This window comes from Lactobacillus helveticus (assembly GCF_046109915.1).
In the GTDB taxonomy this organism is placed as follows: Bacteria; Bacillota; Bacilli; order Lactobacillales; family Lactobacillaceae; genus Lactobacillus; species Lactobacillus helveticus.
The window spans coordinates 2,075,083-2,120,944 of sequence record NZ_CP151471.1 but is presented as its reverse complement, the minus strand read 5'-3'; the positions used below and the strand labels follow the sequence as shown (position 1 = coordinate 2,120,944).

Here is a 45,862-nt window from a genome sequence, read left to right as displayed (position 1 = left end):
TATAATACTTAACTTAGTTTTGCAAGTATTTTTTATTAATTAAATCGCGTCCTTCAAAAGACGACTTAATTAATATACCCTAGTCAACAGATTTAGACAAGCACAAATTTTAAATGATTATTGTCTTAAATCGTGTTAAAGTTGATACATCAACATTTATAGGAGGTTTTAAAAATCAAAAAAGTCGATCTTGCCATTATAGGTGCTGGACCGGTTGGATTATTTGCAGCACATTTTGCTCATTTACATGGATTATCTAGCTTCATTTTCGATTCATTATCTGAAGTCGGCGGTCAGCCACAGATGCTCTATCCATTCAAAAAAATTAGCGACATCCCTGCGTATAATTCCATCAATGGAACAGCCTTAATTCAAAATTTAAAATCCGGTTTACCAAAAGAAACCGAAATTATCACTAATCATAAAGTTAATGATGTTAAAAAAAACGCTGACGGTTTTGTCTTAGATAATATCGTATTAGCCAAAAGTATTATCATCGCAACAGGAGCAGGCGCATTTAAGCCTAAAGAATTGCCATTGAAAATGAGCGATGAATTTCAAAAAAGAGTGCATTACTTCATTAAGGATCCTAAAGATTTTGCAAATCAAAAAATTGGGGTTTTCGGTGGAGGCGATTCTGCTCTTGATTTAGCAATTGAATTAGCAAATTATGCAAATGTAAAAATCATTCACCGTAGAAATGAATTTCGCGGTCTTGAATCAAATGTTAAAAAATTGCGTTCTTTAACAAATGTTGAAATTTTAACTCCCTACCTTCCAAAGGATATTCAATTAATTAATAATCAATTAGATATTACTCTTAAAGGCATGGGCGATGTTCAATCACGTCATGAACAATTTGATCAGATCGTTGTTGCTTACGGTTTTAAAGCCAATAATCGTTTTATAAAAAATTGGGGAATTGAACTTAACGGAACTAACATTGCCGTTGATCCAACTATGAAAACCAACATTGATGGAATCTATGCAGCGGGAGATGTAGTAAGCTACCCTGGTCGTGTTCCTTTAATTGCACTAGGATTTGGGGAAGCTCAAATTGCTATCACTTCTATTATGCGTGATTTATTCCCAGAAAAAACTTTAACCATTCACTCAACAAGCATTTAGGAGAAGAAATGACTTTAATCGATTTTATCTTACATATTGACGACCACTTAGTCACAATTGTTAATCAATTTGGTGGCTGGTCTTACCTAATTCTGTTTGCCATTATCTTTATTGAAACTGGAGTAGTTATTTTCCCATTCCTGCCTGGTGATTCACTTATTTTTGCTGCTAGTGCAATGGCCGCTAATCCGAAATACGGATTAAATATTTGGCTCATCTATTTAGTAGTTGCCTTCGCTGCAGTCCTGGGTGATACTGCCAACTATGAAATTGGCGCCTGGTCTACCAGAGCGGGAGGAAAACACAACTGGTTTAACAAATTGATCAACCAAAATAATCGACTAGCTGCCGAGAAATTCTTTGAACGCCACGGTCCAATCACGATTGTGATCGGAAGATTTATTCCGTTTATCCGTACATTTGTCCCCTTCATTTCTGGTGGTAGTAAAATGCACTACGGTAAATTTATCGCCTACAACATTATCGGCGGTTTGCTTTGGACAGGATTATTTACTATTATCGGATTCTTCTTTGGCAACATCCCTGTAGTAAAAGACCATTTTTCAATGATCGTAATTGCCATCATCTTAGTTTCAGTGGTGCCAATTGCAATCGTAGCTTTAAAGAAAAAAATGTCACTCAAAAAAGAGTTCCACTAATTGGAACTCTTTTTTATCTGCGTAATAACTTTTCAGCAAAATATAATTCATAAATAATTCCGGCTACTGCAAAGCAAGATGCAAAAAAGCATTCTGTCAATACATTAATGATCGGATCAGTATTTGGATCAAACAGCCAATCATTGTTGTTAAACAAAATGTGATGAAAAATCACGAAGAAACTATCAAAATTAGTTACCGCAAAAGGAAATACTACAATTGGCAATAACAATAAAATAAGTGCTGCAGATTTATCTAGACTAAGCAGTGCTTTTTTTCTGCGCTTTTTAAAAACAAAATACAGCAACAGACACACAATAAATACAAGCACAGTAAAAACGAATAATTGCTTACATTCCGCAAAATGCTCTGCCGCATTTACGGATGTAGGAAAATTATCCATTTTAAGCCGTTTTTTAAAGGGCCAGATCAAATAAACCATCAACTGGTTATAATTATGCATTACCTGAAATAAAGACATGTGAACAGTCTCATATGTCTTTTGAACAAGCATAAAAATAAATAAAAGCGGCCAGCTAGCGATAATAGCACCTACTACACTACTCGAAACCGCAAATAAAAAATGATAGATCAGTGAAGAAATATTATCTTTCGTAATCATAATTTGAATTCATCTAGGTTATTAACCACATAAGTTGGTTGGCGTTTTCCAATAATATCTTCTTTTTGAGTTACACCCGTCAAAGTCAATAATTGATCAACATCGCTGTTAAAGCCGGCCTTGATATCAGTATCATAGTTGTCACCTACTAATAAAGCATCCTCTTTGGCATAGCCTACTTTAGCTAGGGCTTTTTTGACAATGATAGATTCGGGTTTGCCGATATACAAAGGATCTACCCCACTTGCAGCTGCAACAAAGACGCATTGAGAACCATTACCTGGAATTAGTTCATCCCCTGTAGGCAAATTCATATCTGCATTAGTACCGATAAAAGTTGCACCACGTCTAATTGCTCTAGAAGCCACACGCACCTTATGATAAGTCAAATCCTTATCCATCCCTACAATTACGTAGTCCGGATTTTCTTCATTAAGCTCAAATTCAGGATGCTGCAACAGCTCTCTCCACAAGCCAATTTCTCCAATAATGTATAAACCGATCTTTTTGTTCGAGTGATCTTTATTTTGACTCAAGATATAACTAGCCGTAGCCATGCTTGGAGTATAAATATGATCGGTATCAGTTTCTACTCCATGTCCCTTCAATTTATCGACCACCATCTGAGGAGTTCTAGTCGTATTATTGGTTAAAAATAAATAATCTTTCTTTGCTTCAATCAAGCGGTGAACAAATCTTACTCCTGATTCGACAGTATCTTCACCACGATAAACTGTCCCATCTAAGTCAATCAAAAATACCCGGTAATCTTTCACTAGTTTTCCTTTCTTTTCTTAATAATAAAAGAATGATGTCGTCCAAATTCTTTTTTCACTGCAATTGATTGCTTTTTCTTAAATTTAGTCTGATGAACTCGACGTTTTTTGAATGGATTATTCTCATTCTTACGGTAGCCTTTACCATGACGTCGACGTGAGTGAAAACGATCATTCCTTCGATTACGTTCACGTTCGTAATTTGGTTTACGCGTTCTTTGATGTGGATAATGATGAGTAGGATTAGTTAATTCTAAAATAAAATATGGTCCGCCTGGATTACAATACTCGGTTAAATAATCCACGATCGCCATTTCTTTTTTATCAATCGAAGTGCGAGCTTCGTCTTTGTAAAATCCCTTTAAGCGTAAGTGATCGCTTGAAACATCCCCTACTAAATAATCATATTGATCCAAAAACGGATCATATTTTTTACGGAGCATTTCTAAATCCAGCGCATCCCGTTCATTAGTGACAATTGTATATAACTGTTCATTAATTTTTATGCTCTGACCATCCTGTGCTACGTTAACAAGTGGATGACGCAAAGGCTGTTCTTCTTTAAATTTATTTATTTTTTCCTCTGCGTTTTTTTCTGAATTACTTTTATTTTTTTCTGTCATTTACTTCACTTCTCGATGATAGTGGGTATATTTTAGCTAAATAATTGCCAACAACTTCACGTAAAACTTGAGGGAATAAGAATTCATTTTCACCAACAATAGCTAAAGTTGGAAAGAATGGCACTAATACATAGTTATCTAAACAAGCAATTTGATATTCTGCTTCTGGATCAATCTCATGACCATTGGCATATACAATTCGCTTGCGCATATCTACTTTAATTCCCTTGTAGTACATTTGCCCGAAAATCTTGCCTCTAAAGCTCATCCCTTGCAAATGAAAATGATCTAGATAATGGCGATTCTTTTCAATTTCCATTACTAAACGCCAAAGATCGCTGCCTTTCAAGGTTGAACGAACAACATGCATAGGATGTGGCAATGCTTTTTGCAAATCATATTGGGTTAAAACCCCACTCTTAAATGGTGTCAAAAAGAGACCTGAACTCAAGATAGCTAAATCTGTCTTAGCAAAATCAGCAATTGCATCAAGTGAAACTTGTACTGCCGCAATTTTGTCATCATTAAATTTTTCAGGTAATTTAGCTACTTTATGTTCAGATAAAAGTTTTTGTCCTTTATCATAATAGTCTTGGATAACTGCTTCATCTTCAGGCTCTGCTGGCATTGAAGCTGTAGGAATCGTATCTGGTGCAATCTTAGTTACATGATGATTTTCTAGTTCAACATGAATATCACCAACATAATTGCCCCATTTTCCAGTTTGAGTAATCCAAGTATGTTCAACTTTTTCACCATGAGGCAATAAATCATGACTGTGTCCACCAACAATTAAATCAATTTGGGGATAATTTTTAGCCAGCCAGCGATCCATCTTAAGCCCTACATGAGTAATCAAAATTAAAACATCATATTTATCCTTAATCTGAGCTAATTGCTGATCCATTGCATGCCCCAGCATCTTAACGTGCCAGTGATTTGGGCCATAAGTCATTGGATATGCAGCAGTAAGACCAATTAAAGCAATGCGCGTATTTTTCTTAGTTTTAATAATTTTATGACCTAGTGCCCAATTCGGCATAGATTCATCTTCTTCACGCAAATTGGCTAAAACCACTGGAAAATGAGCATGATCAAATAATCTTTCTAATACCCAATGCGGATTGGAGATTCCTTCATTGTTGCCGATCGTGATTGCATCATAGTTAAAGCCATTCATCAATTTAATATTAGCTTGGCCCTCTGTTGCATCGGTTAGGGGATGCGAACGATCCATAAAGTCACCGGCATCAAAAGTATAAACTTCATCAACTGAAGTATCTGCTTGAGCCTTTTTTAAATAGCGCCCAATTTTAGGAAAATGTTCAAAATGTGAGTGTAGATCATTAGTATGTAAAATTCGCAAAGTTTCCATTTTCGTACTACTTTCTATCCAATTCGATTGGCCTTCAATATCATGTGATAAGCATCCAAAATTTTACCTTTAGGCTTATCCCATTCTACCCACTTAGGATTTTTCCAGTCATCTTCATTAGTCAACGTCTGCAAATCATAAGTATCGTTGATATATTTTTCATACTCAACCAGCGCAGTAGTACGCGGAATATTCAATTGCAATATCCGTACTTTTTTAATTTCACCATGATCCACCGCTAATTCAGCAATTCCATTTTGATCAATATTAGAAATTTCATAATAACGACTACCATCATTTCTGGTAATCTCTTCAATTAAATCCAATTGTTCCATTAAATTCACCCTTTTGGAATAACAGAATCATACTATAAATAGAAAAAAATGTGTAACCATGCTATTGTTAATATGCGATAGAGGTGTACACACATGAAATTTAAAAGCCAACTCTTTTGGGCTCTTTTTTTTAGCTTAATCTTTTTTACAACAAGTGGTTTTACTGTTGTTGGTCACCGCGGCGATCCCATCAAATATCCTGAAGAAACTATTCAGTCTGATGATTCTGCCTTCAATTCCGGTGCTGATTACGTCGAACTCGATCTCCAACTTTCAAAAGATGGAGTTTTAGTCATCTCTCATGATGATGACCTTGAGCGAGTTACTCATACACATGCAATTGTATCACAAAATAACTTTGAGACACTCAAACAGCTAAAGTATGATAATGGCGAACATGTAATGTCGCTTAATGAATTATTTGAACACTATAAAAATAAGCCCAGCGCCAAGTTTGTCTTAGAAACAAAAATCGACCACAGCATTAATCCATCATATGAACTTGAAGATAAAATTGCTGCAGTAGTCAAGAAATACCATATGCAAAAACGGATCATGATTCATTCTTTTTCTGCAGCAAGTTTATTTCATTTTAGAAAAATAATGCCCGGTGCTTATTTAATCTTCATCGTAGGAAGTCTAAGACGAATCAACTTCAGTATTTTGCCACAAGTAAATGCTGTGAACGCTGCTTCGGATATTGTTCAAGAGCATCCCTTCTTAATTCATTGGCTCCACAAACTGCATAAGCAGCTATTTGTTTGGGCAGAAATGGATGAATCGCCTGCTCTTTGGCATTGGTTAATCAATCGTAATGTCGACGGGGTTGTTACCAACTTTCCAGCAACAGGATTCAAATATAAATTAGCCAAAAGCGGCACAAAAAAATATGCCATCAATCGAACAGGAATCTATTTTGGTAAAACTAAAACCTCTACTATAATGAATCCTTACGTCCGCATCAAAGAGAAGAAATATGTCTGGCCTAATCAAAAAGTCAATGTAACTTATGGTGTACGAGTCGACAACAAATTATACTATCAAATTGCAGAGAAGACTTTTATTTCTGCAGAATTCGTCAATTTAGATTTGCGTCATAATGATATCGCACCTTATGAAAATAAAAAGATAATCGCTAAGCCTAATACTAAAGTGGCAATTTACAATTATCCTGACAGTCAGGCAAAAACAAAGAAATTCTTACCTGCTAACACATTATTTAAAATTCAAAACTTTAACGGAAGTCCTAAGAATATGTGGCTCTACACTAAAAAAGGTTGGATTAAGGCTGATCAAATACTCTTCTATGGCTTTTTCAGTAAAAAAGCTTTTCAGCAATATAATAAATTGCCACGAGTAAGCAAATACACGAACTTGGTTTTGTTGTCTTTTAACCCAACCAAATTAACACTTACGCCAACTTACTGGCAAAAGCAGAAACAAATTAATCATATTATCCGCTAAAACAAAAAGAAGTAGTTCTTATCAACAATGTCTTAACTTAATGACATTGTCCTTACCAACTACTTCTTTTTTGATACTTTTTATTGATTTAATGTACTTTGTTTTTTAACTAATTCATATGGCAATTCAATATGAGTTTCGTCAACTTCTTCATTATTCATCAACTTAGTCAACATTCTCATAGCAACCGCACCTATATCATAAAGTGGTTGCTTAATTGTGGTCAAAGCTGGACGAACAACAGAAGCAAGTTGAGTTGCACTTGCAGTAACAATTTCCAAATCTTCTGGTATCTTCTTGCCTGCATCTATAGCAGAATTCAAAATACCAACAGATGAAATATCACGAGTAACAATTACACCATCGATACCATCTTTAACGAGTTGTGGGTATAAATTGTAACCGTCTGAATAATCTTTAACCCCGGTGTAAACATGTGGTTCACCTAAATTATTCTCTTTGATAAATTCATTGTAGGCAGGAATTCTATTTTCGCCGTTTACAACTGCATCTTCATCACCAACAACAAGTGCCAAGTTCTTCTTGCCATCGTGCATTAATAAATTCAATGCTTCTGTATCAGCTTTCTTATAATCGATAGTTACAGATGCGAACTCGTCGCAATTATTCCTAGTTCCAGCCAATACCACTGGAGTATTAGTTCTCTTAAATGCTTCTGCAGCTTTATTTGGCAAACGGTTTGACATGTAGATCACGCCATCTACTTGCTTATTAAGCAAGCTTTGAATTACTTGATCTTCTTTCATCAAACGGTTTTCAATACTGGTAATGATAATGTTGTATTTATATAAAAGTGCAATATCATCAATACCCTTAGATAATTCTGCAAAATATAAATTAGTCAAATCTGGGACGATTAAACCAACTGTAGTGGTACGCTTAGATGCTAACCCTTGCGCTACAGCATTTGGTTGATAATGTAATCTCTTAATTACTTCAAGAACACGATCACGTGTCTCTTTTCTCACATTATTATTGCCGTTAACAACACGAGAAACTGTCGCCATAGACACCTTAGCTTCTCGAGCAACATCATAAATTGTAACTTCTTGTTTATGCATCGCTTATTCTCAGTCCTTCCGAAAAATCCTTCACCTTAATTTATCATTATTTTGCTCTAAGTGCAAACGTTTACAGTTTTTCTTTCATTTTTTCATAGAAAAAGCATGATATACTGACACTAAACTAACGAAAAAGAGGCTATTTATGAACTTAGACAAATTACAACAATGGCTGCAAGATTCAAACAATGATATTGCATACATTTCTAATCCAATCACTATTTCTTACTTCACAGGATATTCCATGGATCCTCATGAACGTATCTTTGCTTTGCTCGTATTTAAAGATGCAGATCCTTTTATTTTCTGCCCTGCTTTAAACGTTGAAGAAGCAAAGAATTCTGAATGGAACGGTGACGTTTTTGGTTACCTTGATTCAGAAGATCCTTGGGAATTAATTGCGGATAATGTAAGAAAGAGAACTAGCGATACTCACACTTGGGCAATCGAAAAAGACGATCTTTCAGTTGCTCATTACCAATATCTGCGCGGTGAATTTCCAAATGCCAGTTTTACTAACGACGTTTCTCCATTCATTGAAAGACTTCGTCTTTACAAGACGCCAGAAGAAATTAAGAAATTGCAAGGCGCTGGTGCCGAAGCTGACTTTGCTTTCAAGATTGGTTTTGATGCAATTAGAACTGGCGTAACCGAAAGAAGTATCGCTGGTCAAATTGATTACCAATTAAAAATCCAAAAAGGCGTAATGCACGAGAGTTTTGAAACTATTGTCCAAGCTGGTAAGAATGCCGCTAACCCACACCTTGGTCCAACTATGAATACTGTTCAACCTAACGAACTTGTTTTATTCGACTTAGGTACTATGCATGATGGTTACGCATCTGACTCAAGTAGAACAGTTGCTTATGGTACGCCATCAGACAAGCAACGAGAAATTTACGAAGTTGACCGTGAAGCTCAACAAGCTGCAATCGAAGCCGCAAAACCTGGCATCACTGCCGAAGAACTTGATAGCGTTGCTCGTGACATCATTACTAAAGCTGGCTATGGCGAATACTTCATTCACCGTTTAGGCCATGGTATTGGTAAAAACGTACACGAATATCCATCTATTGTACAAGGTAATGACTTAGTTCTTGAAGAAGGCATGTGCTTCTCCATTGAACCAGGTATCTACATCCCTGGCTTTGCTGGGGTCAGAATTGAAGACTGTGGTGTCGTAACCAAGGATGGCTTCAAGACCTTTACACATACTGACAAAGATCTAAAGATTATTCCTATTAGAGATTAATCAAAAAATTTCGAAACAAAAAAGCTGACCTGAGGTCAGCTTTTTATTTTGTGATGAATAATGAACTATTCTTCGGATGAATTATCTGGAGTTGATGCAGTATCATCATTTTCAGCATTGTTTAAATCATCAACTGATTTTTCTGCATTGTCGCCATCAGCAACATCATTATCCTTGTTTGAATCATCAATAACGATGTCGTCAAAGTCCTTTAATTCTGAATCATCTTCAACATTCTTAGGGAATGAAGCTAATTGATTCTTAACAATTTCAGTACCATTGTCGTACTTCTTCTTCAAATCTTGAAGCTTATCGTTGTCTTTAATCTTGTTCTTAACATCATCAACTTGTTCATCACTAACAAGCAATGAACCTGCAATAAAGCCGGCTGCGCAACCAGCTACAGCACCTAATACAAAACTTGCAAATTTTTTCATAGTGAAATCCTCCTTTATTAATTTTCACCTCTACGGCGTCTGCGTCTTGCAAAGGCAGTTGCCGCAATTGAAGAAACGAGACCAGCATGACTAAAGTGATTGCTGCTAAAGCGTTTAGCGATCTTCTTTGAAGAATCATTCAATTCGGATACGCTTTCACCTAAATCTGCAGCGGCTTTTACTACTGGATCTAACGTCTTCATTTTACCATTAACATCGATCATTAGGTCGTTAGTTTGATCTAATAAATTATGAGTTTGATCCATCAGACCATCCATATCTTCAGAAAGCTTCTTCATAGATTCATTAGTTGTCTGAATAGTCGCACTAGTTTCTTTCAAAACTTTTGCTGTACGAATAAGCATAGGGATCGTAAATAATACTAAAATTAAGAATGCGATTGCAGCAATTAAGCCAGCCAAAGCACCATAAGAGATTGTCATATTCTATCTTCTACCTCCATATACCATCTAAAAAAAGTCTAGCATGAATATACTTTATTCTCAATTAATGTCTTGTTATTCTTTTATTATAACCTATTAAATTAAAGAAAGGATATTATATAACCTACTCATCATGAAACTACCTACATTACCCACGCATATAAATATGCATAAAATTCAATTCAACTGGGACAAAATTGGTCAAAATTTCTTGTCTATCATTTGGCAACTAGCCATCACTACTTTAATCTTTTACCTTTTATCCCACTTTGGTCATAAGATAATTAACAATTATTTGGCTAGACATAATACAATCAGAAACAAAAGGACCAAAACAATTACTGCCTTAATCAACAGTATCTTCCAATATACTTTGATATTCTTTTATCTTTTTGGAATTTTATCCATTATTGACGTGCCAGTGGGAACATTATTAGCCAGTGCCGGAATCTTCTCTCTTGCCTTAGGTATGGGGGCCCAAGGTTTTGTTAATGATCTAGTTAACGGCTTCTTCATTTTAAGTGAGGATCAATTCGATGTAGGCGATACTGTTTCCATCAATGGGCAGATTGGTACTGTAGATCAGTTAGGATTGCGGACCACTCGTTTAAAGGCATCAGATGGTTCAATAATTTACATCCCTAATCGAGATATCACTATTGTGCAAAATCTTGCTCATAATGCTATCGGATTAACTATTAATTTAGAATTAGATGCAGATAACGACTTTGAACAAGTTAAACATATTATTAAAGAAGTTAATATATCAATTAAGCCTGAAAAAGGCACTATTTCTTCTGGTCCTTCAATTATTGGTGTTTCTGGACAAAACGGACGTACAGTTACCTATGCCGTGTATTTCAAAGTAAAACCTGAGAAACAATCGGCAGTTAAAAATTTATATTTAGGAAAATATATTCAGGCTTTGCACAAGAATGACATTAAATTTGCGACAACGGCAAGTACAATCAAAACTAGTGCATAGAAAAAGTGTTTAGAACGAAAAATTCTAAACACTTTTTTAATTGAATTGTTTTAGCCAATCCGGCAATTCTTGCAATAATTTTCTCACCGCATTACCACGATGAGAGATTTCATTTTTCTCATCTGTTGTCATTTGTGCAAAAGTCTTACCCTTTTCAGGAATAAAGAATAGCGGATCATAACCAAAGCCATCTTCACCGCGTGGTGCAGCCAGGATCCGACCTGAACAAGTACCTGAAACAACTAAATCCTTATCAAACTCACCTGGCATTGAAACAACGATTGTCGTCCAAAACTTTGCCGTTCTCTTTTCATCAGGTACACCGCCCAAATTAGCTAGCAACTTTGCATTATTTTTAGCATCATTATGAGCTTCACCTGCATAACGAGCACTTCTTACGCCAGGTTCACCGTTTAATGCATCAACCATTAAGCCTGAATCATCGGCAATTGTTGGCAATCCTGAAAAATCTGCTAGCTCATGAGCTTTAATTTTGGCATTTGCTTCAAAAGTCCGTCCACTTTCAATTGGATGAGGCGGAGTATCTAAATCAGCATTAGTCTTGATTTCGACACCCACGCCAGCTCTCTTAAAAGCTTCTTTTAATTCCTTAGCTTTTCCTTGATTGCCGGTCGCAAATAAAATTTCCTTAGTCATTATAAATTCCTCGTATCTACTTGATGACTAGTCAGATCTGCTTGTCCTAAAAATCTTCTTCCCATTTCTGAGAATTTATCAGGATCTCCAGTAGTGTAATATTCATGTTTTCCAGCTTGATCGAATGAACTAAACAAGCCATCACGCCGCATAACATTAAACGTATATTGTGCTACTTGATCAGCAGGATCTACAATTTGAATTTTATCACCTAATGCTTCCGCAAATTCATTTTGAATTAAAGGATAATGCGTACAGCCCAAAACAAAAGTATCAAAATCTTGATCCTTAAGCGGAGCAATACTGCGTTTAACTGCTGCTAAATTAGTATCATAATCCTTTTGGCTTTCAATGAGGAGAGCAAGCTCTGGTGCTGCTACTTCCATCACCTTAATATCAGGATCTCTGAATTTAATTTCTTTTTGATATGCATGCGAATTAATTGTTACCGGTGTTGCTGCTACTGCAACTTTTTTATTTTTAGTCGTTCTTGCCGCAGCTAAACTCCCTGATTGAATAACTCCGATAATTTGCTGCTCAACTTCATTTTGCAAAGTGGGCATTGCCACTGCCGTTGCTGTGTTGCAGGCAAAAATAATTAACTTTACTTTCTTTTGCAATAAAAACTTTACGCTACGACGCGTAAGTTCAATAATTTGTTCACGACTTTTATCGCCATAAGGCATATTGGCACTATCACCAATAAAAACAGTAGATTCGTGAGGCAACTTTTCAATTACTTTTTTAATAACTGTAAAGCCGCCAACACCCGAGTCTAACAATCCAATGGGACGATTATCCATAATAAAAACCTCTTATTAAGAAAAAATTATTTTCTACTTCTACTAGTTTACGGTAAAATAAAAAAGAATAAAAGGGATGAATAAGTTTATGACAGAAAACGCAAACGAACACGTATATTTTATTAATCAGCTTTACCGCGACTTTCTTTTACCAACTATTTTAGGTGATGATGATGCCCCTATTCTTTATTGGGCTGGCAAAAGAATTTCACGTCACTACGACTTAAGCGATTTTGATGATTTGGCTGATTTCTTCCATATGGCTAAATTTGGTACTCTTGTAAAAACCAAAGAAAGAAGAGCCTCCATCACTTTTGAATTAAGCGGTCAAAATATCGAAGACCGTTTAGACAGTGATAGTAAAGAATTTTCTCTTGAAAGTGGCATGATTGCCGAAGCCGTACAAAAGGAAACTGGTAAAATCACCGAAAGTGAAATTACCATTTTACCTAAAGAAAAGAAAGTTCAAATCATTGCTCGTTTCGGCTAAAAATTTAGCAAAAAAGATAGCTTTTTTATAGACTATAACTTATTGTTCCTATATACTTTACCTTAAATTAAAATATTTTTAGATTTAGATATAGGAGTAATAAAATGCTCAAGGAATTTAAACAATTTATTGCACGCGGAAACGTTATTGATTTAGCAGTCGGTGTGATTATCGGTGTAGCTTTTACAGCAATCGTACAATCACTTGTTAAAAACTTAATCAATCCGCTAATCGGTCTTTTTATCGGTAGAATTGACTTGTCTAACTTAACTCTTAAAGTAGGAGAAGCTAATTTTAGATACGGAAGTTTCCTAAATTCCATCATCAATTTCCTTATTATTTCCTTCATGGTCTTCTTAATCGTAAAAGCCGTTAATAAATTTACGAAAAAGGAAGAAGAAGAAACTCCAGCTGCTCCAACCGAAACGGATTACTTAAAAGAAATCCGTGATCTTCTTAAAGAAAAAGAAGCATAAAATAAAGCTTGTGGCCTCGCCACAAGCTTATTTTTTTGTCTTAATTAGCCAGCATATTGATCCAAAATTTGGTTCAACTTTTCCTTTGGAGTGTAGCCAGTCAAACGATCAACAATTTGACCATTCTTCTTAATAATCAAAGTTGGAATAGCCATAATACCAAGATTCTTAGCAGTTTCTTGATTGTGATCTACATCCATCTTAGTAAACTTAACGTCTTGACGTTCTTCTGCTAATTGGTCAATTACAGGTGATTGCATCTTACATGGACCACACCAAGTTGCCCAAAAGTCTGTTAAAACAACGCCATCTTTAGTTTCTTCTTCAAAGTTTTGATCAGTAATTGCATTAACCATATGCTTTACCTCTTTCAATTAATATCGTTTTTTCTTCAAATCTTATATTAATAATATATCAGCTTTACTTACTTTTTACAAGAAAATTGCCTACTTTAATTTAACAATTGTGGCACCGTTACCACCTTCGTTAGCAGGCGCGTAATTAAAGCCTTTAACATGATTGCTGCTGCTTAAATATTGCCAAACACCCTTACGGATTGCGCCAGTACCAATTCCATGAATAATCGTTACAATATCTAACCCAGCAAGCAAAGCAGAATCAATATAACGATCTAAATTAGTCATGGCTTCATCGTAGCGTTGACCACGCAAGTCGAGCTCACTATGTGCATTGCTACGTCTAATCGCACTCGTTGCTCTAACCAGTTTCTTCTTAGGCTGGGCATTATTCTTAGCAATTCTCTCAATATCACGATCACTAACTTTAACTTTAATGATCCCCATTTGCACTTCATATTCATGCTCAGACAATTTCTTAGTAATAGTGCCTGTTTGCCCATATGAAAGGACCTTTACTTGATCCCCTACACTTACATGATGTCGACGTTTTTCACGCTGTAAGACCTTATTATGGGCTAAATTGTGAGCCTGACGTTCTAGGCTGTTAAGTTCACCCTTGGCTTCAATAATCTTATTTTCTTTAACGCCAACATTTTTCTGCTTTTCCAATTCCGCAATAATCTTATCAGCTTTTTTACGTCTTTTAGCCACAACTTCATTAGCTCTTTCTTGGGCAAAATCAAGTTGCTTTTGAACGCGTTGATTGTACCAATCAAGTGCTTGCTGCAATTTCTGCTCAAGCTTTTGACTGCGATCCAAACTTGTTTCTAATCGGTTGCGTGCAGTAGTAGCTGCTTTAGTTTGCGCATTTAATTTGGCAATCATCTTATTAATATCAGAATCTTCGTCTGACATTAAATTCTGCGCATTTTTAACTACATCTTCACGCATCCCCAGTCTGCGGGCAATCGCAAAAGCATTACTATGACCTGGAATTCCAATTTGCAAATGGTATGTTGGTGACAAAGTCTTCAAGTCAAATTCCATTGATGCATTGATAGTGCGCGGTCTATTGTATCCATAAAGTTTCAATTCTGGATAGTGCGTAGTAACCATGATCTTAGCATCTTTTTTGCGCAAAAAGTCCAAAATACTAATAGCCAAGCTAGCCCCTTCTTCTGGATCCGTTCCTGCACCAATTTCATCAATTAAAACCAAAGTTTCTTTATCTACGTTTTTCATAATGGCAATGATGTCATTAATATGTGATGAAAAAGTACTTAATGATTGTTCAATTGATTGTTCATCACCAATATCAGCGTAAACTTCTTTGAATACGCCAACTTTGCTGCCTTCTTCAGTTGGAATAAATAAACCAGACTGAGCCATTAATTGCAACAACCCCGCGGTTTTAAGAGTAATAGTCTTACCACCAGTGTTTGGCCCAGTAATCAGCATTGTGTCAAAATCGTCACCTAAGCGAATATTGTTAGGAACAACTTTTTCTGGATCAATCAACGGATGGCGTGCATTCCGTAATTCTAACGAATGATCCTGAGTCAACTTAGGTTCGCTGGCCTTCATTTCTTTAGCTAACTTTGCTTTTGCCTGTAAAAAGTCTAAGCGAGTCAATGAATTGGCAATATTATTGATGCTGTTGATCTCTTCTCTCGCTAAGCTAGACAAATGCTTTAAAATATTGCGAATTTCTTGTTTTTCTTGAGCAATTAAATTCTGTTGGCGGTTGTTTAAATTCAATACTGCTTCAGGTTCAATGAATAAAGTCTGACCACTGGCACTTTGATCATGAACCACACCGCCAAACTTGCCACGATATTCTTGCTTAACCGGAATAACATAGCGATCATCACGAATAGTAACGATTTGTTCAGATAAGTACTTACTGCTATTTCCTTTAGTATAAGCATCCATCCGATTCTTAATATCTTCTTCATTGCTGCGCATATCATGACGCAAACGCGCTAATGCATTTGAAGCAGTATCAAGTACTTCACCATCATAGTCAACTGACTTTTTTAATTCTCTAAATAAAAGATCTGGAACATCTAGCTGATCCAAAACTGAATCAATAGCTGATAAGTTAAGCTTTTCATCATCAACATCTTCCAGAAATTCGTTGATTTCATTAGCTAAACTTAAAACAAGAAGCAAATTCCCTAGCTCTTGTGCATTTAAATTTGCCTTAACGCCCAATCTTTTAGTACTAGGATGAACATCTTGAAAGTCAGTTAACGGAAGCCGTCCTTTAACTCGCAATAAGTCAGCCAATGCCAACGTTTGCTTTAATTCATTTTGTACTTGGTCAAAATTACTGCTTGGTCGCAATTTTAGTGCTGCCTCTTTAGCTGGAGCGGTAATTGCTAATTTGCTTAATCTTTTAGTAATTTCGCCAAACTCTAAGATTTTTAAAATTTTATCATTCATAGCTATCTATATTTCTTTTCAAAAACTAACAAAAAGGACCAGCCGCAGCTAGTCCTTTTTTTATTATTTACCACTTAGGCGATCATCATCCAAGAAAGTATTTAAAACTCCTTGTACCATGTCCCATTCATCATCAGATTCAATTTCGTGCAAATCACTGCTTGTGACATCACCTGCGTCATCTGCATCATAACTGAAAGCCTGTACTTCAATATCTTCGTCGTCCCCAACAGCGGCTGGGTAAAGAAGCACATATGACTTATCATAATCATCTGAATGAAAAGTAAATAATACTTCATACAATTCTTCATTACCTTGATCATCGATCAAAGTAATTTGACGATCTTTATCGTCACCATTAACTTGTGCTGCCATATTAATCCTTTCGGTGTAAATCCAAATAATTTTGCAAGATGAGCACCGCTGCCATCTGATCAATCACTTGTTTACGTTTCTTACGATCATGAATACCTGCATCTTCTACAAGTACTCGGCGTGATTCGATAGTTGTTAATCTTTCATCAGAATAATGCACGGGCAAGCCAAACTTTTCTTCGAGTCTTTTGCCATAAGCCTTACTGCGGGCTACTGAAGCTCCCGAAGTGCCATCCATATTCTTAGGTAGACCTAATACAAAGCCATCTACTTCATATTGTCTAACCAACTTCTTCAATGGACGCATGCCAAAATTATATTTGGTTTCATCAATCTTAATAGTTTCTAACTTCTGTGCAGTAATTCCTAACTCATCACTGACCGCAACACCCACAGTTTTAGAGCCTATATCTAAACCTAATAATCGCATTATTTATTCTTACCAAGATAGCTCTTAACGAGTTCCTCAATAATTTCATCACGTTCGTGCTTAAGAATTAAATTACGGGCATCATTATGCCGTGGAATATAAGCAGGATCGCCAGAAAGTAAGTAACCTACAATCTGGTTGACAGGATTATAGCCCTTTTCTTCAAGCGCATTGTAAACATCTTGCAGAGTGTCATAAACATTCTTTCCTTTATTTTGATTAAAGTCAAAATGCATAGTCTTATCTAGCGAACTCATATTTATTCCTCCTGCCAACAATTTTACTTGAAAAAAAGCTTAAACACAATTAATTAATTCTTAGTTCTTAGAAATTTCTTCGATTACAGCCTTGATAGCGTCGTTAAGACCTTCTGGCTTCTTACCACCAGCTTGAGCCATGTTAGGACGACCACCGCCGCCACCACCAAAGATTGGAGCAGCCTTCTTAATTAAGTCGCCGGCTTTAAGACCCTTGTCCAAAGCCTTTTGACCTAAACTAATAATCATATTAGCCTTGCCATCATTTTCAGCAGCTAAAACTAAAACATCTGACTTGTTGCCGCTCTTCCAGTTATCAGCAAGTTCACGAAGGTCGTTCATGCCGTTAACATCTGCAACAGTAGCAATTACAGTCAAATCGCCAGCTTGTTTTACATCGTCAAAGATTTGACCAGCCTTAGCTTGGTTGATTTGCTTAGTCAATGCTTCAACTTGCTTTTGACAGTCATGCAAGTCACTTTCAAGTGAGTCAATCTTATCAATGATGTTATTTGGCTTAGTTGCCTTAACATCAGCTTGAATATCATCAAGCAAGCTTGAACGGTTTGCTAAGTATTCGTATGCCTTCTTTGAAGTTACAGCTTCAATTCTACGCATACCAGCACCAACAGCTGATTCAGAAATAATCTTGAAAATACCAATTTGGTTAGTGTTAGAACAGTGAGTACCACCACAGAATTCTGATGAGAAGTCACCCATTTGAACAACACGAACTTTGTGGCCGTACTTACCATCAAAGAGGGCTAAGGCACCCATCTTTTCACCTTCTTCAGGTGTAGTAATAGTAGTCTTAACATCGATAGCTTCCCAAATCTTTTGGTTAACTAATTCTTCAACTGACTTAATTTCACGTGGAGTCATTGGTTCCATAGCAGTGAAGTCAAATCTCAAGTAGTCAGGATCAACTAATGAACCTGCTTGGTGAGTATGTTCACCTAAAACTTGACGAAGTGCAGCGTGAAGCAAGTGAGTTGCTGAGTGAGAGTGACGTAAACCTTCACGACGTTCCTTATCGATCTTCAAAACATATTCCTTGCCCTTTTCCATTGGCAAAATAAGATCAACAAAGTGTAAGTTTTGGTCATTTGGAGCATGTTGGACATCTGTTACCTTAGCAACAAGTTCACCATCTTGATCATAAATGTTACCGTGGTCAGCAACTTGTCCACCACGTTCTGCGTAAAATGGAGTCTTGTCAAAGACTAAGGTTGCATGTTCACCATCAGCCTTATCAACTAACTTATCGTCAACAACGATGTCAAGAAGCTTAGCATGTGGTTCTTCATAAGTGTCACGTTCAAAGACTGACTTGTCCTTAATGTTCATCAAAGTTACATCTTGACGACCCATTGATTGAAGAGCACCACGAGCCTTACGTGCACGTTCCTTTTGAGCTTGCATTTCAGCATCGAAGCCCTTCTTATCAACCTTAAGGCCAGCATCTTGAGCTGATTCAAAGGTTAATTCGTATGGGAAGCCGTAAGTATCAAACATCTTGAAGGCATCCTTACCTGAGATGGTCTTGTCATCTGACTTCTTAGCCTTATCAATTAAGTCATCAAGCAAAGTCAAACCAGTATCAAGAGTAGCTTGGAATCTTTCTTCTTCGTTTTGAATTACGTTTTCGATAAAACCACATTGATCCATAACTTCTGGGTAGTGACTTTGCATAATCTTACCAACAACTGGTACAAGCTTGTAAAGGAAGGCGCCCTTAATGCCTAAACGTTGACCGTTAAGGTCTGCACGACGGATCAAACGACGAAGAACGTAACCACGACCTGAGTTTGATGGAAGAGCACCATCAGCAATAGCAAAACTTACGGCACGAACGTGGTCGGCAATAATCTTGAATGCAGTAGTGTCTTCTTTGTTTTCACCGTATTTCTTACCGTCAGTCATTTCTTCAGTAGCATGAATAATTGGCAAGAATAAGTCAGTTTCAAAGTTAGTTGGTGCATCTTGCAAAATTGAAAGTACACGTTCAAGCCCCATACCAGTATCGATGTTCTTGTGTGGTTGGTCTACGTACTTACCATTTGGCAAGTGGTTGTATTGTGAAAATACGATGTTCCAAATTTCAAGGTAACGTGCATTTTCACCACCTGGGAAGTTTTCTGGATCGTCTTCAGCAACGTCGTTGTTTTCTTGACCACGGTCGTAGAAAATTTCAGTATCAGGACCACATGGACCTTCACCAATATCCCAGAAGTTGTCTTCTAACTTAACAATATGGTCTGCTGGCATACCAGCTTTTTCCCAGACACGTTGTGAATCAACGTCTTTTGGATAAACAGTACAGTAAAGCTTTTCCTTTGGTAAGCCAAGCCACTTAGGACTAGTTAAGAATTCCCAAGCCCAAGGAATAGCTTCATCTCTAAAGTAATCACCTACTGAGAAGTTACCAAGCATTTCAAAGAAAGTTTGGTGACGAGCAGTCTTACCAACATTTTCAATATCGTTAGTTCTGATTGACTTTTGAGAAGAAGTAATCCTGTGGTTCTTTGGTACAACTGAACCATCAAAATATTTCTTCATAGTAGCAACACCAGAGTTAATCCAAAGAAGAGTTGGGTCATCTTGTGGAATAAGTGATGCACTTGGCATAATCATATGGCCATGATCCTTGAAGAAGTCAAGGAACATTTGGCGAAACTCTGAACTAGTTAGTTTCTTCATTTTTATCTCCCATAAACAAAATAAAAAACACCATTGCTTATTCAAGGACGCTCCGCGCGCGGTACCACCTTGATTGCAACAGTGTTTGTTACCTCTTGATATTCTTAATTAATAAAACTTAAAGGAGCATCTGTTAAAGCGAATTAAGCCCTCTCACCAATTGGCTCTCTCTTTGAAATTCAACTTTAATAGACATATCTTAAGCTGAAAATAATTGTACTACAAAATCCTCGTCTGTCAACGTCCTTGTTCACGACCAAAGTCGAATACTATCTTGAAATATTGCTCTTTTTTAAGAACAGCCCTTGGTGATCTACCAGCTGTTTTATTATATTTAGACATTCACCATTAATATTGAAAAACAATGTTTGATAGCCATCTTCTATTCGCATTAATGAATGGGTATTATCAGCATGAGTAATAATAATGTTAAGTCCAGAGCGATTTTCAACAACTAATTTATGAATGAATGCATCTAAGATATCTAAACCAATATTTCTTAAATCCTTTTTCTTAAAATTAGAAAAAGATTCACTCATTTCTTCATCCAAGTAAACGTGACAATCATAGTAATACATCAGCGAAAAAGCAATGAAGATTATTTTTTCACGTATGTTTCTTTATAATGTGTTTCTAAATAATCATCAAGTTCAGCATAATTTCTATCTGGAAAAGTAAATGGCACAAAGTCAACATAATAACATTTCTTTTTACTCACTTTCATCAAGCCACAGTGATAATCCTTGCTTATTTACCTGTGCTTCAACGTATTTTTTAGTTTTTTCCGTCATATTACAAAATCCAATTGTAGAATCACCATAGATATACATCAAGAATTCTTCTCCTTCATCATCTTTAAATAGAAAATGAATGTATCCTTTATGATGCATACTGCCTGAAATTAATTTGATTAAAATATCTACATCCTCTGCAGTAAACTCTTTATCACTATACTTGTATAATTCAGATTCTTTATCATCTGCATGAAAAGCAATTTCTACTGAATACAAAGACATGAGTAACATACTAATAAGAGTTATTTTTTCCACATACTTAGGTAAATAATAGTTATCAAAATAACTATTATTGTCAGCTATAGAGTTATAACCACCTACCCCTATTACTATGAAATAATTAGGGGGCATTATCTTCAAAATAATCAATTTGTTCTTGCGTAATCATTTCTTATAATGCTTTAAAATCTTTTTTACTAACAAAGACAGTTTTACTATAGCAATTATATAAAAATAGCAGAGAAAAACTCTCCGCTATCATTAAAATATTGCTTTAACGTCCTTGTTCACGCTTACGCTTTCTCAAACGCTTAGCTTTTCTAATTTCATGACGTTGTTCAAGCTTACGCTTTTGACGATTATCTTCTTGAATTGCTCGCTTAATCTTCTTCTTGTAGCCAGGCTTACGCTTACGTTTTTCCTTTTTAACGTAACCTACTAACTTAATATCAAACTTGCGATTCTTACCCTGACGATTCTCACGACTGCGGTAATGTTTACGTGGTACTAATTCACCATTCTTAATTTCAACAAAGTCGAAATGAACGCCCATCTTTTCCAAATCTTCGATCCGGTTCATTTCTTCTTCACGAATTAAAGTAATCGCATGACCTGATAAACCATTACGGCCGGTACGACCAATCCGGTGAATTACAAATTCGATATCACGTGGAATTTCATAATTAATAACTAAACTAACACCATCGATATCAAGACCACGGGCTGCTAAGTCAGAGGCAACAACATATTGAAATTGTCCTTGCTCAACTTGACGCAAAGTCCGCTTTCTTTCTCGCTCAGTTACCCCACCATGAATCTTAGCTACCTTTAAGCCTTGATCTTGCAAGTATCTAGTTAATTCATCAACAGTTTGTTTTGTATTAGCAAAAACCAAAGCCAAGTAAGGTTGACCCATAGTCAATAACTTGTACAAAACACTCTTACGATTCTTTGAGCCAATATCAAGCAAATCATTCTTAATTGTAGGTGCAATTATACTCGGATTATCGATCACGATTTGATCTGGATGAGCCATGTACTTACGCAAAAAGTTAGATAGCTTAACTGGAATAGTAGCTGAAAAGGCTGCAATTTGTACATCCTTAGGCATCTTGCTTGCTACTTGATCAATATCAGCCAAAAAGCCCATGTCAAGAGTCATATCAGCTTCGTCGATGACAAAAGTCTTAACTTGATCAACAACGAATACCTTTTTTTGTACAAAGTCCAAAAGTCGTCCCGGAGTGGCAATTACCAACTGTGGCGTATTATTTTGGTACTTTTCTAACTGACGTTCACGGTCCGTTCCACCAGCAAGGTGGGCAATAGAAAAGTGCATCTCTGCCGCATCTCTTAATTGACGTGCTACTTGATAAAGTTGATCAGCAAGCTCTCGACTAGGCAAAGTCACAATTGCTTGCACATAGTGAGCATCTTCATCAATTTCATTAAAGATAGGCACCAAATAAGCATGCGTCTTACCTGACCCGGTTGCAGCTTGCACCACAACACTTAAATCAGAAAGCATTGCTGGAATAACTTTTTCCTGCACCTTAGTTGGCTTTTCAAAATGGATCTTCTTTAAACCCTCTTGAATAGCTGGTTTAATTCTGGAATCTGCAAAAATATTATTCATGATCTTCTTTATACTTCTTAGTTACTTCAACAACTTCGGCAAAGACTTGCTTTACTTCGTCTATGTCCTTAGCATTGGCACCACTTGCTAATGCGTGGCCACCACCGTCATGCTTAGCAGCTAATTCATTGATTACTGGACCCTTTGAACGGTAGTGTACACGGAAAGTGCCGTCTGGCTTTTCAACAAATACGTTCCAAGCCAAAACATCCTTGATTCGACCTGGAGTTGAAACTGCAACGTTAGCTTGATCATCAGTCAAACCTAACTTCTTCAAATCATCTTGCATCAAGATAGTGTAAGCAGCACCAACTGGATCGATTTCCATCTTATCCATTGCTAATGCTTGAAGCTTAGCTTCATCAAAGGTTACATCGGCAATATTTCTGGCAATTTCAGTAATATCAATACCAGTTGAAGCAAGTTGAGCTGCTACCTTGAAGGTATGTTCTGAAGTTTCTGGATACATAAAACGACCAGTATCGCCAACGATACCTGCGTAAAGTGGGCAAGCAACTTCCTTGGTAATCTTAAAGCCTTCTTCATTTAAGAAGTCAACGATGATTTGACAAGCTGCTGGAGCATCAGGATCTACATAACTCATGTCAGCGTATGGATCTACATCTGGGTGGTGGTCAATCTTAATTAAAAAGTCGCCTTTTTCATACAACTTGTTTGAAATTCTTGGGGTATTAGCAGTATCAGTAGTAATTACTAATGCACCTTCATAATCGGTTGCCTTAACTTGGTCCATATGGTTAATCCAAGCCAAATCGCCTTCGTCATTTTCACCGGCACATAAAACACGCTTGTCAGGGAATTTTTCCATAATTGCACGTGCAAGACCAGCTTGTGAACCAATTGCGTCTGGGTCAGGACTGGTATGACGATGCAAAATAATAGTTGGATATTGTAAGATTTTTTCGTAAATGTCGTCAAAACTACTCATTATTTTTCCTCATCTTCTAAAAATTATCTGTATCTAGTTTAACAGAAAAAGGGCTTCTTTTAGTAATCGAATAGGTTAATTGTTTGATATTCATCTTTCTTAAAATCAGTCACAGTTACCCCGATTAACCGAATGCCCTTTTCTAAAAAATTGCTCGTTTTATCAAACAACTCACGAGCACTGTCATAGTAATCATACTGACTATTTGACGGTTTAGTCAATTTTCTGCGCTTAGTTACAGTATCAAAGTCATTATCTCTAACCTTGATTACTACAGTTTGGGCAAAAAAGTTACGCTTTTTTAATTCATCTTCTAAATGTTTACAATAATGCCGAATATGCGTCAGTGCCTCATCGCGCGTATAAATAGCAGGCTCATAGGTACGCTCCATACCGATTGATTTACGATTTGTATCTGAATCTGCAATTACGGGGCGCAAATCAATCCCATGTGCATGCTGGGCTAAAAAGTAGCCCATCTTTTTAAACTTTTTAATTAAGACAAGATCAGCAACTTTTTGCAAATCTGCACCTGTATAAATCCCCATCTCATGTAGCTGTTCTTGAGTTTTTGGCCCTACACCTGGGAATTTTTCAATTTTTTGCATCCCCAAAAATTGTTTAGCTTCATCCGGCAAAATAACTGTTCTGCCAAAAGGCTTGGCATATTCCGAACCCATTTTGGCTAAAAATTTATTATATGAAACGCCAAAAGAAGAATTCAGTCCTAATTCCTTTCGAATCCGGCGTTGTAATCCAATTGCTAATTGAACTGCCGAATTTTGCCCTAACTTATTATGAGTGACATCGAGATAAGCTTCATCTAAGGCGATAGATTCCACCTTATCTGTAATCTCATGCATAAAGGAATGAATTTTAGCTGAGACGCTTCGATATTTCTTAAAATCAGGTCTTACAAAAACTAGCTCTGACTTAGGAATCAACTTAACCGCCTTAATTGCGGGCATTGCCGAATGAACACCGTATTTACGTGCAACATAATTACAAGTTGCAACTACGCCATGCCCACCATTATTACGGGGATCCTGCCCAATGACCAATGCCTTATTTTTTAATTCAGGGTTTCTCTGAGTTTCAACTGAAGCGTAAAAAGCATCCATATCCAGATGAATAATCCGGCGATGGATGTCATTTTGCGGCAATAAATTTTGCTTATTCATAAATCCAATGTTCCGTTGGAGTTTCAAAGATATCGTTTGCTTCCTTTGGCCCCATTCTATATGGCAAATATTGGGCGATTTTAGCATCGCCTGCTTCATTTTCTTTTTGCCAATCAGCTTCAACAGAATCAATAAATTCCCAGTAACGCTTCAATTCGCTCCAATGGGTAAAGTTAGTTGAATCATTGACAAAAACATCATGCAAAAGTCGCTCATATCCGTCTGGGACTTTAGCCATTTCAGACTTTGAAAATTCATAAGTTAAATTTTCACGTCTGATTCCTGGTTGATCAATCTTTTTACCATTTATGGTGATATAAATCTTGCTAGTAGGATCGATTTCGATCGTAATGTTGTTGGAATGGGCTTGACCATAAGGATTATTGATGTGCTTTAATACGATATCAATTCGATTCTTCTTTTCCTTAAATTCCTTACCAGTTCTAAAGTAAATTGGTACCCCAGCAACTGGACCTTCTTTAAATTTAACTTTACCGGCTACAAAAGTTTCAGTAGTTGAGTTTTCATCAACATTTGGTTCTTGTTTATAAGCAAAAGTAGTATCACTACCTAAATATTGGCCACGAACAAAATCCTTTTTTACTTCTTCTGGACTAGGAATAATCATACTTTCAAGCAAAGCTTGCTTAGCTTTGTGAACACCAGCAGAAGTTAAATCTTTAGGTTCTGGCATAGCAAGCAAAGTAATGATTTGGAAGATATGATTTTGGACCATATCGCGTAAAGCACCGGAAGTATCGTAATAACCACCACGTGCTTCAACTCCCAATTGCTCTGCCAAAGTAACTTGAATATTTTTAATATAATCAGCTGACCAAATATTTTTGATCAAAGGATTGGTAAAGCGCATTGGCATAATATTCTGTACCATTTCCTTGCCCAAATAATGGTCAATTCTAAAAATATCCTCTTCATTAAATGAAGCAGTAATTTCCTTATTTAATTTTTCGGCAGATGCCAAATCATGACCAAATGGCTTTTCTACGACGATACGGTTAAATCCGCTGCCTGTTAGGCATTGGTCATTGATATGTGTAGCAATTGTACCGAAGAATCTTGGAGCCATTGCCATGTAAAAGAGACGGTTGCCATGTGCGCAGTAACGATCATCTAATTCTTGAGCTAATTTTTTCAGTGTCTCATAATGTTCAACATTAGTGACATCATGTGATTGATAGTAAAAATGGCTGGCAAAATGATTTAAACTATTTTCATCAACCTCATCATGAGTCTCATGAACAGCGTCACTAACTTGTTCGCGTAAATATTCGTGTGACCAAGGTCTACGAGCTGTTCCAATCACAGCAAAATTATCATGAATTAAGCCTTGTTGATACAAATTAAACAAAGCTGGGTAGAGCTTACGGTGAGCTAAATCACCACTACCACCAAAAATAATCATAACTACAGGAATATTTCTCATAATACTATCCTTTTCCTTAACTTGCTTTTTGAATCATTACTATTTTACAACAAGCTTTTTCATGGCAAAACAAAAAGCGCCTAAATTGACGCTTTTATAATTATTAATTATTTATCTTCTTTAGTTTCATCTGAAGCATCAGTAGTCTTAGTGTCAGTTGCACTAGTATCTTCCTTAGAAGCTGTATCTTCAGTCTTATCTGCTGCAGGAGCATCATTTTCTTCAACTGGTGCTACGGCAGGGATAACGCGACGAACGGCCATTCTTTCGAAAGTTAAGTAAATACCATCTGCATCTACCACAATGGTCTTGTCGCTGTTGATCTTATCAACCTTAGCGTGCAAACCATCAACAAGGATAACGCCGTCACCCTTCTTCAACTTGTCCATCATTTGCAATCTTTGTTGTTGTTGCTTCTTTTGTGGACGAATCATACCAAAGTAAGTAAAACCGATCAAAACGATGAATAAGATAATCATCATCATGTTGCTGCCACCAGCAGCGCCAGCACTTGCTAAAAATAAAGTATTCAAATCTTTCACCTCATAAAACTATTGTCTAGATATTATATCTATTATACAGAAAATAATATTATTTATCACCTGGAACTGGCAAACCCAGTTGCAAATATGCCTTGTCTGTCACCATTCGACCACGTGGCGTAAGCAAAATAAATCCATGCTGCAACAAATAAGGCTCATAGAGTGATTCGATCGTTTCCATATCTTCACCCACATTAGCAGCTAAAGTTCTAATTCCAACCGGTCCGCCATTATAGCCTTCAATCATTGTCCGCAATAAACGACGATCAGTTTGATCTAATCCCTCATCATCAACTTGAAGCTGCTTCAATGCACCTTCAGTTGTGGCAAGAGAAATTGTCTTTTCACCTTTAACTTCGGCGAAATCACGAACCCGCTTCAAAAAACGGTTGGCTACACGTGGCGTTCCCCGTGAACGACGAGCTAGCTCATGAGCTGCTTCGGGTGCAATGGAAGTATGGAAAACATCGCTTGATCTTTGGACAATCTTTTCAAGTTCATCAATTGTGTAGTACTGCATATGTTCGACAATACCGAATCGATCTCGCAAAGGTGCGGACAATTGCGCAGCCAAGGTCGTTGCCCCAATCAAAGTAAATGGTGGCAATGGCACATGAACGGCATGAGTAGTCTGTCCTTCACCAATTACAATATCAATATAATAGTCTTCCATTGCAGAATACAAAACTTCTTCAACAGGCTTAGCAAGACGATGGATTTCATCAATAAACAGCACATCCCCTGGATCAAGGTCTGAAAGCAGAGCTACTAAATCGCCTGCTTTTTCAATTGCTGGACCACTTGTACTCTTTAAATGCACACCCAGTTCATTTGCAATTACAAAAGCTAAAGTCGTCTTACCTAAGCCTGGTGGTCCATAAAGCAAGACATGGTCCAAAGCCTCATCACGCTGTTTTGCGGCTTTAATATAAATGGACATTTCCTTTTTAACCCGTTTTTGACCTAAATATTGATCTAAAGTTTGGGGTCTCAAAGATAATTCCATTGCCTCTTCTTCAGAGTTTTCTACTTCACCTGAAGTTACTGCATCTTCATTTTCTGCCACCAGTTTCACTTCCTTACTTATTATTAATCTTTACCATTATAACAAGATCTACTTCTTAAGCAGTAATGCCAAGCCTTTTTTAATATATTGATCGGCTGTATCCGCATTAACTTCTTCAAGCTTAGGAGTAATTCGATCTACTTCTTTTTGGGTATAACCCAAGGCAATCAACGCTAACAAGGCATCATTCAATGCTGGTGGGATATTTCCTTGTTCTTCATCTTGACGATCAAGTCGAGCAACATAATCGCGTAGCTTGCCCTTCAAATCAAGCACAATCTGAGAAGCCGTTTTTTTACCCACACCAGGGAAACGAGTAAGATACTTAACTTCTCCCTGCTCAATTGCTTCGGCCAAAGAATTGGCATCTTCAGCTGCCATGATAGCCAATGCGCTTTTAGGGCCGATCCCACTAACGCTTAACAGCTTAAGAAAGAGCCCCTTGTCATCTTCGCTTTGAAAACCATACAAGGTAATTCCCGTATCTCTTACAACTTGTTCAATAAAGATTTTAGCTTTATCTCCCTTTTGATAGGCGAAAGGAGTTGGACTATATATCTTATAACCTACACCATTTACATCAACTACGATATAACTAGGCGTAATGACTGTAACTATTCCTTCAAAATATTCGTACATTTATTCACCTTTCTTGAACATTTTTCTTAATTCATTTTGATTTATCCGCACTAAAATAAGGCGACCATCTGCATCGTGATACGGATCGGACGTTTTACGCAAATCTGTGATAATTTGTGTACCTTCTGCAGCGGATAAATTAATTTTGCCTTTAACACTGCGTTTTGCTTCTAAAGCTGCCACTCGTTTAAATAAATTTTGTGTTTTACCTTTATCAAGATTTAAATAATTATCCAAAATTTCACGAATGGATTCTTCAACATGATCGTGGATCCAGGTAGGATATGAACGCACAATAAAACTATTTTGACCAAATTCATCTAAATATATACCTAGCTGTTTAATTTGATAAATCTTATCCTTAATTTGTAGAAAATCTAAATTTCCAAATTCTAAAACAATCGGTGTCAGTAAGCCTTGTTGAACTATTTTTTTAGAGGTAATAGTTTGATAAATCTGTTCAAACTGAAGACGTCTTCTGGCTGCCACTTGGTCAATCAAATACAAATCGCCATCATTTTCAGCTAACAAATATGTATCAATTTTTCCCACATAAGCAAGACGCGGCAAATTATTAGCAAGAGTTTCATCCCCAGTCGAAATAACTTCTTGATCCACCTTTTTATTGCTAAATGGCATCAACTTCTGCTGCAAAGCAACATTCTTATCCCAAGTTTTAGTAATGATATATTGATCATCTTCCCGAGGAATATTGATATCCACATAGTTATGCTCAGTTTCGTCCTTAGGCTCTTCAGAATTTTTAGCTTCTTGTTTTACTAAAAATTCTGGCTTTTCAGCTTCTTCATGAACTTCTGGCGTTTTACGCGTTGTATTAACAACATCTTGATTCAAGTTGAATTCTAATTGATCAACTAGAGTCTCACGTTTATTTTCTAAATTGGCAAAACCACTGCTTTGTTCAGTTTTGTCTAGCAAAGCATCGCTAATGGCACCAGTGATCAAACGACTGAGCTCTTTTTCCTTAGATAAACGAACCTCTTGCTTGGTTGGATGGACATTCACATCCACTAGCAATGGATCAACGTGAATAGCGATCACAACGATTGGATAATGACGCGCTGCTAATTTTGAGGCATAACCATCCATAATGGCATTATTTAATTGAAAGTTCTTAATATAACGGCCATTCAATAAAATCGAAATAAAGTTGCGCGTAGAGCGTGTTAATTCAGGCTTGGACATTAAGCCTGTAATCTTAAAATCGCTATCTTTTGCTTCAAAACTTTCCATTTTTTCAGCAATATGTCGACCGTATACATTGGCGACTGTTTGCTTCAAATTGCCATTGCCAGTTGTTCTGAGTAAAACTTTGCCAGTATTCGACAAGGTGAATGAAACATGTGGATAACCTAATGATAAACGGTTAATGATATCCACAATTTTCATAATTTCGGTCCGCGGACTACGCAAATATTTTAATCGAGCAGGCGTATTAAAGAACAAATCTCGAACTGTAATTTTAGTCCCCTTTTGTGACGCTGCATCTTCTTGGCCCTTTTTACTGCCGCCACTAAAGTCCGCCTTAATTCCAATTGCATTTTCTGTAGCCGTTACAATTTCAACATGGCTAACAGCGGAAATTGAGGCTAAAGCTTCACCGCGGAATCCTAAAGTAGAAACTTTAAACAGATCATGCTCATTGCTAATCTTGCTTGTAGCATGCCTAGTAAAGGCTAAATCTACTTGGTCACGTGCAATCCCAGTCCCATTATCTTGAACTACGATTTGCTTTAATCCGGCATCAATAAAATCGACTCGAATTCTAGTTGCACCCGCATCTAATGAGTTTTCCACAAGTTCTTTAACTACACTAGCAGGACGCTCTATTACTTCACCTGCTGCAATCTGATTAGTTAAATTTTCAGATAGCTCGTGAATTTTAGCCATTATTTATCATCCTTCAAGTCTTTTTGCCAATTAGCCACCATTTGCATAATCTGCAGTGGTGTCTTATCAGCTAAATAAAGATTAGAAATATCATCCAGCACATCTTGTTCCGCATCGGTCATTGGACTGTTTTCACTATCGTTATCATCCACTTCATCAGAAGCAGCTTCCGGTTGGGCAAATAAATCTAGCTGTTGCCTAACTGGAGCCAATTCACTGCCTTGTGCTTCTAGACGCTTTAGCAACTTAGTTGCTTCACGTAAAACGGCACATGGCAAGCCAGCAAGCTGTGCAACATGGATACCATAACTTTGATCAGCAGGACCTGGCAAAATCTTATGTAAGAAAACTAACTTACCGTTTTCTTCAGTTGCACCAACATGGATATTTTTCAAATAATCCAGCGTTTCATCAAGACTTGTTAATTCATGATAGTGAGTGGCAAAAAGTGCTTTAGCTCCTACTTTATCATGCAGATATTTAACAATTGCACCTGCTAAAGCCATACCGTCATAAGTAGCTGTACCACGTCCAATTTCATCGAATAATACAAGACTGCGTTTAGTAGCATATTGCAAAGCATCATTTGCTTCACTCATTTCCACCATGAAAGTACTTTGACCAGAAATCAAATCATCGGCTGCACCAATACGGGTAAAAATTTGATCAAAAATAGGCAAAGCAGCACTATCAGCGGGAACAAAAGAACCAACTTGGGCCATAATTGCAATTAATGCCATCTGCCGCATATAAGTACTCTTACCTGACATGTTTGGTCCAGTAATCAAAAAGATATTTGTAGCAGAATCCATCTTCACATCATTAGGAATGTATGAACCTGCAGTCATTACTTTTTCCACAACCGGGTGACGGCCATTAACGACATCAATGTCTTGACTATCAGTATGGAAAGATGGACGACAATAATTATTTTGTTCAGCAACTGTAGCGAAGCCACAATAAACGTCCAAGGCAGCTAATTGATTGCCTAATTTTTGCAAAGCAGGAATGTACTTCTTAACTTCATCACGCAATTGAACAAATAAATCATATTCCAGATCAGTTGAGCGAGTTTGAGCCTCTAATATTAGATTTTCGTGTTCTTTTAACTCTGGGGTAATGTAGCGTTCGGCATTAGTTAAGGTTTGCTTACGAGTATAGCGATCAAGAGGCACCTTGCTCTTATTACCATTAGAAACCTGAATATAATAACCAAAGACCTTATTGAAACCTACTTTTAAGTTTTCAATTCCTGTCTTTTGACGTTCATCAGTTTCCATTTGAACCAGCCATTTTTTACCATTATTCATGGCATCCCGATAGCGATCAAGCTGTTTATCCACACCATCTCTGATTAATCCACCTTCTGTAGTTAAAAGCGGTGGATCTTTTACTAAAGTTGTAGAAATTAATTCAGCAACACCCTTTAAAGGATCGATTTTTTTGGCAAAATCTGTCAAAACATCACTGTCAGATTGATTGAGAGCATCAAGAATAACTGGGACTGCTTGCAAAGAACGTGATAATTGCAATAATTCACGGGCATTTACATTTCCAAAGGCAATCCGTCCTGTTAAGCGTTCTAGGTCATAAACGCCCTTTAAGGCATCAATAGTGTTTTCACGAGTGAAATAGCCATCAAGCAATGCTTGGACCATTTCCTCACGATGATTAATGATATCCACGTTTAACAATGGACGGGCCAACCACTGCTTAAGAAGACGACCTCCCATGGCTGTATGAGTTTTATCCAATACCCAGAAAAGTGAGCCCATCTTTTTACCGGTCTTAGCTGATGCCACTAATTCCAAATTATTTTGTACAGTGTGTGACATCTGCAAATATTGATTTACTTCATAGCTCTTAGCAATTTGTAAGTGGGCTAAACTTCTCTTTTGGGTTGAAAGCAAGTAGCCAACTAATTGACGCGTTGCAGACTTTTCTGCTCCATTAGTCAAGTTTTGTTCAACGTAAGAAATTTCCGCATGTTCGCCTTCAATTGGTGTAGGTGCAGAAACCGTAATATTAGCCTTGTGCATAAAGTCTTTGTTTTGCTCAGTTAATGGACCGTTATACACAACTTCTCTTGTTCTTAAAGACAAAAGTTCATTAGAAACTGCGGCGAAACTCTTTAAATGAGTAGAATAAATTTCACCGGTGGATAAATCACTGTAAGCTAAACCAAAACCACTTTTAGTAGTAACCACAGAAGTTAAATAATTAGAATCCTTAGCATCATTAGGTCCTTCATTCATCATGGTACCTGGAGTTACTAACTGAATGATGCCTCGCTTTACCATGCCTTTAGCTTTTTTAGGATCTTCAAGTTGTTCACAAAGAGCGACTTTATACCCTTTTTCAACCAAAGTATTCACATAAGTATCCACAGCCATGTGTGGAACGCCTGCCATTGGAATAGGGTTCTTGGTCTTATTTGATCGATGAGTCAGAGTTAATTCCAGAATCTGTGCCCCTTTAACCGCATCATCTTCAAATAATTCATAAAAATCTCCGACGCGATAAAAAAGAAAGGCGTCAGGATATTGTTTCTTGATTTCATAATACTGCTCCATCATAGGAGTTGTTTTCTCAGCCATTTACGTCCCTTTCCTATTTTCATCTAGAGTAAGTTACTGTTAAGTATTATACGCTATAAAGGAAGAGAAAAGAAAAACTTCGAAGCTGAACTTTTTTCAACTTCGAAGTTTTTAATCTAGAGAAGGGATTAAGTTAATTATTTGATCTATACTTTATTTTTTCTGTACTAATTGGATTTTTATCTATCTTTTTGATTTCTGCTAATTTGTTTTCATAATCTTTAATGAATAGATCTACATTCTTTCTACCGCGCCATGATGCATAGCCGAAAGTAAACATTCCTAGTACACCAATAACCATTAGGATGATTCCAACAATGAAGAAAAACAACATGGATGTATGGAAATAATATATTAGGGCTAACCCTATTGCACTAATAGTTAGGAAAAGTTGAAACCAGTAACCTAAGTTACGAAGCATATGTTTTTGATAGTCAACTTCTTTTTTATAACCATTTTGCATTTCTTCAATTGTCATTTGAATCAACCTTTCTATAAATTAGTACTTCAAACCTGGGTTGAAGAATCCAAACAATACACCGAGAAGTGCGACAACAATCAAAATAATCATTGTCCAAATAGCTGATACATGCTTCTTAGCCATTAACCACCAGCAAAGCAAAGTTACAATTACAGTTAATAAGCCGGGGAAAATACTATCTAACTGCTTTTGTAAATTCAAGAACACCTTACCAGTAGAATCTTTTAATTGAAGTGAAGTAGTGACATTTACCCAACTTGCCAAAACACCACCAACAACCATACCACCGATGATTGAAATAGCGTGACGAATAGCTTTACCTTGTTTACCAATTAAAATTGATACGGCCTTGTCACCTAACTTATAACCACGGAAGTAAAGGAAACGTTGACCAAAGTATGCGATTAAATCCCAAACAATGATGTAGAAAATTGCACCAACAGGTGAACCATTTTGAGACATACCTAATGCCAAACCAAGCAAGATAGGAATCAAGGTACCATCAATAAGTGAGTCACCAATACCAGCGATAGGTCCCATCAAACCGGCACGCATATCGTTAATGGTCTCTCCATCAATACCTCTACCATTAGCACGAGCCTCTTCCATTGAAGCAGTAGTACCAATAATAACTGAACCAAGCATTGGGTTAGTATTAAAGAATGCAGTATATGCATGAATATTCTTTTGTTGTTCTTCTTTATTTGGATAAAGTTCCTTAATAATTGGCAGCATTGAAGCTAAATAGCCGAATGTCTGCATGTGTTCTTGTGAGAAACAGGTTAATGCTCCCCAGAACCAGAGGTTAAAAGATTTATTTAATGTTTTCTTACTAATCTTTTTTTCGTTACCAGCATCCATAATTAGATATCCTCCTCTTCTTCATCGTCATCATCTGCACTTGAAGCCGAAGCAGTTGAAGCAGATGGTCCATTATCCTTCTTTGCACCGAACATTTCAATTTCATAGAAGATCATAGCGAAAAGCAATGAAATGATAGTAATTGAAACTAAATTCAAATGTAATGAAGCAGCTAGAGTAAAACCAACTAAAAATGGAATGAAGTCAACTGAAGTATTAACAATCTGACGAAGCAAGAGAGCAATACCAACACATGGAAGCATCGCACCAACGGTGAACAACGTCTTCATTGGAATACCATCCATTGGCAAAGCATTACGCAAAGCAGCAACAGCTTGTGCACCAAAGTGAGTCATCAACATTGTTGGTAAGAATGAAAAACATAAGTGTGAAAGCCATGGCCAACCGAAGTTAACGCCATAAAGTCTAGTCAACTTATTCTTTTCAATATCTTTCCAACCAAATGCCTGCCAAATCAAGTTCATGAAGGCAACTGCGTAGAATAATACTGAACCAACAGTACCTACCAAAGTACCTAATGATTTAGCTAAGTTAGCAGCATCACTACTAAATGGATTCAAGCCACGTGAACTAATAGCAACCATTGCTAAAGGAATACCAATGTAAGAAATAGCACGAACATCAGCTGCAACAGTACCACCAGGAGTTACCAAAGCGATGTAAACCAACTGAGTAGCAACACCACAAGCAATACCTAAAGGAATGTTGCCCAAAATAATACCACAAATTAAACCACCGACAAGTGGACGACCAATTGTATAGTTACCAACAGCCTGACCTGCCATACATGAGTTAGAACAAAGACATGCAAACAAACCAAGGATGGCAGCTTGTAACCAACTTATTGTCATTTTTATTCCCTCTTTTTTATTTTAAGCTACTTACCATTATTTAATTAATAACCAAACTTGCTCTTGTATTTGTCCCAGTAACTAATTTGCTTATCTGGAAGAAGTGCAAAGTGAATCTTATAGCCTTTTTCAGCCATTGCTTCAAAGGCAGCTCCTTCTTCTTTAGTAAATGATTGGTTATCACCCAGTTTAATTGCACCTGGACGATCATTGCCTGGCCCAACAACAACTTCTTTAACATCGCTAGGAACAAAGCCCCAATCTACTAAAATAGTCTTCATATCAAGTGGGTTCTTAGTAATTAAGAAGTAACGAGTATTTGAAGCTAAAACCTTGTCCTTAACCTTGTTAAAGTGATCCATTGTCCAAACGAAGCACTTCTTGCCTTGACCTTCTGCGGCTGACTTATATGTTTCCTTCAAAATTGGATTATCATGAGCCTTATCATTAACAGCAATAATTCCGTCACAAGGAACTTCTTTTGCCCAACGAGTAGTAATTAAACCGTGAATCATACGATCATCAATTCTAACAAGTGATACAGTCATAATTTTTCCTCCTAAAAATTAAATATCATCGTCGTCATCGTTATCTGTGTATGATGGGACTTCATATTGTTGTACAGCAGTTTTAGCTTCGCTTAATGCCGTCTTAGCGATAGCTTCTTTATCCATAGTGTCTAAACAAACAGTTGCCGTTAATGCCATCGTGAAGTTCATTCCACCTAAAACTACAGCCCTGTTTAAATAGCCTCGTGCTGAAAAGACATTTAAGAAAGTAGTTAAAGGACTACCGCCGATAATATCGGCTAAAACAATAAATTCATCTTCTTCCTTGAATTTATGTTGATCAAGAAAGTCTTCCACATCTTTCTTAAAGTCATCGACAGATTTGCCATTATGCAAACATAAGGCAAATACACGATCATTTGCATTCCCAGCAAACATTTCCAAAGATGTTTTAACTCCTTCCGCAAAGCGGCCATGAGAAACCATGATCAGATATTTCATATTTTCGCTCCTCTCATTTGTTTACACTGTAAATTTATCATTTAATTAACCGCTTACATAGTGTCAAATGTAACTGGTTTAGGATTTAAATTGATGACATTTGTCACACTTTTGTACCGATTTTCGCTTATAATATCTATATAGTTACTATTAGCTTTTACTTAAATATTACTTAATGCAGTTCTAACTATCACTTAGAAACTGTCAAATCTTTTGTGTAAATAGATCTTTCTCATAGATTGATTTTTTATTCTTTATTTAATCAAAGTAAGATTCTAAGGTGTCCTGAACCTGACCAAAGCCTTTGTGAATTCGGTTGAAGTAGCGGTCATTGTAACTCATTGCTTGAATGCCAATAAAAGTATCAAGCGACTGTTCAGTCGGAAACTCTGCTTTAGGCTTAGCCTTGCGCTTAATGACGCTGTTAAAAGATTCAATCATGTTGGTAGAGTAAATTGAAGCTCTGATCTGCTTAGGATAATTATAGAAGACCAGCAGGTCCGGCTCGATGTCTTTCAGGTTTCTTATGACATGATTATAACTCTTGTCCCATTTGGCATAGAAGGCATGCAATACATCAACAGCAGCTGCTTTATTGGCTTGCTGGTGAATCTGCTTGAATTCGTTCATAATTGCCTCGCGATCCTCCACGCGTACTTTAGCGCAGATATTACGCATGACATGAACCAAGCAACGCTGGAAATGAGCTTGAGGATAGGTCTTTGCCAGTGCTGTCTTCATGCCCACAACGCCATCTGAAAGAAAAAGCTCTACTTGCTCTAAGCCGCGAGACTTCATGCTTTGGAGCAGCTCCGTCCAGACTTCAATGTTTTCATTGGGCGCAATGCAGTAGTCGATAACTTCCTTTTGGCCATTAGGTTTGATGCCAATGGCAATATAGACAGCTTCACGTTCAAAAGTTTCTCGGCGCAGAGGAACGTAGGTAGCGTCTAGATAAACGCAGAAGAACTTATCGCTAAGCTTACGCTTGTGATAGGCCTCTACCTTGGGGATCATCTGCTTAGAAATATTGGATACTTGAGCGGGGCTGTAATGGCTGCCATACATTTTTTCAATCAAATCAGCTATCTCTCTGGTAGTTACACCTTTAGAGTAAAGCTTGATGATCATGTTTTCCAAGACATCGGAGTGCTGCTTGTAGTCAGGCAGCGTGTGCTGATGAAACAGGCCGTTGCGGTCTCGTGGCACCTGGATTTCAATTTTGCCAAACTGCGTATCCACCTTGCGAAAGTAAGCACCATTGCGTGAATTGCCGGTATTCCAGCCGTCTCTTGCATAAGGATTATAACCTAAAAAGGCAGTTAATTCAGCTTCTAACAAGTCATTAACTGCTTGTTGTAATTCTTTACGCAATAAATCATTAATTTTGTCTTGATTGAATAGAGCTTGAGCCATATTTTTGGTAAAATCATTCATGAAGGAGTTCTTCTTTCTGTATGTGTTTTTTGTTCAAACCAATCATACGAGAAAGGAACTCCTTTTTCTAATATTTTAAGAAATTAATTTAAGGAATCATTCATCCTTACACAAACTATTTTACAGTCTCATCACTTAAGGAAAGTCCCATGAATAAAAAACGATTAAATCTAAACAAATACTCACTAATCGAATCCATCATCGCTATTATCCTAATTATTCTGACTTTAAGTATTTACTTTTGTCATATAGGACAACGTCGTCCAGTTAAAATAGGCAGCAGTTATATGACAATGAATAACGAGTTTTACCCTATTATTAATGAACAAATAGCTAACCAAATTAATAATCGTAATGATCGTCTTTATAATCGTGATCCTGCTCTAAACCAACAAAAACAGATTGAAGAAATTCATTCCTTTATTAAAAAAGGCGTGCAAGCAATTATTATTAATCCCGTTAACGGAGACTCTAAGAAGTTAAATCATGTACTTAAGGTAGCAAAAAGCCGAGGTATCAGAATTGTCATTATTGATAGCCCACTCAAGAATTCCAAAATTGCCGATTGCACAATTGAATCTGCCAATTATCATGCTGGACAATTAAATGCGGAATACATGTTAAAAAGACAAAAAAGCGGCAAAATTTTATTGCTAGAACATAAATCTGCTATTTCAGGCGTTGAACGAATTCAGGGCTTTCTTGATACTCTCAAACATAGTAAAAAGGCAAAGAACTTCAAAATCGTCAAACGTTTAAACACGTATGGACAATCCGAGATTTCTTTACCTTTAGTTAAAAAAGCTATTAAAAATGGTACTGATTTCAATACTATTATGGCTTTAAATGATAGAGCCGCAATTGGTGCACTGGCCGCAATCGATTCTACTAACTATTTTCCCATCATGTATCCCTTTATAGTGTGGATGGCTCTGAAAACATGAAAAAAATGTTTACGCTTAATCCAGATGTAGTAGCCACTGCTGCTCAATCTCCGCTTAAAATGGCAAAAATAGCTGTCAACGCAACTTACCGATTGATAGAACATAAAAAAGTACCTAAGAAAATCATTGTTCCTGTCTATCTAATTAATAAGAATAATCTAGATCAACATAATATATGTGGGTGGCAATAATGAAATTTTATCAAATCGTTAAACTAAAAAATGTTGGTCGATTGTAAAATTAAGTTGAACACTTTGTAAAAAATAAAAGTCCATCTGGACCTGTTTGATAGAATGTTAATAACCACAAAAAACATCTATTGGAGGTCACAAATGGACTCTTTACATTCTACCATGAATCAGCACATTAAAGGCAAGCACTTGTCATTTGAAGAACGGGTTATTATCCAAACTCGCTTAAAAGATGGCTGCTCTATTAGAGCAATTGCTCGCGAACTGGGCTGCTCTCCTTCTACGATCAGCTATGAAGTCAGACGGGGCACTGTTTCTCTCTATCACGGCAAGCAGAAGCGCTACAAGGCTGATCAGGGCCAAAGCGTTTATCAAATAAATCGGCGCCACTGTGGCCGCAAATCAGATTTCTTGAAGAAGGCTGGCTTTATCAATTATGTCATTAAGCATTTCTTTGAAGACGGCTGGTCGCTTGACGTTTGTGCCAACCGTAGTTTAGCTACCGGGGAATTCTCGCATTATCAAACAGTCTGCACCAGAACTCTGTACAACTACGTTGATCAAGGACTGATGACCATCAAAAACTATAACTTGCCCGAAAAGCTCAAGCGCAATACCAAGCTTCATCATGTTCGCCAAAACAAGAAGAAGCTGGGACGAAGCATCGAAGAGCGGCCTAAAGAGATTGAGCAGCGCAGCGAATTTGGTCATTGGGAATGCGATCTTGTCTTGGGTCATAAGACCAAGGACGATCAGGTTCTGTTAACTCTTTCCGAGCGCATGAGCCGCGAATTCCTGATTATTCGTATACCTGACAAGACCTCTGCCAGCGTCATGCAGGCTTTTCAAATGCTTCAAAAACAGTACAGCGAGCATTGGAACGATATCTTTAAGACAATTACTACTGATAATGGTTCAGAGTTTGCGGATCTAGCTAATCTGGAACAAGTCTCTAAAACGCTTATTTATAATGCTCATCCTTATACTTCTTGTGATAAAGGAACTGTTGAAAGACATAATGGCCTGATCCGCAGATTCATTCCTAAAGGAGACTGCATCAATAACTATTCTCTCCAACAAATCATTGATATTGAAACCTGGTGCAACTCTTTGCCCAGAAAGATCCTGGCATATCACACGCCAGATGAAATCTTTGAGAGAGAATTAGATCAAATCTATCAAGCAGCTTAAGCGTTCAATTTATTATTGCAATTTACGACTAAAAAATGTTTTACTAGGAATCAATTTTCTTGCCGTTTTATTTAATGCCTCCCTATACCTTTTCATTAGTCGCTACATCAATGAAAATCAATTAGATTATCAATTGCTAACTAGGCTAAACTCTATTCCAACAAGTCCAATGGTAATCTTCTCAAGAAGCTTAATCCTTTTCTTCATTCTAGCTATTATTATTTTCAGACAAAATGTTGATCTGACTAAGATCAAAAATAATCTCATTTTTTTATTAGAACTTGTTCTAGCATTAGCCATCTTCTTTTCACTAAATATGGCTTACAACGGAATCTTTCTCTTAGTTTTCATCAATCTTTTTCTAAATAATAAAGATAAAGCTGAATTTAATAAATATCGATTGTGGTTATCAACTGGTTTTATTCTTCTTATTCTTTTTTCTATTTCTGACCAAAATTTAATTAATGAAATGATTAAAGCACCTAGTTTATCCTCATACATTACTTTTTTGCCACAATCAACAGGGTCAATTCTTTCTTTTATCCGCAACTTACTTTCTTTAACCAATTTAATGCTTTTTATTATCATTTTGGTTTTATATGCTCACTACTCTATTACTCGTGAACAAGAATTGAAAAATAAATTAGCAATCAGCGAAGAATTCAAATTAATGGCTGATTTAACAGAACATATTTCCCATGATAAGGATCGAGAAAGATTAGCCCGTGATATTCATGATACGATCGGACATACTCTTACGGGATTTGCTGTGGGATTAGACGCAGCTATCGTGCTAATTGACGTCAACCCCACTGCTGCGAAAAAACAATTAGGAAAAGTTTCTGCTTCCGTCAAAGAAGGGCTACTAAATATTCGTGAATCTTTAAATAGAATTAGACCCGGGGCATTAGATAATTACACGTTTAAAGCAGCACTTGAAGGATTGCTTAACAAATTTGAAAGCATATCTCATCTTCAAATTGACTTAGAATATAACTGGAATGCTGAAAAACTAGCAAAGACAACCGAAGATGTAATTTTTCATATTATTGAGGAAACCTTTACCAACTCTTTAAAACATGGTCATGCTACTAAAGTCATGATTATGTGCAGCATGAAAGATAACTATTATCAGCTGATAATTCATAATAATGGACTTAGCACTCCTGATTTTAAACCGGGGTTTGGCCTAAACTATTTGAAGGATCTAGTATCTAGTTTAGGTGGTCAAATCAAATTTAACGGAAAAGATGGTTTTACTACTATCGTAATGATTCCTAAGGAGGTTAACAATAATGATTAAAGTTCTCATAGCTGACGATCAGGAATTAATTAAAGATTCAATCAAGATTATCCTTGATGTTAATCCAAAATACTCAATTACCGATACCGTAACAAATGGACAAGAAGCTCTAGAAAGTATCGAAAAAAATAAACCAGATGTCGTCCTAATGGACATCCGTATGCCGGTAATGGATGGCACGGTTTGTACCAAACATATTAAAGAAAAATATCCTGACATTAAGGTTATTTTTTAACTACTTTTGATGACGATGATTTTATCTTTAGCGCTTTAAAATATGGTGCTTCAGGTTATTTACTTAAAGGCGTATCACCTGAGGAGTTATATAAAGCAATAGACACCGTATATTCGGACGGTGCAATAATTAATCCAGACATTGCTGGTAAAGTTTTCCGTCTTTTTTCTAAAATGGCACAATCGAACTATTCTATTTCAGTTAACGATGCCCAAGCAAAAAATTTAAGTAAAAATGAATTGCAAATAGTACAACAAGTTGGCTTGGGTCGAACTAATAAGGAGATTGCTAAAAAATTATTCTTATCAGAAGGTACTGTTAGAAACTATATTTCTAAAATCTTAAGCTGCCTAGAGCTACGTGATAGAACACAATTAGCTATTTGGGCCGTACAAAAAGGAATTATTAATAAGGATTTTAGCTAATGACTAAAACAAAGAAAAATATTTTATATTTAAGTGTTTTATTTCTTTTAATTACCATAACAGCATTAGTAAGATACAAGTCTTGGCAAGAAGACCATGTTCTAACAGTAGGAATTTATACTGGTAGTTCTTGGGACGTACCAAATAATCACCAATACCAAGCTTTTGATTATGCTATCAAACAATTTAAGAAAAAACACCCACATGTCCAAATTAAATACGAAAACGAAATTCAAAAGTCCGATTATCGTAACTGGCTTAGTGAAAAGATCGTCCAAGGTAAAGCTCCTGATTTAATGATTGTGCCAGATAATTTATTTAACCTGTTAGCACATAATGGTGCTTTTAAAGACTTGTCAGGTTTTATGGCGGAAGACAAGATATCGCCTGATCGTTTTTATTCTGTTGCCCTTAACTCCAGTAATTTAAATGATCATCAATATGCATTACCGTTCCAAGCTAATCCACAATTTATGGTCATGAACAAGGATCTACTTTTAAGAAATAAATTAGCCATTCTACCATTTAATTGGTCCCCAGCTGAATTAAAAAAGCTTTGTCATCAATTAGCACTTATTAAAAGCAAAGATCCAGATTTAGGAATTACCTCCGAATATAAATGGAACAATGCGTTATTGGCTTATAATTACAAGCTGAGTAAATCTAAAGATAATCCTATTCAGTTAACTAACAATGCTGCTATTAAAGGATTTAACTTAATTGAGTATTTGCAAAATGTAGGCCATACAAGAAAAGTAGACAGTCAATTATTCGATAGAGGAAAAGTGGCATTCACTCCTATTAGCTTAGCTAAATATCGTACCTATACATCTTATCCTTACTATGTAACTAATGAAAAGAGCTTTACCTGGAGTTGTTTGCAAATGCCTCATATAAAGAAAGCTAAAGCAACTCAAGTAGACATTTCTATGTTTGCAATATCATCAAAGGCTCGTAATCCTAAGTTAGCATGGAAATTTCTTAAGACTCTTTGCATTAACAAAAAAGTGCAACAGAAAGCAATGGAAGTTAATAAAGGATGTTCTGTTTTACCTCAGGTTGTTCTAAATAAGAAAACACAAAAGATTTTAAATCAAAATAGTCAAGGCAGTCTATCTACTACTAAGCTGAATGCCATCATGAATAATGGTTGGAATCAGCCTAAATTTAGAAACTGGGGCGAAGTTTATAGCATATTAGATCATTCTATAATCAATGCTTTAGATACTAATACACTAGATAAACAAATCTTTTATATTCAACAACAAGCCAATTCTAAATTAAAAAATTAAATACAAAAAAACTTCGAAGCTGAACTTTTTTCAACTTCGAAGTTTTTAATATTTATTTGTTTTTTGAAATAGAGTGAGAGTGTTGGACTGTTTCAATTACATTCCCATTGGAGCACCAGCACCTGCACCACCTTGAGGAGCAGCTGGCTTTGGTTCAGGAATTTCTGCAACAACAGCTTCAGTAGTAAGAAGAAGAGCAGCAATTGAAGCAGCGTTTTGTAAAGCGGTACGAGTTACTTTGGTTGGGTCGATAATACCGGCATCAACCATGTTCTCCCACTTGTCAGTAGCAGCGTTGTAACCAATTTCGTTTTCTTGGTGTTCAAGCTTGTCTAAGATTACTGAGCCATCTTTACCAGCGTTTTCAGCAATTTGACGAACTGGTGCACTCAAAGCTCTAAGAACAATGTTGATACCAGTTTGTTCATCAGTGGTTTCACCCTTAACTTCACGAACAGCCTTTTCAACATTTACTAAAGCTGTACCACCACCAGCAACGTAACCTTCGTCAACGGCAGCACGAGTTGAGTTCAAGGCATCTTCAATTCTGTAACGACGTTCTTTAAGTTCAGTTTCAGTAGCAGCACCAACGTGGATAACAGCTACACCACCAGTTAATTTAGCAAGACGTTCTTGCAACTTCTTCTTGTCGAAGTCTGAAGTTGAGTCTTCAATTTGCTTTCTGATAGTGTCAACACGTTCGTCAATGGCTTCCTTTGAACCAGCACCGTCAACAATAGTAGTTGAGTCCTTGGTTACAGTGATACGACGAGCTTGACCTAATTGATCAATCTTGGTGTCCTTAAGTTCAAGGCCAAGGTCTTCAGTGATTACAGTGCCCCCAGTTAAAGCAGCGATATCTTGTAATTGAGCCTTACGACGGTCACCAAAGCCAGGTGCCTTAACAGCAACAACGTTGAAAGTACCACGGATCTTGTTCAAAACAAGAGTTGGAAGAGCTTCACCAGTTACATCGTCAGCAATGATCAACAATGACTTGCCTTGTTGAACAATTTCTTGAAGTAATGGCAAGATGTCTTGAATGTTTGAAATCTTCTTGTCAGTGATCAAGATGTATGGATTATCAAGGTCTGCTTCCATCTTGTCGTTGTCAGTTACCATGTATTGTGATAAGTAACCACGGTCAAATTGCATACCTTCAACTACTGAAAGTTCAGTGTTGATACCACGTGAGTCTTCAATAGTGATAACACCATCGTGACCAACCTTTTCCATAGCATCAGCGATCAAAGCACCAACTTCTTTAGAAGCTGATGAAACAGCAGCAACGTTAGCAATTTGATCCTTTGATTCAACCTTGTGGCTGATCTTGTGAAGTTCATCAACAGCAGCCTTAGTTGCCTTTTCAATACCGCGACGAATACCAACTGGGTTAGCACCAGCAGTAACGTTCTTCATACCTTCACGAACGATAGCTTGAGTCAAAACAGTAGCAGTAGTAGTACCGTCACCTGCGATGTCGTTAGTCTTTTGAGCTGCTTCGGCAACTAACTTAGCACCCATGTTTTCGTAGCGGTCTTTTAATTCAATTGACTTAGCAATAGTAACACCATCGTTAGTGATGTCTGGGTTACCGTAACTTTGTTCCAAAACAACGTTTCTACCCTTAGGACCAATAGTAGTCTTAACAGTATCAGCTAACTTATCAACACCCTTTAAAAGTGAACGTCTTGCGTTTTCTGAGAATTTAATATCTTTTGCCATAGGTTATCTATGCCTCCTTAATCTCGTATTTTAATTTCTAATAATTGCGTCAATTATTTTGCAATTGCTAAAATGTCTTTTTCATGAAGGACTAAGTACTTTTCACCTTCGTATTCAACGTTGGTGCCAGAGTATCTATCGTAGAGAACTACGTCGCCTTTCTTAACTGACATAGGAATCTTTTCACCGTTTGATGCGTAAGCACCTTCACCTACGGCTACAACTTCACCTTCAGTTGGCTTCTTCTTAGCGTTAGATGCTAAAACAATACCACCAACAGTCTTTTCTTCTTCATCTTTAACTTTTACGATCACACGATCACCGATTGGTTGTAACACGTTTAATCCCCCTTATAATTAGTTTTTCTTTTAGAAATTTTGATATTTTTGTTATTGATTAGCACTCTTATTTCTTAAGTGCTAACTTACAAATATGATAATACCCTGTTTCATTAAAAAAAGCAAGAAAAATTAGCACTTTTTTACAAATAGTGCTAATTTTATTTCTTGCCTTACAGTATCAAGCGTTTAGAGCATTTCTAAAAAATATTGTTCCGAATATTGCTACTTTTGACCTAGTTTTCCATGTATTGAGCAAAACTCAGAGCCGTTTTGTCCTGTTTGTCCTTAGTAACGTGAGTGTATATGTCCATTGTAGTTTGAATGCTTGCATGTCCTAACCGTTGTTTTACGTCTTCCATAGGAACACCCGCATCAAACAATAAAGAAGCGTGAGTATGTCTAA

The 45,862-nt window shown here is 36.7% G+C and carries 49 protein-coding genes and 1 pseudogene (1 of these 50 cut by a window edge); 13 read left to right on the top strand and 37 right to left on the bottom strand.

Annotated features, from left to right (window positions below; genetic code table 11):
* Nucleotides 1–174: 174 nt before the first annotated feature.
* Together AADV52_RS10820 and AADV52_RS10815 are read left to right on the top strand one after the other, a co-directional pair.
* Nucleotides 175–1,128, top strand: a complete 954-nt coding sequence (locus AADV52_RS10820; protein WP_080588343.1) for an NAD(P)/FAD-dependent oxidoreductase — start codon at nt 175–177, stop codon at nt 1,126–1,128.
* Between the two features lie 8 nt (nt 1,129–1,136).
* Nucleotides 1,137–1,787, top strand: coding sequence for a VTT domain-containing protein (locus tag AADV52_RS10815; protein WP_014918344.1), 651 nt, complete (start codon nt 1,137–1,139; stop codon nt 1,785–1,787).
* A gap of 13 nt (nt 1,788–1,800) precedes the next feature.
* On the opposite strand, the gene AADV52_RS10810 is transcribed toward AADV52_RS10815, so the two are convergent.
* Genes AADV52_RS10810 through AADV52_RS10790 form a run of 5 tightly spaced genes read right to left on the bottom strand, consistent with a single transcriptional unit; the run spans nt 1,801 to nt 5,518 of the window.
* The gene (locus AADV52_RS10810) at nt 1,801–2,409 is read right to left on the bottom strand and encodes a TIGR01906 family membrane protein (protein ID WP_014918343.1); all 609 of its coding nucleotides are present in this window, start codon (nt 2,407–2,409) and stop codon (nt 1,801–1,803) included.
* Nucleotides 2,406–3,185, bottom strand: coding sequence for a TIGR01457 family HAD-type hydrolase (locus AADV52_RS10805; protein WP_003632178.1), 780 nt, complete (start codon nt 3,183–3,185; stop codon nt 2,406–2,408). Before AADV52_RS10805 ends, AADV52_RS10810 begins: the two co-directional genes overlap by 4 nt.
* Nucleotides 3,185–3,808: a YutD family protein gene (locus AADV52_RS10800; RefSeq protein WP_014918342.1), complete on the bottom strand. Its 624-nt coding sequence runs from the start codon at nt 3,806–3,808 to the stop codon at nt 3,185–3,187. Before AADV52_RS10800 ends, AADV52_RS10805 begins: the two co-directional genes overlap by 1 nt.
* Nucleotides 3,792–5,183, bottom strand: coding sequence for a bifunctional metallophosphatase/5'-nucleotidase (locus AADV52_RS10795; protein ID WP_014918341.1), 1,392 nt, complete (start codon nt 5,181–5,183; stop codon nt 3,792–3,794). Before AADV52_RS10795 ends, AADV52_RS10800 begins: the two co-directional genes overlap by 17 nt.
* Nucleotides 5,184–5,197: 14 nt before the next feature.
* A complete protein-coding gene (locus tag AADV52_RS10790) occupies nt 5,198–5,518 on the bottom strand; it encodes a hypothetical protein (protein WP_003627737.1) in 321 nt (106 codons plus the stop codon).
* A 93-nt stretch (nt 5,519–5,611) separates the two neighbouring features.
* On the opposite strand from AADV52_RS10790, the gene AADV52_RS10785 reads away from it, so the two are divergent.
* Nucleotides 5,612–6,982, top strand: coding sequence for a glycerophosphodiester phosphodiesterase (locus AADV52_RS10785; RefSeq protein WP_014918340.1), 1,371 nt, complete (start codon nt 5,612–5,614; stop codon nt 6,980–6,982).
* 80 nt (nt 6,983–7,062) lie between these two features.
* Here AADV52_RS10785 and AADV52_RS10780 read toward each other — a convergent pair whose 3' ends face one another.
* Nucleotides 7,063–8,064, bottom strand: a complete 1,002-nt coding sequence (locus AADV52_RS10780) for a substrate-binding domain-containing protein (protein WP_014918339.1) — start codon at nt 8,062–8,064, stop codon at nt 7,063–7,065.
* 145 nt (nt 8,065–8,209) lie between these two features.
* Here AADV52_RS10780 and AADV52_RS10775 point away from each other — a divergent pair, with 145 nt between their 5' ends.
* The gene (locus AADV52_RS10775) at nt 8,210–9,316 is read left to right on the top strand and encodes a M24 family metallopeptidase (RefSeq protein ID WP_014918338.1); all 1,107 of its coding nucleotides are present in this window, start codon (nt 8,210–8,212) and stop codon (nt 9,314–9,316) included.
* Nucleotides 9,317–9,381: 65 nt separating this feature from the next.
* On the opposite strand, the gene AADV52_RS10770 is transcribed toward AADV52_RS10775, so the two are convergent.
* Nucleotides 9,382–9,753, bottom strand: a complete 372-nt coding sequence (locus AADV52_RS10770) for a hypothetical protein (protein WP_012211463.1) — start codon at nt 9,751–9,753, stop codon at nt 9,382–9,384.
* A 17-nt stretch (nt 9,754–9,770) separates the two neighbouring features.
* A complete protein-coding gene (locus AADV52_RS10765) occupies nt 9,771–10,196 on the bottom strand; it encodes a DUF948 domain-containing protein (protein WP_003627742.1) in 426 nt (141 codons plus the stop codon).
* Between the two features lie 133 nt (nt 10,197–10,329).
* On the opposite strand from AADV52_RS10765, the gene AADV52_RS10760 reads away from it, so the two are divergent.
* The gene (locus AADV52_RS10760) at nt 10,330–11,181 is read left to right on the top strand and encodes a mechanosensitive ion channel family protein (protein ID WP_041808649.1); all 852 of its coding nucleotides are present in this window, start codon (nt 10,330–10,332) and stop codon (nt 11,179–11,181) included.
* Between the two features lie 36 nt (nt 11,182–11,217).
* On the opposite strand, the gene AADV52_RS10755 is transcribed toward AADV52_RS10760, so the two are convergent.
* A complete protein-coding gene (locus tag AADV52_RS10755; RefSeq protein WP_014563096.1) occupies nt 11,218–11,838 on the bottom strand; it encodes an XTP/dITP diphosphatase in 621 nt (206 codons plus the stop codon).
* A complete protein-coding gene (murI, locus tag AADV52_RS10750; RefSeq protein ID WP_014918336.1) occupies nt 11,838–12,641 on the bottom strand; it encodes a glutamate racemase in 804 nt (267 codons plus the stop codon). Before murI ends, AADV52_RS10755 begins: the two co-directional genes overlap by 1 nt.
* Before the next feature lie 76 nt (nt 12,642–12,717).
* Between murI and AADV52_RS10745 the strand changes: the two genes are divergently transcribed.
* Both AADV52_RS10745 and mscL read left to right on the top strand, forming a co-directional pair.
* Complete coding sequence (locus AADV52_RS10745) at nt 12,718–13,131, top strand: YslB family protein (protein WP_014918335.1); 414 nt, start codon at nt 12,718–12,720, stop codon at nt 13,129–13,131.
* Nucleotides 13,132–13,235: 104 nt separating this feature from the next.
* Nucleotides 13,236–13,607, top strand: coding sequence for a large-conductance mechanosensitive channel protein MscL (gene mscL / locus AADV52_RS10740; RefSeq protein ID WP_014918334.1), 372 nt, complete (start codon nt 13,236–13,238; stop codon nt 13,605–13,607).
* 44 nt (nt 13,608–13,651) lie between these two features.
* Here mscL and trxA read toward each other — a convergent pair whose 3' ends face one another.
* From trxA to AADV52_RS10625, 23 genes are all read right to left on the bottom strand, one after another.
* Complete coding sequence (trxA, locus tag AADV52_RS10735; protein WP_014918333.1) at nt 13,652–13,963, bottom strand: thioredoxin; 312 nt, start codon at nt 13,961–13,963, stop codon at nt 13,652–13,654.
* A 90-nt stretch (nt 13,964–14,053) separates the two neighbouring features.
* Entirely contained in the window at nt 14,054–16,411 is a 2,358-nt protein-coding gene (locus tag AADV52_RS10730) for an endonuclease MutS2 (RefSeq protein WP_014918332.1), read from the bottom strand.
* 63 nt (nt 16,412–16,474) lie between these two features.
* Nucleotides 16,475–16,786, bottom strand: coding sequence for a DUF1292 domain-containing protein (locus tag AADV52_RS10725; protein WP_003627751.1), 312 nt, complete (start codon nt 16,784–16,786; stop codon nt 16,475–16,477).
* Nucleotide 16,787: 1 nt separating this feature from the next.
* Nucleotides 16,788–17,216: a Holliday junction resolvase RuvX gene (gene ruvX / locus AADV52_RS10720; protein ID WP_014563089.1), complete on the bottom strand. Its 429-nt coding sequence runs from the start codon at nt 17,214–17,216 to the stop codon at nt 16,788–16,790.
* The gene (locus AADV52_RS10715; RefSeq protein WP_003627753.1) at nt 17,216–17,473 is read right to left on the bottom strand and encodes an IreB family regulatory phosphoprotein; all 258 of its coding nucleotides are present in this window, start codon (nt 17,471–17,473) and stop codon (nt 17,216–17,218) included. The genes ruvX and AADV52_RS10715 overlap by 1 nt, the downstream gene beginning before the upstream one ends.
* A 60-nt stretch (nt 17,474–17,533) precedes the next feature.
* Nucleotides 17,534–20,173 (bottom strand): alanine--tRNA ligase, encoded by a 2,640-nt coding sequence (gene alaS / locus AADV52_RS10710; RefSeq protein WP_014918331.1) that lies wholly within the window; start codon nt 20,171–20,173, stop codon nt 17,534–17,536.
* A 269-nt stretch (nt 20,174–20,442) separates the two neighbouring features.
* Nucleotides 20,443–20,712 (bottom strand): hypothetical protein, encoded by a 270-nt coding sequence (locus tag AADV52_RS10705; protein ID WP_227028456.1) that lies wholly within the window; start codon nt 20,710–20,712, stop codon nt 20,443–20,445.
* A gap of 171 nt (nt 20,713–20,883) precedes the next feature.
* Complete coding sequence (locus AADV52_RS10700; RefSeq protein ID WP_230856752.1) at nt 20,884–21,336, bottom strand: hypothetical protein; 453 nt, start codon at nt 21,334–21,336, stop codon at nt 20,884–20,886.
* Nucleotides 21,337–21,460: 124 nt separating this feature from the next.
* The gene (locus AADV52_RS10695) at nt 21,461–22,822 is read right to left on the bottom strand and encodes a DEAD/DEAH box helicase (protein WP_014563084.1); all 1,362 of its coding nucleotides are present in this window, start codon (nt 22,820–22,822) and stop codon (nt 21,461–21,463) included.
* Nucleotides 22,815–23,771 (bottom strand): DHH family phosphoesterase, encoded by a 957-nt coding sequence (locus AADV52_RS10690; protein WP_014563083.1) that lies wholly within the window; start codon nt 23,769–23,771, stop codon nt 22,815–22,817. The genes AADV52_RS10695 and AADV52_RS10690 overlap by 8 nt, the downstream gene beginning before the upstream one ends.
* Before the next feature lie 59 nt (nt 23,772–23,830).
* Nucleotides 23,831–24,952 (bottom strand): DNA polymerase IV, encoded by a 1,122-nt coding sequence (gene dinB, locus AADV52_RS10685; protein WP_014918328.1) that lies wholly within the window; start codon nt 24,950–24,952, stop codon nt 23,831–23,833.
* Nucleotides 24,945–26,396 carry a glucose-6-phosphate dehydrogenase gene (gene zwf, locus AADV52_RS10680; protein WP_014918327.1) on the bottom strand — a complete coding sequence of 484 codons (1,452 nt, stop codon included), beginning with the start codon at nt 26,394–26,396 and terminating at the stop codon, nt 24,945–24,947. The genes dinB and zwf overlap by 8 nt, the downstream gene beginning before the upstream one ends.
* Before the next feature lie 107 nt (nt 26,397–26,503).
* Nucleotides 26,504–26,929 (bottom strand): preprotein translocase subunit YajC, encoded by a 426-nt coding sequence (gene yajC, locus AADV52_RS10675; protein ID WP_014918326.1) that lies wholly within the window; start codon nt 26,927–26,929, stop codon nt 26,504–26,506.
* Nucleotides 26,930–26,987: 58 nt separating this feature from the next.
* On the bottom strand, nt 26,988–28,004 hold the full coding sequence (gene ruvB, locus AADV52_RS10670) for a Holliday junction branch migration DNA helicase RuvB (protein ID WP_014918325.1): 1,017 nt from the start codon (nt 28,002–28,004) through the stop codon (nt 26,988–26,990).
* Between the two features lie 48 nt (nt 28,005–28,052).
* Nucleotides 28,053–28,643 carry a Holliday junction branch migration protein RuvA gene (gene ruvA, locus AADV52_RS10665; RefSeq protein ID WP_014918324.1) on the bottom strand — a complete coding sequence of 197 codons (591 nt, stop codon included), beginning with the start codon at nt 28,641–28,643 and terminating at the stop codon, nt 28,053–28,055.
* The gene (gene mutL, locus AADV52_RS10660) at nt 28,644–30,554 is read right to left on the bottom strand and encodes a DNA mismatch repair endonuclease MutL (RefSeq protein WP_014563078.1); all 1,911 of its coding nucleotides are present in this window, start codon (nt 30,552–30,554) and stop codon (nt 28,644–28,646) included.
* Nucleotides 30,554–33,130: a DNA mismatch repair protein MutS gene (gene mutS / locus AADV52_RS10655; protein ID WP_014563077.1), complete on the bottom strand. Its 2,577-nt coding sequence runs from the start codon at nt 33,128–33,130 to the stop codon at nt 30,554–30,556. Before mutS ends, mutL begins: the two co-directional genes overlap by 1 nt.
* A 154-nt stretch (nt 33,131–33,284) precedes the next feature.
* Complete coding sequence (locus AADV52_RS10650; protein ID WP_014918322.1) at nt 33,285–33,629, bottom strand: hypothetical protein; 345 nt, start codon at nt 33,627–33,629, stop codon at nt 33,285–33,287.
* A gap of 21 nt (nt 33,630–33,650) precedes the next feature.
* Nucleotides 33,651–34,493 (bottom strand): PTS system mannose/fructose/sorbose family transporter subunit IID, encoded by an 843-nt coding sequence (locus AADV52_RS10645; protein WP_014918321.1) that lies wholly within the window; start codon nt 34,491–34,493, stop codon nt 33,651–33,653.
* A gap of 2 nt (nt 34,494–34,495) precedes the next feature.
* Nucleotides 34,496–35,365, bottom strand: a complete 870-nt coding sequence (locus tag AADV52_RS10640; protein ID WP_014918320.1) for a PTS mannose/fructose/sorbose/N-acetylgalactosamine transporter subunit IIC — start codon at nt 35,363–35,365, stop codon at nt 34,496–34,498.
* A gap of 44 nt (nt 35,366–35,409) precedes the next feature.
* Entirely contained in the window at nt 35,410–35,913 is a 504-nt protein-coding gene (locus tag AADV52_RS10635) for a PTS sugar transporter subunit IIB (protein WP_014918319.1), read from the bottom strand.
* Nucleotides 35,914–35,931: 18 nt separating this feature from the next.
* Nucleotides 35,932–36,375 (bottom strand): PTS sugar transporter subunit IIA, encoded by a 444-nt coding sequence (locus tag AADV52_RS10630; RefSeq protein WP_014918318.1) that lies wholly within the window; start codon nt 36,373–36,375, stop codon nt 35,932–35,934.
* Between the two features lie 258 nt (nt 36,376–36,633).
* The gene (locus AADV52_RS10625) at nt 36,634–37,812 is read right to left on the bottom strand and encodes an IS256-like element IS1201 family transposase (protein WP_126096176.1); all 1,179 of its coding nucleotides are present in this window, start codon (nt 37,810–37,812) and stop codon (nt 36,634–36,636) included.
* Between the two features lie 149 nt (nt 37,813–37,961).
* On the opposite strand from AADV52_RS10625, the gene AADV52_RS10620 reads away from it, so the two are divergent.
* From AADV52_RS10620 to AADV52_RS10610, 3 genes are all read left to right on the top strand, one after another.
* On the top strand, nt 37,962–38,756 hold the full coding sequence (locus AADV52_RS10620; protein ID WP_227028455.1) for a substrate-binding domain-containing protein: 795 nt from the start codon (nt 37,962–37,964) through the stop codon (nt 38,754–38,756).
* Nucleotides 38,753–38,947 carry a hypothetical protein gene (locus AADV52_RS10615; protein WP_051001675.1) on the top strand — a complete coding sequence of 65 codons (195 nt, stop codon included), beginning with the start codon at nt 38,753–38,755 and terminating at the stop codon, nt 38,945–38,947. Before AADV52_RS10620 ends, AADV52_RS10615 begins: the two co-directional genes overlap by 4 nt.
* A 141-nt stretch (nt 38,948–39,088) precedes the next feature.
* On the top strand, nt 39,089–40,138 hold the full coding sequence (locus AADV52_RS10610) for an IS30 family transposase (RefSeq protein ID WP_126096227.1): 1,050 nt from the start codon (nt 39,089–39,091) through the stop codon (nt 40,136–40,138).
* Nucleotides 40,139–40,459: 321 nt separating this feature from the next.
* Here AADV52_RS10610 and AADV52_RS10605 read toward each other — a convergent pair whose 3' ends face one another.
* Nucleotides 40,460–40,705 (bottom strand): hypothetical protein, encoded by a 246-nt coding sequence (locus tag AADV52_RS10605; RefSeq protein WP_227028454.1) that lies wholly within the window; start codon nt 40,703–40,705, stop codon nt 40,460–40,462.
* A gap of 4 nt (nt 40,706–40,709) precedes the next feature.
* Here AADV52_RS10605 and AADV52_RS10600 point away from each other — a divergent pair, with 4 nt between their 5' ends.
* The 3 genes and pseudogenes from AADV52_RS10600 (at nt 40,710) to AADV52_RS10590 (ending at nt 43,393) form a co-directional block, all read left to right on the top strand.
* On the top strand, nt 40,710–41,441 hold the full coding sequence (locus AADV52_RS10600; RefSeq protein ID WP_227028453.1) for a sensor histidine kinase: 732 nt from the start codon (nt 40,710–40,712) through the stop codon (nt 41,439–41,441).
* A pseudogene (locus AADV52_RS10595) lies at nt 41,434–42,101 on the top strand (response regulator). The gene AADV52_RS10600 and the pseudogene AADV52_RS10595 overlap by 8 nt, the downstream one beginning before the upstream one ends.
* Nucleotides 42,101–43,393, top strand: a complete 1,293-nt coding sequence (locus tag AADV52_RS10590; RefSeq protein ID WP_014918313.1) for an ABC transporter substrate-binding protein — start codon at nt 42,101–42,103, stop codon at nt 43,391–43,393. The pseudogene AADV52_RS10595 and the gene AADV52_RS10590 overlap by 1 nt, the downstream one beginning before the upstream one ends.
* A 96-nt stretch (nt 43,394–43,489) precedes the next feature.
* Here AADV52_RS10590 and groL read toward each other — a convergent pair whose 3' ends face one another.
* From groL to AADV52_RS10575, 3 genes are all read right to left on the bottom strand, one after another.
* Nucleotides 43,490–45,118, bottom strand: a complete 1,629-nt coding sequence (gene groL / locus AADV52_RS10585) for a chaperonin GroEL (protein WP_014918312.1) — start codon at nt 45,116–45,118, stop codon at nt 43,490–43,492.
* 53 nt (nt 45,119–45,171) lie between these two features.
* Entirely contained in the window at nt 45,172–45,456 is a 285-nt protein-coding gene (groES, locus tag AADV52_RS10580; RefSeq protein ID WP_003627770.1) for a co-chaperone GroES, read from the bottom strand.
* 236 nt (nt 45,457–45,692) lie between these two features.
* Nucleotides 45,693–45,862, bottom strand: the end of a protein-coding gene (locus AADV52_RS10575) for a site-specific integrase (protein WP_080588384.1). It continues 439 nt past the right edge of the window; the window shows 170 of its 609 coding nt (coding positions 440–609); its start codon lies beyond the right edge, outside the window; the stop codon is at nt 45,693–45,695.

Bases quoted from the DNA above. Each gene is read 5' to 3' on its own strand.
- groL (WP_014918312.1), bottom strand. From the start codon at position 45,118: ATGGCAAAAGATATTAAATTCTCAGAAAACGCAAGACGTTCACTTTTA.
- zwf (WP_014918327.1), bottom strand. From the start codon at position 26,396: ATGAGAAATATTCCTGTAGTTATGATTATTTTTGGTGGTAGTGGTGAT.
- AADV52_RS10785 (WP_014918340.1), top strand. From the start codon at position 5,612: ATGAAATTTAAAAGCCAACTCTTTTGGGCTCTTTTTTTTAGCTTAATC.
- AADV52_RS10800 (WP_014918342.1), bottom strand. From the start codon at position 3,808: ATGACAGAAAAAAATAAAAGTAATTCAGAAAAAAACGCAGAGGAAAAA.
- AADV52_RS10790 (WP_003627737.1), bottom strand. From the start codon at position 5,518: ATGGAACAATTGGATTTAATTGAAGAGATTACCAGAAATGATGGTAGT.
- AADV52_RS10615 (WP_051001675.1), top strand. From the start codon at position 38,753: ATGAAAAAAATGTTTACGCTTAATCCAGATGTAGTAGCCACTGCTGCT.
- AADV52_RS10765 (WP_003627742.1), bottom strand. From the start codon at position 10,196: ATGACAATCTCTTATGGTGCTTTGGCTGGCTTAATTGCTGCAATCGCA.
- AADV52_RS10640 (WP_014918320.1), bottom strand. From the start codon at position 35,365: ATGACAATAAGTTGGTTACAAGCTGCCATCCTTGGTTTGTTTGCATGT.
- AADV52_RS10745 (WP_014918335.1), top strand. From the start codon at position 12,718: ATGAATAAGTTTATGACAGAAAACGCAAACGAACACGTATATTTTATT.
- AADV52_RS10635 (WP_014918319.1), bottom strand. From the start codon at position 35,913: ATGACTGTATCACTTGTTAGAATTGATGATCGTATGATTCACGGTTTA.
- AADV52_RS10625 (WP_126096176.1), bottom strand. From the start codon at position 37,812: ATGAATGATTTTACCAAAAATATGGCTCAAGCTCTATTCAATCAAGAC.
- AADV52_RS10690 (WP_014563083.1), bottom strand. From the start codon at position 23,771: ATGAGTAGTTTTGACGACATTTACGAAAAAATCTTACAATATCCAACT.
- AADV52_RS10600 (WP_227028453.1), top strand. From the start codon at position 40,710: ATGCTTTTTATTATCATTTTGGTTTTATATGCTCACTACTCTATTACT.
- AADV52_RS10715 (WP_003627753.1), bottom strand. From the start codon at position 17,473: ATGAGTTCGCTAGATAAGACTATGCATTTTGACTTTAATCAAAATAAA.
- alaS (WP_014918331.1), bottom strand. From the start codon at position 20,173: ATGAAGAAACTAACTAGTTCAGAGTTTCGCCAAATGTTCCTTGACTTC.
- AADV52_RS10810 (WP_014918343.1), bottom strand. From the start codon at position 2,409: ATGATTACGAAAGATAATATTTCTTCACTGATCTATCATTTTTTATTT.
- AADV52_RS10815 (WP_014918344.1), top strand. From the start codon at position 1,137: ATGACTTTAATCGATTTTATCTTACATATTGACGACCACTTAGTCACA.
- AADV52_RS10775 (WP_014918338.1), top strand. From the start codon at position 8,210: ATGAACTTAGACAAATTACAACAATGGCTGCAAGATTCAAACAATGAT.
- trxA (WP_014918333.1), bottom strand. From the start codon at position 13,963: ATGGTTAATGCAATTACTGATCAAAACTTTGAAGAAGAAACTAAAGAT.
- AADV52_RS10590 (WP_014918313.1), top strand. From the start codon at position 42,101: ATGACTAAAACAAAGAAAAATATTTTATATTTAAGTGTTTTATTTCTT.
- AADV52_RS10695 (WP_014563084.1), bottom strand. From the start codon at position 22,822: ATGAATAATATTTTTGCAGATTCCAGAATTAAACCAGCTATTCAAGAG.
- mutL (WP_014563078.1), bottom strand. From the start codon at position 30,554: ATGGCTAAAATTCACGAGCTATCTGAAAATTTAACTAATCAGATTGCA.
- murI (WP_014918336.1), bottom strand. From the start codon at position 12,641: ATGGATAATCGTCCCATTGGATTGTTAGACTCGGGTGTTGGCGGCTTT.
- AADV52_RS10650 (WP_014918322.1), bottom strand. From the start codon at position 33,629: ATGACAATTGAAGAAATGCAAAATGGTTATAAAAAAGAAGTTGACTAT.
- ruvA (WP_014918324.1), bottom strand. From the start codon at position 28,643: ATGTACGAATATTTTGAAGGAATAGTTACAGTCATTACGCCTAGTTAT.
- AADV52_RS10645 (WP_014918321.1), bottom strand. From the start codon at position 34,493: ATGGATGCTGGTAACGAAAAAAAGATTAGTAAGAAAACATTAAATAAA.
- ruvX (WP_014563089.1), bottom strand. From the start codon at position 17,216: ATGCGATTATTAGGTTTAGATATAGGCTCTAAAACTGTGGGTGTTGCG.
- dinB (WP_014918328.1), bottom strand. From the start codon at position 24,952: ATGAATAAGCAAAATTTATTGCCGCAAAATGACATCCATCGCCGGATT.
- AADV52_RS10730 (WP_014918332.1), bottom strand. From the start codon at position 16,411: ATGAATGATAAAATTTTAAAAATCTTAGAGTTTGGCGAAATTACTAAA.
- AADV52_RS10795 (WP_014918341.1), bottom strand. From the start codon at position 5,183: ATGGAAACTTTGCGAATTTTACATACTAATGATCTACACTCACATTTT.
- AADV52_RS10630 (WP_014918318.1), bottom strand. From the start codon at position 36,375: ATGAAATATCTGATCATGGTTTCTCATGGCCGCTTTGCGGAAGGAGTT.
- AADV52_RS10610 (WP_126096227.1), top strand. From the start codon at position 39,089: ATGGACTCTTTACATTCTACCATGAATCAGCACATTAAAGGCAAGCAC.
- AADV52_RS10760 (WP_041808649.1), top strand. From the start codon at position 10,330: ATGAAACTACCTACATTACCCACGCATATAAATATGCATAAAATTCAA.
- AADV52_RS10755 (WP_014563096.1), bottom strand. From the start codon at position 11,838: ATGACTAAGGAAATTTTATTTGCGACCGGCAATCAAGGAAAAGCTAAG.
- AADV52_RS10725 (WP_003627751.1), bottom strand. From the start codon at position 16,786: ATGGCAGCACAAGTTAATGGTGACGATAAAGATCGTCAAATTACTTTG.
- AADV52_RS10620 (WP_227028455.1), top strand. From the start codon at position 37,962: ATGAATAAAAAACGATTAAATCTAAACAAATACTCACTAATCGAATCC.
- mutS (WP_014563077.1), bottom strand. From the start codon at position 33,130: ATGATGGAGCAGTATTATGAAATCAAGAAACAATATCCTGACGCCTTT.
- mscL (WP_014918334.1), top strand. From the start codon at position 13,236: ATGCTCAAGGAATTTAAACAATTTATTGCACGCGGAAACGTTATTGAT.
- AADV52_RS10780 (WP_014918339.1), bottom strand. From the start codon at position 8,064: ATGCATAAACAAGAAGTTACAATTTATGATGTTGCTCGAGAAGCTAAG.
- AADV52_RS10770 (WP_012211463.1), bottom strand. From the start codon at position 9,753: ATGAAAAAATTTGCAAGTTTTGTATTAGGTGCTGTAGCTGGTTGCGCA.
- AADV52_RS10705 (WP_227028456.1), bottom strand. From the start codon at position 20,712: ATGAGTGAATCTTTTTCTAATTTTAAGAAAAAGGATTTAAGAAATATT.